Annotated in this window: 66 protein-coding genes (1 of these 66 running past the window's edge); 16 read left to right on the forward strand and 50 right to left on the reverse strand. The window is 60.0% G+C overall.

Translation table 11 applies throughout. The features are described from left to right. Window positions 1-305: 305 nt before the first annotated feature. From KGB28_RS11075 to nrdR, 8 genes are all read right to left on the reverse strand, one after another. Window positions 306-809: a phosphatidylglycerophosphatase A gene (locus tag KGB28_RS11075; protein ID WP_007970166.1), complete on the reverse strand. Its 504-nt coding sequence runs from the start codon at window positions 807-809 to the stop codon at window positions 306-308. Further along, window positions 806-1,771 carry a thiamine-phosphate kinase gene (thiL, locus tag KGB28_RS11080; RefSeq protein ID WP_223444924.1) on the reverse strand — a complete coding sequence of 322 codons (966 nt, stop codon included), beginning with the start codon at window positions 1,769-1,771 and terminating at the stop codon, window positions 806-808. The genes KGB28_RS11075 and thiL overlap by 4 nt, the downstream gene beginning before the upstream one ends. A gap of 28 nt (window positions 1,772-1,799) precedes the next feature. Then, window positions 1,800-2,300, reverse strand: coding sequence for a transcription antitermination factor NusB (gene nusB, locus KGB28_RS11085; protein WP_223444926.1), 501 nt, complete (start codon window positions 2,298-2,300; stop codon window positions 1,800-1,802). Next, window positions 2,297-2,773: a 6,7-dimethyl-8-ribityllumazine synthase gene (gene ribE / locus KGB28_RS11090; RefSeq protein ID WP_003228649.1), complete on the reverse strand. Its 477-nt coding sequence runs from the start codon at window positions 2,771-2,773 to the stop codon at window positions 2,297-2,299. Before ribE ends, nusB begins: the two co-directional genes overlap by 4 nt. A 91-nt stretch (window positions 2,774-2,864) precedes the next feature. After that, on the reverse strand, window positions 2,865-3,956 hold the full coding sequence (gene ribBA / locus KGB28_RS11095; RefSeq protein ID WP_223444950.1) for a bifunctional 3,4-dihydroxy-2-butanone-4-phosphate synthase/GTP cyclohydrolase II: 1,092 nt from the start codon (window positions 3,954-3,956) through the stop codon (window positions 2,865-2,867). A gap of 16 nt (window positions 3,957-3,972) precedes the next feature. Continuing rightward, window positions 3,973-4,638 (reverse strand): riboflavin synthase, encoded by a 666-nt coding sequence (locus KGB28_RS11100; RefSeq protein ID WP_223444952.1) that lies wholly within the window; start codon window positions 4,636-4,638, stop codon window positions 3,973-3,975. Window positions 4,639-4,685: 47 nt separating this feature from the next. After that, window positions 4,686-5,819: a bifunctional diaminohydroxyphosphoribosylaminopyrimidine deaminase/5-amino-6-(5-phosphoribosylamino)uracil reductase RibD gene (ribD, locus tag KGB28_RS11105; protein ID WP_223444954.1), complete on the reverse strand. Its 1,134-nt coding sequence runs from the start codon at window positions 5,817-5,819 to the stop codon at window positions 4,686-4,688. Beyond that, window positions 5,816-6,280, reverse strand: a complete 465-nt coding sequence (nrdR, locus tag KGB28_RS11110; protein ID WP_003228656.1) for a transcriptional regulator NrdR — start codon at window positions 6,278-6,280, stop codon at window positions 5,816-5,818. The genes ribD and nrdR overlap by 4 nt, the downstream gene beginning before the upstream one ends. 127 nt (window positions 6,281-6,407) lie before the next feature. On the opposite strand from nrdR, the gene KGB28_RS11115 reads away from it, so the two are divergent. From KGB28_RS11115 to trxA, 3 genes are all read left to right on the forward strand, one after another. Then, window positions 6,408-6,872 (forward strand): YbaY family lipoprotein, encoded by a 465-nt coding sequence (locus KGB28_RS11115; protein ID WP_223444956.1) that lies wholly within the window; start codon window positions 6,408-6,410, stop codon window positions 6,870-6,872. Continuing rightward, window positions 6,869-7,522: a class I SAM-dependent methyltransferase gene (locus KGB28_RS11120; protein ID WP_223444958.1), complete on the forward strand. Its 654-nt coding sequence runs from the start codon at window positions 6,869-6,871 to the stop codon at window positions 7,520-7,522. Before KGB28_RS11115 ends, KGB28_RS11120 begins: the two co-directional genes overlap by 4 nt. A gap of 183 nt (window positions 7,523-7,705) precedes the next feature. Next, the gene (gene trxA, locus KGB28_RS11125; RefSeq protein ID WP_223444960.1) at window positions 7,706-8,578 is read left to right on the forward strand and encodes a thioredoxin; all 873 of its coding nucleotides are present in this window, start codon (window positions 7,706-7,708) and stop codon (window positions 8,576-8,578) included. On the opposite strand, the gene KGB28_RS11130 is transcribed toward trxA, so the two are convergent. Beyond that, window positions 8,575-8,922, reverse strand: coding sequence for a hypothetical protein (locus tag KGB28_RS11130; RefSeq protein ID WP_223444962.1), 348 nt, complete (start codon window positions 8,920-8,922; stop codon window positions 8,575-8,577). The genes trxA and KGB28_RS11130 overlap by 4 nt on opposite strands. 135 nt (window positions 8,923-9,057) lie before the next feature. On the opposite strand from KGB28_RS11130, the gene KGB28_RS11135 reads away from it, so the two are divergent. From KGB28_RS11135 to KGB28_RS11155, 5 genes are all read left to right on the forward strand, one after another. Then, entirely contained in the window at window positions 9,058-9,648 is a 591-nt protein-coding gene (locus KGB28_RS11135; protein WP_223444964.1) for a DUF2796 domain-containing protein, read from the forward strand. A 134-nt stretch (window positions 9,649-9,782) separates the two neighbouring features. Further along, the gene (locus KGB28_RS11140; RefSeq protein ID WP_223444966.1) at window positions 9,783-10,493 is read left to right on the forward strand and encodes an ABC transporter ATP-binding protein; all 711 of its coding nucleotides are present in this window, start codon (window positions 9,783-9,785) and stop codon (window positions 10,491-10,493) included. Between the two features lies 1 nt (window position 10,494). Then, window positions 10,495-11,760 carry an ABC transporter permease gene (locus KGB28_RS11145; protein ID WP_057713119.1) on the forward strand — a complete coding sequence of 422 codons (1,266 nt, stop codon included), beginning with the start codon at window positions 10,495-10,497 and terminating at the stop codon, window positions 11,758-11,760. 11 nt (window positions 11,761-11,771) lie between these two features. Further along, on the forward strand, window positions 11,772-12,290 hold the full coding sequence (locus KGB28_RS11150; RefSeq protein WP_090451674.1) for a DUF3299 domain-containing protein: 519 nt from the start codon (window positions 11,772-11,774) through the stop codon (window positions 12,288-12,290). 222 nt (window positions 12,291-12,512) lie between these two features. Then, window positions 12,513-13,211, forward strand: a complete 699-nt coding sequence (locus KGB28_RS11155; protein ID WP_223444968.1) for an OmpW/AlkL family protein — start codon at window positions 12,513-12,515, stop codon at window positions 13,209-13,211. A 198-nt stretch (window positions 13,212-13,409) separates the two neighbouring features. Here KGB28_RS11155 and KGB28_RS11160 read toward each other — a convergent pair whose 3' ends face one another. Next, window positions 13,410-14,339 (reverse strand): NAD-dependent epimerase/dehydratase family protein, encoded by a 930-nt coding sequence (locus tag KGB28_RS11160; protein ID WP_223444970.1) that lies wholly within the window; start codon window positions 14,337-14,339, stop codon window positions 13,410-13,412. Then, entirely contained in the window at window positions 14,332-15,216 is an 885-nt protein-coding gene (locus KGB28_RS11165) for a sugar nucleotide-binding protein (RefSeq protein WP_008053852.1), read from the reverse strand. The genes KGB28_RS11160 and KGB28_RS11165 overlap by 8 nt, the downstream gene beginning before the upstream one ends. Window positions 15,217-15,522: 306 nt before the next feature. Between KGB28_RS11165 and KGB28_RS11170 the strand changes: the two genes are divergently transcribed. Beyond that, entirely contained in the window at window positions 15,523-19,830 is a 4,308-nt protein-coding gene (locus tag KGB28_RS11170; RefSeq protein WP_223444972.1) for a DEAD/DEAH box helicase, read from the forward strand. Window positions 19,831-19,998: 168 nt separating this feature from the next. On the opposite strand, the gene KGB28_RS11175 is transcribed toward KGB28_RS11170, so the two are convergent. Further along, window positions 19,999-22,128, reverse strand: a complete 2,130-nt coding sequence (locus tag KGB28_RS11175; RefSeq protein WP_223444974.1) for a mechanosensitive ion channel family protein — start codon at window positions 22,126-22,128, stop codon at window positions 19,999-20,001. 204 nt (window positions 22,129-22,332) lie between these two features. On the opposite strand from KGB28_RS11175, the gene KGB28_RS11180 reads away from it, so the two are divergent. The 4 genes from KGB28_RS11180 (at window position 22,333) to KGB28_RS11195 (ending at window position 26,734) form a co-directional block, all read left to right on the forward strand. Next, a complete protein-coding gene (locus KGB28_RS11180; protein WP_223444976.1) occupies window positions 22,333-23,544 on the forward strand; it encodes an MFS transporter in 1,212 nt (403 codons plus the stop codon). A 163-nt stretch (window positions 23,545-23,707) separates the two neighbouring features. Further along, window positions 23,708-24,472: an endonuclease/exonuclease/phosphatase family protein gene (locus KGB28_RS11185; protein ID WP_223445022.1), complete on the forward strand. Its 765-nt coding sequence runs from the start codon at window positions 23,708-23,710 to the stop codon at window positions 24,470-24,472. After that, a complete protein-coding gene (clsB, locus tag KGB28_RS11190; protein ID WP_223444978.1) occupies window positions 24,469-25,761 on the forward strand; it encodes a cardiolipin synthase ClsB in 1,293 nt (430 codons plus the stop codon). Before KGB28_RS11185 ends, clsB begins: the two co-directional genes overlap by 4 nt. Then, window positions 25,748-26,734 carry a lysylphosphatidylglycerol synthase domain-containing protein gene (locus KGB28_RS11195; RefSeq protein ID WP_223444986.1) on the forward strand — a complete coding sequence of 329 codons (987 nt, stop codon included), beginning with the start codon at window positions 25,748-25,750 and terminating at the stop codon, window positions 26,732-26,734. The genes clsB and KGB28_RS11195 overlap by 14 nt, the downstream gene beginning before the upstream one ends. A gap of 153 nt (window positions 26,735-26,887) precedes the next feature. Here the strand turns inward: KGB28_RS11195 and KGB28_RS11200 are convergent, their stop codons facing one another. From KGB28_RS11200 to KGB28_RS11210, 3 genes are all read right to left on the reverse strand, one after another. Further along, entirely contained in the window at window positions 26,888-27,646 is a 759-nt protein-coding gene (locus tag KGB28_RS11200) for an alpha/beta hydrolase family protein (protein ID WP_223444989.1), read from the reverse strand. Further along, window positions 27,636-28,745: a DUF3182 family protein gene (locus KGB28_RS11205; RefSeq protein ID WP_223444991.1), complete on the reverse strand. Its 1,110-nt coding sequence runs from the start codon at window positions 28,743-28,745 to the stop codon at window positions 27,636-27,638. Before KGB28_RS11205 ends, KGB28_RS11200 begins: the two co-directional genes overlap by 11 nt. A gap of 300 nt (window positions 28,746-29,045) precedes the next feature. Then, window positions 29,046-30,038: a GlxA family transcriptional regulator gene (locus KGB28_RS11210; protein WP_223444993.1), complete on the reverse strand. Its 993-nt coding sequence runs from the start codon at window positions 30,036-30,038 to the stop codon at window positions 29,046-29,048. 101 nt (window positions 30,039-30,139) lie between these two features. Here KGB28_RS11210 and KGB28_RS11215 point away from each other — a divergent pair, with 101 nt between their 5' ends. Further along, window positions 30,140-30,700 (forward strand): cysteine hydrolase family protein, encoded by a 561-nt coding sequence (locus KGB28_RS11215; RefSeq protein ID WP_223444995.1) that lies wholly within the window; start codon window positions 30,140-30,142, stop codon window positions 30,698-30,700. A gap of 7 nt (window positions 30,701-30,707) precedes the next feature. Here the strand turns inward: KGB28_RS11215 and KGB28_RS11220 are convergent, their stop codons facing one another. Continuing rightward, window positions 30,708-30,887, reverse strand: coding sequence for a hypothetical protein (locus KGB28_RS11220; RefSeq protein ID WP_223444996.1), 180 nt, complete (start codon window positions 30,885-30,887; stop codon window positions 30,708-30,710). Window positions 30,888-30,922: 35 nt separating this feature from the next. On the opposite strand from KGB28_RS11220, the gene KGB28_RS11225 reads away from it, so the two are divergent. After that, entirely contained in the window at window positions 30,923-31,423 is a 501-nt protein-coding gene (locus tag KGB28_RS11225; RefSeq protein WP_218431042.1) for a YkgB family protein, read from the forward strand. Window positions 31,424-31,453: 30 nt separating this feature from the next. Here KGB28_RS11225 and KGB28_RS11230 read toward each other — a convergent pair whose 3' ends face one another. The 3 genes from KGB28_RS11230 to KGB28_RS11240 form a co-directional block, all read right to left on the reverse strand. Continuing rightward, window positions 31,454-32,326 (reverse strand): AraC family transcriptional regulator, encoded by an 873-nt coding sequence (locus tag KGB28_RS11230; RefSeq protein ID WP_223444999.1) that lies wholly within the window; start codon window positions 32,324-32,326, stop codon window positions 31,454-31,456. 162 nt (window positions 32,327-32,488) lie between these two features. Then, complete coding sequence (locus tag KGB28_RS11235) at window positions 32,489-33,007, reverse strand: single-stranded DNA-binding protein (RefSeq protein WP_007984430.1); 519 nt, start codon at window positions 33,005-33,007, stop codon at window positions 32,489-32,491. Between the two features lie 9 nt (window positions 33,008-33,016). Beyond that, on the reverse strand, window positions 33,017-34,414 hold the full coding sequence (locus tag KGB28_RS11240) for an MFS transporter (protein ID WP_223445002.1): 1,398 nt from the start codon (window positions 34,412-34,414) through the stop codon (window positions 33,017-33,019). Between the two features lie 191 nt (window positions 34,415-34,605). Here KGB28_RS11240 and uvrA point away from each other — a divergent pair, with 191 nt between their 5' ends. Next, on the forward strand, window positions 34,606-37,440 hold the full coding sequence (uvrA, locus tag KGB28_RS11245; RefSeq protein ID WP_223445010.1) for an excinuclease ABC subunit UvrA: 2,835 nt from the start codon (window positions 34,606-34,608) through the stop codon (window positions 37,438-37,440). Window positions 37,441-37,620: 180 nt separating this feature from the next. On the opposite strand, the gene bfr is transcribed toward uvrA, so the two are convergent. The 31 genes from bfr to tuf form a co-directional block, all read right to left on the reverse strand. Then, window positions 37,621-38,085 (reverse strand): bacterioferritin, encoded by a 465-nt coding sequence (bfr, locus tag KGB28_RS11250; RefSeq protein ID WP_150726869.1) that lies wholly within the window; start codon window positions 38,083-38,085, stop codon window positions 37,621-37,623. Between the two features lie 148 nt (window positions 38,086-38,233). Beyond that, window positions 38,234-39,688, reverse strand: a complete 1,455-nt coding sequence (locus tag KGB28_RS11255; RefSeq protein ID WP_223445012.1) for a catalase — start codon at window positions 39,686-39,688, stop codon at window positions 38,234-38,236. Window positions 39,689-39,925: 237 nt separating this feature from the next. Continuing rightward, on the reverse strand, window positions 39,926-40,312 hold the full coding sequence (rplQ, locus tag KGB28_RS11260) for a 50S ribosomal protein L17 (protein ID WP_046041617.1): 387 nt from the start codon (window positions 40,310-40,312) through the stop codon (window positions 39,926-39,928). A gap of 42 nt (window positions 40,313-40,354) precedes the next feature. Next, window positions 40,355-41,356 (reverse strand): DNA-directed RNA polymerase subunit alpha, encoded by a 1,002-nt coding sequence (locus KGB28_RS11265; protein WP_007970428.1) that lies wholly within the window; start codon window positions 41,354-41,356, stop codon window positions 40,355-40,357. A gap of 22 nt (window positions 41,357-41,378) precedes the next feature. After that, window positions 41,379-41,999: a 30S ribosomal protein S4 gene (rpsD, locus tag KGB28_RS11270; protein WP_003176404.1), complete on the reverse strand. Its 621-nt coding sequence runs from the start codon at window positions 41,997-41,999 to the stop codon at window positions 41,379-41,381. A gap of 18 nt (window positions 42,000-42,017) precedes the next feature. Continuing rightward, a complete protein-coding gene (rpsK, locus tag KGB28_RS11275; RefSeq protein ID WP_002555466.1) occupies window positions 42,018-42,407 on the reverse strand; it encodes a 30S ribosomal protein S11 in 390 nt (129 codons plus the stop codon). A gap of 30 nt (window positions 42,408-42,437) precedes the next feature. After that, window positions 42,438-42,794, reverse strand: coding sequence for a 30S ribosomal protein S13 (gene rpsM, locus KGB28_RS11280; protein ID WP_009045849.1), 357 nt, complete (start codon window positions 42,792-42,794; stop codon window positions 42,438-42,440). A 130-nt stretch (window positions 42,795-42,924) separates the two neighbouring features. Then, window positions 42,925-43,041: a 50S ribosomal protein L36 gene (rpmJ, locus tag KGB28_RS11285; protein ID WP_002555468.1), complete on the reverse strand. Its 117-nt coding sequence runs from the start codon at window positions 43,039-43,041 to the stop codon at window positions 42,925-42,927. Between the two features lie 24 nt (window positions 43,042-43,065). Then, on the reverse strand, window positions 43,066-44,394 hold the full coding sequence (secY, locus tag KGB28_RS11290; protein ID WP_003228718.1) for a preprotein translocase subunit SecY: 1,329 nt from the start codon (window positions 44,392-44,394) through the stop codon (window positions 43,066-43,068). Continuing rightward, on the reverse strand, window positions 44,395-44,832 hold the full coding sequence (gene rplO, locus KGB28_RS11295) for a 50S ribosomal protein L15 (RefSeq protein ID WP_003228720.1): 438 nt from the start codon (window positions 44,830-44,832) through the stop codon (window positions 44,395-44,397). It lies immediately after the preceding gene. A gap of 3 nt (window positions 44,833-44,835) precedes the next feature. After that, window positions 44,836-45,012: a 50S ribosomal protein L30 gene (rpmD, locus tag KGB28_RS11300; RefSeq protein WP_003176408.1), complete on the reverse strand. Its 177-nt coding sequence runs from the start codon at window positions 45,010-45,012 to the stop codon at window positions 44,836-44,838. 2 nt (window positions 45,013-45,014) lie between these two features. After that, a complete protein-coding gene (gene rpsE, locus KGB28_RS11305) occupies window positions 45,015-45,515 on the reverse strand; it encodes a 30S ribosomal protein S5 (protein WP_003186035.1) in 501 nt (166 codons plus the stop codon). A 3-nt stretch (window positions 45,516-45,518) separates the two neighbouring features. Then, on the reverse strand, window positions 45,519-45,869 hold the full coding sequence (gene rplR, locus KGB28_RS11310; protein WP_003186037.1) for a 50S ribosomal protein L18: 351 nt from the start codon (window positions 45,867-45,869) through the stop codon (window positions 45,519-45,521). Between the two features lie 10 nt (window positions 45,870-45,879). After that, on the reverse strand, window positions 45,880-46,413 hold the full coding sequence (rplF, locus tag KGB28_RS11315) for a 50S ribosomal protein L6 (protein WP_003176412.1): 534 nt from the start codon (window positions 46,411-46,413) through the stop codon (window positions 45,880-45,882). A 12-nt stretch (window positions 46,414-46,425) separates the two neighbouring features. Then, window positions 46,426-46,818 (reverse strand): 30S ribosomal protein S8, encoded by a 393-nt coding sequence (gene rpsH / locus KGB28_RS11320; protein WP_003186040.1) that lies wholly within the window; start codon window positions 46,816-46,818, stop codon window positions 46,426-46,428. A 209-nt stretch (window positions 46,819-47,027) separates the two neighbouring features. After that, a complete protein-coding gene (gene rpsN, locus KGB28_RS11325; protein WP_003176414.1) occupies window positions 47,028-47,333 on the reverse strand; it encodes a 30S ribosomal protein S14 in 306 nt (101 codons plus the stop codon). Between the two features lie 13 nt (window positions 47,334-47,346). Beyond that, complete coding sequence (gene rplE / locus KGB28_RS11330; RefSeq protein WP_003210069.1) at window positions 47,347-47,886, reverse strand: 50S ribosomal protein L5; 540 nt, start codon at window positions 47,884-47,886, stop codon at window positions 47,347-47,349. A gap of 22 nt (window positions 47,887-47,908) precedes the next feature. Further along, the gene (gene rplX, locus KGB28_RS11335) at window positions 47,909-48,223 is read right to left on the reverse strand and encodes a 50S ribosomal protein L24 (protein WP_003176416.1); all 315 of its coding nucleotides are present in this window, start codon (window positions 48,221-48,223) and stop codon (window positions 47,909-47,911) included. Window positions 48,224-48,234: 11 nt separating this feature from the next. Further along, window positions 48,235-48,603, reverse strand: a complete 369-nt coding sequence (gene rplN / locus KGB28_RS11340; protein ID WP_002555479.1) for a 50S ribosomal protein L14 — start codon at window positions 48,601-48,603, stop codon at window positions 48,235-48,237. A gap of 23 nt (window positions 48,604-48,626) precedes the next feature. Next, window positions 48,627-48,893 carry a 30S ribosomal protein S17 gene (gene rpsQ, locus KGB28_RS11345; RefSeq protein ID WP_003176419.1) on the reverse strand — a complete coding sequence of 89 codons (267 nt, stop codon included), beginning with the start codon at window positions 48,891-48,893 and terminating at the stop codon, window positions 48,627-48,629. A 2-nt stretch (window positions 48,894-48,895) separates the two neighbouring features. Then, complete coding sequence (gene rpmC / locus KGB28_RS11350; RefSeq protein ID WP_002555481.1) at window positions 48,896-49,087, reverse strand: 50S ribosomal protein L29; 192 nt, start codon at window positions 49,085-49,087, stop codon at window positions 48,896-48,898. Continuing rightward, window positions 49,087-49,500, reverse strand: coding sequence for a 50S ribosomal protein L16 (gene rplP / locus KGB28_RS11355; protein ID WP_003228729.1), 414 nt, complete (start codon window positions 49,498-49,500; stop codon window positions 49,087-49,089). Before rplP ends, rpmC begins: the two co-directional genes overlap by 1 nt. 12 nt (window positions 49,501-49,512) lie before the next feature. Beyond that, window positions 49,513-50,199 carry a 30S ribosomal protein S3 gene (gene rpsC / locus KGB28_RS11360; RefSeq protein ID WP_008065719.1) on the reverse strand — a complete coding sequence of 229 codons (687 nt, stop codon included), beginning with the start codon at window positions 50,197-50,199 and terminating at the stop codon, window positions 49,513-49,515. A 13-nt stretch (window positions 50,200-50,212) separates the two neighbouring features. Further along, the gene (gene rplV, locus KGB28_RS11365) at window positions 50,213-50,545 is read right to left on the reverse strand and encodes a 50S ribosomal protein L22 (protein WP_003103908.1); all 333 of its coding nucleotides are present in this window, start codon (window positions 50,543-50,545) and stop codon (window positions 50,213-50,215) included. Window positions 50,546-50,556: 11 nt separating this feature from the next. Further along, window positions 50,557-50,832 (reverse strand): 30S ribosomal protein S19, encoded by a 276-nt coding sequence (gene rpsS, locus KGB28_RS11370; RefSeq protein ID WP_002555486.1) that lies wholly within the window; start codon window positions 50,830-50,832, stop codon window positions 50,557-50,559. Between the two features lie 16 nt (window positions 50,833-50,848). After that, window positions 50,849-51,673 carry a 50S ribosomal protein L2 gene (rplB, locus tag KGB28_RS11375; protein ID WP_003176423.1) on the reverse strand — a complete coding sequence of 275 codons (825 nt, stop codon included), beginning with the start codon at window positions 51,671-51,673 and terminating at the stop codon, window positions 50,849-50,851. A gap of 14 nt (window positions 51,674-51,687) precedes the next feature. Further along, window positions 51,688-51,987, reverse strand: a complete 300-nt coding sequence (gene rplW / locus KGB28_RS11380; RefSeq protein WP_002555488.1) for a 50S ribosomal protein L23 — start codon at window positions 51,985-51,987, stop codon at window positions 51,688-51,690. Further along, the gene (gene rplD, locus KGB28_RS11385; protein WP_003228735.1) at window positions 51,984-52,586 is read right to left on the reverse strand and encodes a 50S ribosomal protein L4; all 603 of its coding nucleotides are present in this window, start codon (window positions 52,584-52,586) and stop codon (window positions 51,984-51,986) included. The genes rplW and rplD overlap by 4 nt, the downstream gene beginning before the upstream one ends. A gap of 12 nt (window positions 52,587-52,598) precedes the next feature. Further along, window positions 52,599-53,234 carry a 50S ribosomal protein L3 gene (gene rplC, locus KGB28_RS11390; RefSeq protein ID WP_003186059.1) on the reverse strand — a complete coding sequence of 212 codons (636 nt, stop codon included), beginning with the start codon at window positions 53,232-53,234 and terminating at the stop codon, window positions 52,599-52,601. An 80-nt stretch (window positions 53,235-53,314) separates the two neighbouring features. Beyond that, complete coding sequence (rpsJ, locus tag KGB28_RS11395; protein ID WP_003186070.1) at window positions 53,315-53,626, reverse strand: 30S ribosomal protein S10; 312 nt, start codon at window positions 53,624-53,626, stop codon at window positions 53,315-53,317. Window positions 53,627-53,783: 157 nt separating this feature from the next. Beyond that, window positions 53,784-53,888, reverse strand: partial view of an elongation factor Tu gene (gene tuf / locus KGB28_RS11400; RefSeq protein WP_008053875.1) — the 3' end only. The gene runs 1,089 nt beyond the window's last position; only the last 105 of its 1,194 coding nucleotides appear in the window; its start codon lies beyond the right edge, outside the window; the stop codon is at window positions 53,784-53,786.

A 53,888-nucleotide genomic window follows, 5' to 3' on the forward strand; every position in this document is an offset into this window, starting at 1 on the left:
CAGGCACCGGTGTGCTCCTGATCTAAAAGTCTGAAGATTCGCAGAGCCGGCATTGTAACAGCAGGTTCCGGAGGACGCTTAGGCTGAATTATCGGCGATAACTATCAAAATGTTTGATATACGCCGCACCACAATCAATGTGGGAGCGGGCTTGCTCGCGAAGGCGTCGTGTCAATCGACATCAATGTTGCATGACACACCGCTTTCGCGAGCAAGCCCGCTCCCACAATGGATACATCATCAGCCTTAAGAACCGTGTCAGTTCGAATCAACAGCTCTCATGATCAACGCCTGGAAATCCCCGGTCAGGCGAAAAACCACACCAGTCCCTGCATCGCCAACCAGGCGAACACCCCGGCCAGGACATCATCGAGCATGATGCCGACGCCGCCATGTACGTGCCGGTCAATCCAGCGAATCGGCCATGGCTTGAGAATGTCGAAGAAGCGGAACATCAGGAAACCCGCCAGCAACCACTGCCAGCCTTCCGGCACCAGCCACAGGGTGATCCACATCCCGACCATTTCGTCCCAGACGATGCCTTCATGGTCGTGTACCCGCAAATCGTCGGCCACTTTGCCGCACAGCCAGAAGCCGAACAGCATGGTGATGCCCAGCATCAGCCAGTAACCCCAGTCGGGCAGCATCTGCCACAACGGGATAAAGGGCAGCGCAACCAACGACCCCCAAGTGCCGGGCGCTTTTGGCAAGGTGCCCGAGCCAAAGCCGAACGCCAGGAAGTGCCATGGATTACGCCAGACCGACGGCGGTACGAACTCCGCCGGGACCTGTTTGGGATGATCTGTCACGGTGACTCCCGAAAATGTTGATAACCCCGGGATTGCGGGGTGATGTCTTTGCCATCGGCATCCAGCAGTGTCACGCCCTGCCCCGTCACCACCCGCCCAATCACATGGATCGGCCAGCCGTCGGCCAGCAATAGCGGCAACTCGACGGACGGTAAGGTGAAGGCCAGGACGTAATCGTCGCCGCCGCTCAGTGCCGCGACCTGTGCGTCCGATTGACCGAGAAAGTCGACCAGGCTCTGCGACAGCGGCAATCGATCCCGCTCGACTTCGATACCGACCTTCGACGCCAGCGCGATATGCCCGCAATCAGCGAGCAGGCCGTCAGAGATATCCATTGCCGAAGTGGCCTTGCCCCGTAGCGCCTGACCCAAACCGAGTTGCGGTTGCGGCGACCAGTAATGCGCCAGCAACGGCTCGGCAATGCTCGCTTCGGCTGTGCGCTGGCCGAGCACCAGGGGCAAGGCACCGGCGGCATTGCCCAGGTTGCCGCCGACACACAACAGGTCGCCCGAGCGCGCTCCGCTGCGGGTCAGCGCCAAACCGGCCGGTACGCGCCCGAACACGGTCATGGTCAGGCTCAGCGGCCCACGGGTCGTGTCGCCACCCACCAGTGCCACTCCGCAGCTTTGCGCCATCTGGTTCAAACCACGGGCATAGGCTTGCAGCCAATCGGCGGTCACCGTCGGCAAGGTCAGGGCAAGGGTAAAGGCAATGGGGGTGGCGCCCATGGCGGCCAGGTCGCTGACGGCCACGGCCAGCGAGCGCTGACCGAGCAGAAACGGATCGCAGGGATCGGCGAAATGCACGCCGGCCACCAACGTATCGGTAGAAATTGCCAACTGCTCCCCGGGAGGAACAGCCAGCAAGGCGCAGTCATCACCGATCCCGAGGGCAACGCCTTCGCCGCCCTGCGCACAAGGCGCGGCGGCGAAGAAATTGCGGATCAGCTCAAACTCGCCCATGGCTTCGTGTCGACATTCCAAGCGCCGATCAGCGCTTGAAAGCCTTCACTTCAGCTTCACGCAGACGCGGGGCCAGCTTGTCGAGCACGCCGTTGACGAACTTGTGGCCGTCGGTGGAACCGAAGACCTTGGCCAGTTCGATACCCTCGTTGATCACAACGCGGTACGGCACGTCGGCGCGCTTGAGCAGTTCCCAGGTGGACAGGCGCAGAACCGCCAGTTCAACCGGGTCCAGCTCTTCGATGGTCAAGTCCAGGCATGGCGTGAGCGCGGTGTCGATTTCGCTCTTGAACTGCGGAACCCCGTGCAGGATCTCGCGGAAGTAGGCGCCATCGACATCGGTGAAATCGTTATCGACCCGAAACTGCGCTTCGATCTCGTTCAGCGACTGCTTGGCCATATGCCATTGGTACAGCGCCTGGGTCGCGAGCTGACGGGCTTCGCGACGCTTGACGCTTTTCGATGGCTTGCCGGCATCCGCAGGCTTTGGATCGCGCGGGTTGAAACGATCGCTTTCGTCGCTAATCACTTGGCCTCCAACTGCGCCAGCAGGCTGACCATTTCCAGAGCGGACAGGGCAGCTTCAGCACCTTTGTTACCGGCCTTGGTGCCGGAACGTTCAATGGCTTGCTCGATGGAATCAACGGTCAGGACGCCGAAAGCGACCGGAACGCCGAACTCCATGGACACCTGGGCCAGGCCCTTGGTGCACTCGCCCGCCACGTATTCGAAGTGCGGAGTGCCGCCACGAATGACCGCACCGAGGGCGATGATTGCCGCGAATTCGCCTTTCTGGGCGACTTTCTGCGCAACCAGCGGGATTTCGAAGGCGCCAGGTGCGCGGATGATGGTGATGTCGCTTTCGCTCACGCCGTGGCGAACCAGGGCATCAACAGCACCGCTGACCAGGCTTTCAACGACGAAGCTGTTGAAACGGCCCACTACCAGAGCGTAGCGGCCTTTAGGGGCGATGAAGGTACCTTCGATGGTCTTCAGGGTCATTCGATAGATCTCTTAAAGAGCCGGGACGCGTCTCGTACGCGTCCCTCGGTGATATTTGAACCGCGAATTCAAGGCCGGAAACAACCGGTCATTATTCGGAGGGCACGTATTCTACAACTTCCAGATCGAAACCGGATATCGCATTAAATTTCATGGGTGCCGACATCAGGCGCATTTTGCGCACACCGAGGTCACGCAGGATCTGCGAACCGGCACCGACAGTGCTGTAGGTGGTCGGTTTTTTCACCGGGGCGTGATCAGCGGTTTCGCGGATATGCGCGAGCAACACGTCGCCATCGAGCGGGTGACCGAGCAACAGCACCACGCCGCTGCCGGCCTCGGCAACCGTGGCCATGGCGGCGCGCAGGCTCCAGCGGCCCGGTTGCTTGACCATCAGCAGGTCGCGCAGCGGGTCCATGTTGTGCACCCGAACCAGGGTCGGTTCTTCGGCACACACGTTGCCCAGGGTCAGCGCCATGTGCACGTCGCCTTCCACCGAATCACGATAGGTCACCAGGTTGAATTGGCCCAGTTCGCTGTCCAGTGGCTGCTCGGCAATCCGCTGAACGGTACGTTCGTGGATCATCCGGTAGTGAATCAGGTCGGCGATGGTGCCGATCTTGATGTCGTGTTCAGCGGCAAAAGCTTCCAGCTCGGCGCGACGGGACATGGTGCCGTCGTCGTTCATCACTTCGCAGATCACGCCACTCGGCTCGAAACCGGCCATGCGCGCCAGGTCGCAGGCAGCTTCAGTGTGGCCAGCACGGGCCAGGGTGCCGCCGGCCTGGGCCATCAGCGGGAAGATGTGGCCCGGGCTGACGATGTCTTCAGCCTTGGCATCACGAGCGGCGGCAGCCTGCACGGTGCGCGCACGGTCGGCGGCGGAAATGCCGGTGGTCACACCGGTGGCCGCTTCGATCGATACGGTGAACTTGGTGCCGAAACCGGAACCATTGCGCGGCGCCATCAACGGCAGCTTGAGCAGTTCGCAGCGCTCGCGGCTCATCGGCATGCAGATCAGGCCACGGGCGTGCTTGGCCATGAAGTTGATGTGCTCGGGCTTGCAGCACTCGGCGGCCATGATCAGGTCGCCTTCGTTCTCGCGGTCTTCGTCATCCATGAGGATGACCATCTTGCCTTGGCGGATGTCTTCAACCAGTTCTTCGATGCTATTGAGCGCCACAAGGCACCCCCTTGAGTCAGGATTTGAGGTAGCCGTTGGCGGCCAGAAAGCTTTCGGTAATGTTGCTGCCAGCAGTCGGCTCTGCAGCCTTGTCGCCCAGCAGCAGACGCTCCAGGTAACGGGCCAGCAAGTCCACTTCCAGGTTCACCCGGCGACCTGGCTGGTACGACGCCATGATGGTTTCGCTCAGGGTGTGGGGAATGATGGTCAGCAGGAACTCGGCGCCATCGACCGCATTCACGGTGAGGCTGGTGCCGTCGACGGTGATCGAGCCTTTATGGGCGATGTACTTGGCCAGCTCCTTCGGCGCGCGGATGCGGAATTCCACGGCGCGCGCGTTCTCGGTACGGGCAACCACTTCGCCCACACCGTCGACGTGACCGCTGACCAGATGCCCGCCGAGGCGAGTGGTCGGGGTCAGGGCTTTTTCCAGATTGACCGGGCTGCCGCTTTTCAGGTCATTCATGGCGGTGCAGTCGAGGGTTTCGCGACTGACGTCCGCCGCAAAGCCATTGCCCGGCAATTCAACGGCAGTCAGGCACACGCCGTTGACTGCGATGCTGTCACCCAGTTTGACGTCGCTCAGGTCGAGCTTGCCGGTTTCGACGTGAACCCGCACATCACCGCCCTTTGGGGTCAATGCACGAATACTGCCGATGGATTCGATGATGCCGGTAAACATGAGGTTCTCCTCGAGAACAAAGCCAAAGCTTGCGCGATGGCCGGAAATTATACGCTCACTGCTGGCGAAGGAATGGCAGTGACTCGCCAGTCATCGCCAACCGCACGAATTTCGGTGATTTTGAGCTCCGGCGCATCCTTCATTTGCGCGAGCGGCCAATCCAGCAACGGCCGCGCCGAGGAACCCAAAAACTTGCCAGCAATGAAAATCTGGAACTCGTCCACCAGACCGAGTTGGGCAAAGGCACCTGCCAGGCGCGGGCCGGCCTCGACCAGCACTTCGTTGACGCCACGGGCGGCGAGTTCAACCAATAGCTGGCGCAGATCGACCTGACCATCATAGCCGGGCACGATCAGGCATTCCGGGCCGTTGGCGTATTGCTCTTCCACCGCCACGCAGGTAGCGACCAACGCCGGGCCGGCCTTGAAGAACGGTGCATCCAGCGGCACCCGCAGGCGCCCGTCGACCAACACCCGCAGCGGTGGTCGGCTCATGGCCAGTGCCGTTTGTTCGGCATCCAGACCCAGTTCATCGGCGCGCACGGTCAAACGGGCGTTGTCCGCCAGCACCGTGTCGGCACCGGTCAGCACCACACTGGCTTGCGCGCGCAGACGCTGAACGGCCGAGCGCGCCGCCGGGCCGGTGATCCACTGGCTTTCGCCGCTTTCCATCGCCGTGCGACCGTCGAGGCTCATCGCCAATTTGACCCGCACGAACGGCAAGCCGTGTTCCATGCGTTTCAGGAAGCCTTGGTTGAGCTTGCGCGCCTCGCCCTCCAGCACGCCGCTTTCGGTGGCGATGCCGGCCTGGGCCAGGCGTTGCAGACCGCGACCGGCGACTTCCGGGTTCGGGTCCTGCATCGCCGCGACCACCCGCGCCACACCGGCATTCACCAGTGCATCGGCGCAAGGCGGTGTGCGGCCGTGGTGGCTGCAAGGTTCAAGCGTCACGTAAGCGGTGGCGCCACGAGCCTGCTCACCGGCCGTGCGCAAGGCGTGGACTTCAGCGTGGGGCTCGCCGGCCCGCTCGTGCCAGCCTTCGCCGACAATCTGCCCGCCCTGCACGATCACGCAACCGACCCGCGGATTGGGGTGCGTCGTGTAATGCCCCTTGCGCGCCAGTTCCAGGGCACGGGCCATGAAATGGGCGTCGAGGATGGCAAGTTCTGCGGGCGTGGTCATTCTTTCACCGGTTCACGGGCCAGGCGATCGATCTCTTCGCGGAACTCGTTGAGGTCCTGGAAGCGGCGATATACCGAAGCGAAGCGGATGTAGGCGACTTCGTCGAGCTTCTGCAGCTCGGCCATCACCAGTTCGCCGACCACGAGGGATTTGACCTCGCGTTCGCCGGTGGCGCGCAGTTTGTGTTTGATGTGCACCAGCGACGATTCGAGGCGCTCGACACTCACCGGGCGCTTCTCCAGCGCGCGCTGCATGCCGGCGCGGAGTTTTTCTTCGTCGAACGGCTGGCGACTGCCGTCGGTTTTGATCAGGCGCGGCAACACCAGTTCAGCCGTCTCGAACGTCGTGAAACGCTCGCCGCAGGCCAGGCATTCACGCCGGCGGCGCACCTGTTCGCCCTCGGCGACCAGACGCGAGTCGATGACCTTGGTGTCGTTGGCACCGCAGAAGGGACAGTGCATGGTGGCAGGCAACAAAAAAAGGGAGGGCCATGGTAGCGCATCCCGGTGGCAAGACAAGCCATAGGGTTTGCGGTATACAGACGGGATGATCACTTGATCCATGGAATTCAGCTTTATGGAGCCACCAATGTCGTTACGTCCGCTCATTTTGCTCAGTGTTTTCAGCCTGCTGGTGGCTTGCGGCAGCGATGCACCCAAGCCCCAGCCGCCAACGCCTGGCCCGGCGCCACAGCAAGCGCAGAAGAAAGCCCGGGAAGCCGCCGAGCTCGGCCCGCTGCCCGCCTATCAGCGTGAACTGAGCGGCACCTTGCAAGGCGTACCGGCCGGCGCTGAAGTCGAACTGGCATTGCTGGTGATCGACGATAAGGACCGCCCGCAACAATTGCTCGCCAGTTCCAGCCTGATCGGCAACAACCAGGTGCTGCCATTTCACCTGCGCTTCAATCCGGAATCCTTCCCGGCCGGGGCCCGTGTTGAACTGCGAGGCCGCGCCAGTCAGTCCGGGCAGCTGATCCTGCACTTGCCGTCGCAGCTGATTACCCAGCCGACCACCCAGGCCCTGGGCCAACTGCAATTCGTCAAAGCCCCATGAGTGCACCGCTCGACCTGCAAAAGGCGTTGGGTGAACTGCTCGGTGATGCGCAATTGGTCGCCTGTGAGTTACCAGGGACCGACCTGAAGTTGTGGCTGATCGACGGCGACAACATGGACCGCGCCTTCAGCCCGGAAGAGACCCGGCGCATTCTGCATGAGCCGCCATACTGGAGTTTCTGCTGGGCCAGCGGCTTGGCCGTGGCCCGTTATCTGGCTGCAAACCCGCATTGGGTCGAAGGCAAGCGCGTGCTGGATTTCGGTGCCGGTTCCGGGGTGGCGGGGATTGCCGCCGCCAAGGCCGGCGCACTCGAAGTGCTGGCCTGCGACCTCGACCCGTTGGCGATTGCCGCGTGTCGGGCCAACGCCGAGCTCAATGATGTACAGCTCAATTACTCGACGGACTTTTTCGCCGAGGCCGATCGCTTCGATCTGATCCTGGTGGCGGATGTGCTGTACGACCGGGCCAACCTGCCGCTGCTCGACCAGTTCCTCAGCCGTGGTCGAGAGGCGCTGGTGGCGGATTCCCGAGTGCGGGACTTTCGCCATCCGTTGTACCGCCGCATAGAGATGCTCGAAGCCATGACCCTGCCGGATCTGGCCGAGCCCCACGAGTTTCGGCATGTGAGCCTGTATCACGCGCAACGCTAGCTAGAAGCTTCGCGAGCAGGCTCGCTCCCACAGGGGATTAATGAACGACATAGATCCAGTGTGGGAGCGGGCTTGCTCTCGAAGGCGCCCGGTCAGGCAATGCACCTCTCACAGCCACCCCGCTTCCGGCCGCCCCCCACCAAGCCGTATAGTTGCCCCATTCACGCTTTTACGAGATTGCCCATGAGTCAGGAAACGCCGTACATCTTCGACGCCACGACTGCCGATTTCGACCAGTCGGTGATCGAGAACTCTTTCCACAAGCCGGTGCTGGTGGATTTCTGGGCCGAATGGTGCGCACCCTGCAAAGTGTTGATGCCGATGTTGCAGAGCATTGCCGAGAGCTATCAGGGTGAGTTGCTGCTGGCCAAGGTCAACTGCGACCTCGAACAAGACATCGTCGCCCGCTTCGGCATCCGCAGCCTGCCGACCGTGGTGCTGTTCAAGGACGGCCAGCCTGTCGACGGCTTTGCCGGTGCCCAGCCCGAATCCGCCGTGCGCGCCCTGCTCGAACCCCATGTACAGATGCCGCCACCGGCCGCTGCCGATCCGTTCGAACAGGCCCAGGCGCTGTTCGATGACAGCCGTTTTGCCGATGCCGAAGCGCTGCTCAAGGTGATCCTGGGTGAAGACAACACCAACGCCAAGGCGCTGATCCTGTACGCCCGCTGCCTGACCGAGCGCGGTGAACTGGGCGAAGCGCAAGCCGTGCTGGATGCGGTCAAGAGCGACGAGCACAAGGCCGCGCTGGCCGGCGCCAAGGCGCAGATCAAGTTTCTCGGTTTGGCCAAGAACCTGCCGGATGCCGCCGACCTGAAGGCCCGTCTGGCCAAAGACCCGCTGGACGATGAGGCGGTCTATCAACTGGCGATCCAGCAACTGGCCCGTCAGCAGTACGATGCCGCGCTGGATGCCTTGCTGAAGTTGTTCATCCGCAACCGCAGCTACAGCGAAGGCTTGCCGCACAAGACCTTGCTGCAAGTGTTCGAGTTGCTTGGCAACGATCATCCGTTGGTGAGCACCTACCGCCGCAAGTTGTTTGCCGCGCTGTACTAATCCGTCTCGATCCAGCTGTAGAGCGGCGTATCCCCGCCGCTCACTACCTTCACATCCGAACTATGGCGCAATCGCACCAGCAGGCGCTTGCCTGCCGCCGCGCTCCCGGTCAGGCCTTCGAGTTGATCGAGCAAGTCCGGCCCGCTGAGCTGTCCTGCCTTGCGCAGCAAATCCCTGGCGATCTGCCACAGCGCATCATCCTGATTCAGCGGTTTTGCCGCTGGCACGCTGACTGCGGATTTTTCCACCTGCAACTGCGCCCCTAGCCGCGCCCAGTCCGCGTCGTCCATCTCCAGGGTCAAATCCACCGGCCAGTCGCCGATGCTTCCGCGAATTCGCAACATAGGTCTGCTCCCGCACATTTCTTCCCGGCATGCTCCCATGGGACTTGTGCAACGCCAAGCAGGCAGTCAAACTCTCCGCACTTACGTTATAAGATTACATAACAATTTCTTCATTTTACTTTTCGGAGACTCGTCATGCGTCGTCTGCTTCTCGCTCTGCCGTTTGCCATGTTGCCGCTGGCTGTCGCCCATGCCGCCGACGAACACGATCATGAGCATGGCAGCCTGGGCGCCCACGAACATGGCGTGGGACGCCTGAACGCGGCGCTGGACGGCAAGATCCTGGAGCTGGAGCTGGAAAGCCCGGCCATGAACCTGGTGGGTTTCGAGCATGTCGCCACCAGCGATGCAGACAAAGCCAAGGTCGCCGCCGCCCGCGCGCAACTCGAGCAGCCACTGGCCTTGTTCAACCTGCCAAAAGCCGCCGGTTGCGTGGTGGAGAACCAGGAACTGGAAAGCCCGTTGTTCGGCGACAAGCCCGATGCCGACGATGATCACGATGAAGACGCCAAGGACGAAGACGGCCACGAGCATCACCATGATCACAGCGAAATCCACGCTCGCTATCAGTTCACCTGCGCCACGCCGGCGGCACTGAAGTCGCTGGACCTGGCGACTCTCTTCAATAGCTTCCCGGCGACCCGGACAATTCAGGTACAACTGATCGGCCCGAGCGGGCAGCAAGGGGTTGAAGTGACGGCCAAGGCTGCTGCGCTGAAATTCTGATCCACCGCAAATCGAATGTGGGAGCGGGCTTGCTCGCGAAAGCGGCAGTCCATGCAACATCAATGTGACTGTAAAACCGCCTTCGCGAGCAAGCCCGCTCCCACAGGGTTCACCACCAACCACACCGGTTTCACATGACCCAAGCACTCATCGAACTGTCCGACCTGGGCTTCAGCTGGCCCGGTCACCCGCCGCTGCTGGACATCCCGGCGTTTCGCCTGGAACGCGGCGAAACCCTGTTTCTCAAAGGCCCCAGCGGCAGCGGCAAGACCACCCTGCTCGGCCTGCTCGGCGGCGTGCAAAAGCCTGATCGCGGCAGCATCCGCCTGCTCGGCCAGGAGCTGACGCAACTTTCGGCCGGCGCCCGAGACCACTTTCGCGTCGACCACACCGGCTACATTTTCCAGCAGTTCAACCTGCTGCCATTTCTGTCGGTGCGCGAAAACGTCGAACTGCCCTGCCACTTCTCCAGACTGCGCGCCGAACGGGCGAAACAACGTCACGGCAGCGTCGACAAAGCCGCCGCCACACTGCTTGCCCACCTGGGTTTGAAGGATGAAAACATCCTCGGCCGCCGTGCCGACTCACTGTCCATCGGCCAGCAGCAACGGGTCGCCGCCGCCCGAGCGCTGATCGGTCAACCGGAACTGGTGATCGCCGACGAGCCGACCTCGGCCCTCGATTACGACGCCCGCGAGAACTTCATTCGCCTGCTGTTCGCCGAGTGCCGCGACGCGGGGTCGAGCCTGTTGTTCGTCAGCCACGACCAGAGCCTGGCGCCGCTGTTCGACCACAACCTGTCGCTGGCCGAACTCAATCGCGCCGCCACCCCGTCCGAGGTCTGAGATGTATCTGTTTCGTCTAGCCATGGCCAGCCTGGCTAACCGCCGCTTCACCGCAATCCTCACGGCGTTCGCCATTGCCTTGTCGGTGTGCCTGCTGCTGGCAGTGGAGCGCGTGCGCACCGAAGCCAAGGCCAGTTTCGCCAGCACCATCAGCGGTACCGACCTGATCGTCGGCGCCCGCTCCGGCTCGGTGAACCTGTTGTTGTACTCGGTGTTCCGCATCGGCAACGCCACCAACAACATCCGCTGGGACAGCTTCGAACACTTCGCCAGCAACCCGAAAGTAAAGTGGGCGATCCCGATGTCCCTCGGCGATTCCCACCGCGGCTACCGGGTGATGGGCACCACCGAAGCCTACTTCGAGCATTACCAGTACGGTCGCCAGCAACACCTGCAACTGAGCGATGGCCGCGCCTTCGCTACCGACCCGTTCGAAGTGGTGCTCGGTGCCGAAGTGGCCGATGCACTGCACTACAAACTCGGCGACAAACTGGTGCTGGCCCACGGCGTGGCAGCGATCAGCCTGGTCAAGCACGACGACAAGCCGTTCACCGTGGTCGGCATTCTCAAGCGCACCGGCACGCCGGTGGACCGCACGCTGCACATCAGCCTCGGTGGCATGGAAGCGATTCACATCGACTGGCACAACGGCGTGCCGGCCCGGGGCGAGGGGCGCATCACGGCCGATCAGGCGCGCAACATGGACCTCACGCCGCAGGCGATCACCGCGTTCATGCTCGGTCTCAACAACAAGATTTCGACCTTTGCCCTACAACGGGAAATCAACGAATTCCGCGGTGAGCCGATGCTGGCGATCTTGCCGGGCGTGGCGTTGCAAGAGCTGTGGAGCCTGATGGGCACCGCGGAAAAAGCCTTGTTCGTGGTCTCGCTGTTTGTGGTGCTGACCGGGTTGATCGGCATGCTCACGGCCATTCTCACCAGCCTCAATGAACGCCGCCGGGAAATGGCGATCCTGCGCTCGGTGGGCGCACGTCCCTGGCACATCGCAACGCTGTTGGTGCTCGAGGCCTTTGCCCTGGCGCTATCGGGTGTGATCGCCGGCGTGGCGTTGCTGTATGTGTGCATCGCGGCGGCCCAGGGTTATGTGCAAGCCAACTACGGTCTGTTCCTGCCGCTGTCCTGGCCGAGCGAGTATGAATGGACACTGCTCGGTGGCATCCTGATCGCCGCGCTGCTGATGGGCAGTGTGCCGGCCTGGCGCGCCTATCGCCAATCCCTGGCCGATGGCCTGTCGATCCGTTTATGAGGACGTTGAAAATGCCCCGCGCTGTACTTGCGCTGTTGATGCTGGTCGCCCTGCCCCTGTGGGCGGCCCAGCCAAAGGACCTGACCTGGTCGGAGATGATCCCGCCCGACGCGCCGAAAGAAGTGCCGAACATGACGCCGCTGCACGATCTGTCGCAGATGAGCAGCACGCTCTCGGCAGAGTCGGCGCCCGCAGCCAAGCAGGACATGCCCAACGCACCGGTGGTCAAGACCCTCGACGGCCAGAACATTCGCCTGCCGGGCTACATCGTGCCGCTGGAAGTGAGCGAGGAAGGACGCACCACCGAGTTTCTGCTGGTGCCGTATTTCGGCGCCTGCATCCATGTACCGCCACCGCCGTCGAACCAGATCGTGCACGTCAAGAGCGAAGTCGGCGTGAAGCTCGACGAGTTGTATCAACCTTACTGGATCGAGGGCGCGTTGCAGGTCAAGGCGTCCACCAGCGAATTGGCGGATGCCGGGTATCAGATGGAGGCGGACAAGATTTACCTGTATGAATTGCCGGAGTGAGTCCGGTGGTTTTGTGTCGACTGTCTGTCCGCCATCGCGAGCAAGCTCGCTCCCACATTGGAACGCGCTTCCCCTGTGGGAGCGAGCTTGCTCGCGATGAGGCCATCAAAAACACCACAAAAACAACTCCCTTCCCACTTTCATTGAGCTGCATCAAAAGACCGAATAGTTAGCCGGCTTACCATTGGACATCGAACATTTTTAACGTCCTTTGGAGCCCCCATGAACAAGTCCATGCTCAGCGCTTCGCTGGTTGCCCTCGTGCTCGCAGCCCCGCTCGCCCACGCCCACGAGGCCGGCGACATCCTCATTCGCGCTGGTGCAATCACCGTCAACCCGAAAGCCGACAGCTCCAGCGTCAAGGTTGATCAAGGCCCGCTCGCTGGTGCCGACCTGGGTGGCAAGGCGACCATGAGCAGCGACACGCAACTGGGCTTGAACTTCGCCTACATGCTCACCAACCACCTGGGTATCGAGCTGCTGGCGGCCACACCGTTCGAGCATGACGTGAAACTCAAGGGCACGGCTCTGAGCGCGGCCAACGGCAAACTCGGCACCCTCAAGCACCTGCCACCGACCTTGAGCCTGGTGTACTACCCGCTGGATCCTAAGTCGGCCTTCCAGCCGTACGTCGGCGGCGGCATCAACTACACCTATATCTACGACGAACACGTAGGCAGCCAAGCGCAGTCCGCCGGTTTCAGCAATTTCAAGGCGGAAAACTCCTGGGGCCTGGCGTGGCAGGTCGGTGCTGACTACATGTTGACCGACAACGTCATGATCAACGCCCAGGTGCGCTACATCGACATCGATACCCGCGCCACTGTCGAGAACAACTCGATTGCCCCAGGTACCCGGGCACGTGTGGACGTCGATGTAGACCCGTTCATCTACATGGTGGGTCTGGGTTACAAGTTCTAAAGAACGTTCACGTGGTGGTGAATGAGGCTTGGTGGCGAACAGACTAAATACTGACGGCGACTGCTTCGCAGTCGAACGGGGCGGTGCGGCGATCCGACACCCCCCTCGCCACAGGGAATCTACCTGCATCAGGTAAATTCCGGCCGTGAAAAAGGCGCCTGTAAAAAGGCGCCTTTTTCATGTCCGCCGGGCAGCGATCTATCGCCCCAGCAACCGCGCCAGCCCCTCGCGCATCGGGGTCTGCTCAGTGGTACTGAAGCGTTCCAACAAACGCCGGTTGTTCGCCCGGGAATGACGAATGTCACCGGAGCGCGCCGGGCCGTAGCTCACCGGTGGCAGCTTGCCGACCACGGCTTCGAGCGCTTCGAGCATTTGCTTAAGGGTCGTCGCCTGGTTCCAGCCAACGTTGACCGCACCGTCTTCGACCCTGGGCTTCTCGATGGCCTGCACCAGCAAGTCGACCAGGTCTTCGACGTAGACAAAATCCCGGGTCTGCTCACCATCGCCGAACACCGTGATCGGTAAACCCTTCAGTGCGCGCTCGCTGAATATGCTGATCACCCCGGAGTACGGCGAGGACGGATCCTGGCGCGGGCCGAAGATGTTGAAGAAGCGGAAAATTACCGGCTCCAGTGCATGCTGGCGGCGGTAGAAGTCGAAGTAATGTTCGCTGGCCAGTTTGTCCACCGCGTAAGGCGTCAGGGGCGCCTTGGGCGTGTCTTCGTCGATCGACTCACCTTCGCCATTGTTGCCATACACCGCCGCACTGGAGGCAAACAGCACGCGCTTGACCCCGCTCTGGCGCATGGCTTCGCAGACGTTCAGCGTGCCGATGAAGTTGCTCTGGTGCGTGCGTACCGGATCGTCCACCGAGGCCTGCACCGAAGCCACGGCGGCGAGGTGCGCCACGGCGCTGCATCCGGCCATCGCCTGGGCGACCAAAGCCGCATCGGCCACGTCGCCGACGATCAGTTCGACCCTGGGATTGTCCAGCGGCAGATTGCTGCGCTTGCCGCTGGACAGGTCATCGAGAATCCGCACCGCATGGCCCTTGGCAAGCAGGGCGTCAGTCAGGTGTGAACCAATGAAACCGGCACCACCGGTGATCAAAACGGGGCCGTCAGCCATGGCGATAGAACCTGTCCAGTAGGCCGGGAAGCGCCGCACGCCAGGCGCGCGGCTTGATCCCGAAGGTGTGCAGAATTTTCTTGCAGGCCAGTACCGCGTGTTGCGGTTCTTCGGCGGCATCCGGACGCGCGGCGTGGGCCTGGGCGGTCGGGGCTTCGATGGCCAGCGGATGCAGGCTGCGGGCTTCGGTCAGAATCGCCTGCCCCAGCGCCAGCGGCGTGGTCGCCTCATGCCCGGCGTAGTGGTAGGTGCCCCACAGCGGCGCGGCGCAATCGAGTTGCTTGAGCACTGAAATGATCACCCGGGCGGCGTCGTCGACCGGCGTCGGATTGCCCCGTCGGTCGTCGGCCATCAGCAGTTCTTCGGGTTGTTCCGCACGGGCGAGAAAGCGGCCAAGGGCGCCATCCGGGCTGTCGTCCAGCAGCCAGCCGAAACGCAGCAGCACGTGTTGCGGGCAGGTGGCGCGCACGCTTTGCTCGATCCGCCACAAGGCCTGACCCCGCAGGCCCAGGGGTACCGGTTCGTCTTTTTCGCTGTAGGCCGTGGCGCGGGAGCCGTCGAACACGCGATAACTGGAAGGTTGCAGCAGAACGATGTTGTGGTGCTGGCACAGTTCCGCCAGACGCTCGATCGCGCGCTCCTGGCCGGCCAGGCGCGATTCGCTCACTGCCTCGGCCTGAAACCAGTCGAAGTAGTAGGCAAGGTTGATCAATGCATCGGGACGGGTGTCGTCGAGCAATTGTGTCAGGCTCGCGGCATCCCAGCCGTCTTCGGGCGGGCGGGGGGCGAGGAAACCGATGTCTTCCTCCGCACCGAGGCGAATCAGCGCCTGCCCAAGGGCATTTCCGCCGCCCAGTAACATAAGGCGCATTCGCATAGAGTCAGCAGGCCCAGTCTGATTGAAACAATGGCGTTATCGACACCGCGCCCAGGCGATGTCGTTGGTAATTGCCGGAATCGTTGCATTTTGCGGGTTTAGTGCGCAACCGTCACCCGTAAAGTGTAGATGTCCGACTTTTGCGGTGCCTGGACTGGCCTCATCGCGAGCAAGCTCGCTCCCACAATGCTTTTGTGTACACCGCCCCCCTGTGGGAGCGAGCTTGCTCGCGATAGGGCCCTGAAAGGCGGTGAAGATCTTGAGTGGTACTTGCATCTTGCGCCCCCCACCCGCATAAATTGCTGCATGAACCTGCCCATCCCCGCAGACAGTGCCCTGAGCGGCTTCCACCCTGCCGTCAGCGCCTGGTTCGGCCACACGTTCCCGTCGGTCACCGCCGCCCAGGCCCGGGCGTGGCCGTTGATCCGCCAGCGTCGCTCGACCCTGGTCGCCGCACCCACCGGTTCCGGCAAGACCCTCACCGCCTTTCTCGCCGTCATCGACGACCTGGTGCACCGTGGCCTGGAAAGCCCCGAAGGCTTGCCCGACGCCACGCTGGTGGTCTACGTCTCGCCGCTCAAGGCGCTGTCCAACGACATCCAGATCAACCTGCAAAACCCGCTGGCCGGCATTACCGAGCAATTGCGCGTGATGGGCCTGCCCGAATTGCAGATCAGCACCGCCGTGCGCACCGGCGATACACCGCAAAAAGACCGATCGGCAATGCGCAAAACGGCGCCGCACATTCTGGTGACCACGCCGGAATCCCTGTATGTGCTGCTCGGTTCCGACTCGGGCCGGCAGATGCTCGGTACCGCACAAACGGTGATCGTCGACGAGATCCACGCCATGGCCGCCAGCAAGCGCGGCAGCCACCTGGCACTGAGTCTTGAACGCCTGCAAGCACTCTGCCCGGAGCCGCTGCTGCGCATCGGTCTGTCGGCCACGCAAAAACCCATCGAGGCAGTCTCGCGTTTTCTGGTGGGCCGCGATCGCCCGTGCGAGATCGTCGACATCGGCCACGCCCGCCCCCGCGACCTCGACATCGAAGTGCCGCCCGTGCCGCTATCGGCCGTGATGGCCAACGATGTCTGGGAACTGGTGTACGACCGCCTCGCCGCCCTCGCCCGGGAGCACCGGACCACGCTGATTTTCGTCAACACCCGGCGCTTGGCCGAACGCTTGAGTCGGCACCTGAGCGAGCGCCTGGGCAAGGATGCCGTGGCAGCCCACCACGGCAGTCTGGCCAAGGAGTTTCGCCTGGATGCCGAGCAGCGGCTCAAGCGCGGCGACCTGCAAGTGCTGATCGCCACAGCGTCGCTGGAACTGGGGATCGACATCGGCGACGTCGATCTGGTGTGCCAGATCGCCTCGCCACGCTCGATTGCCGGATTTCTGCAACGGGTCGGCCGCTCCGGGCACCAGGTCGGCGGCACGCCCAAGGGCCGTTTGTTCGCCACCACCCGCGATGACCTGATCGAATGCGCCGCGCTGCTCGACTGTGTGCGCCGGGGCGAACTCGATACCTTGCTGATCCCGCAAGCGCCGCTGGACGTGCTGGCGCAGCAGATCATCGCCGAGGTCAGTTGTCAGGAATGGCCGGAGCAAGCGCTGCTGGAGATGCTGCGCCGCGCCTCGCCCTACGCCGCACTCGACGACAAACACTATCAGGCGCTGCTGCACATGCTCGCCGAGGGTTACAACGGCCGTCAGGGCATCCGTAGCGCCTACCTGCACCGCGATGCCGTGAGCCGCACCCTGCGTAGCCGCCGGGGCGCGAAACTGACGGCGGTGACCAGTGGCGGGACCATTCCGGACAACGCCGACTACAGCGTGCTGCTGGAGCCTCAAGGGCTGAACATCGGCACCATCAACGAAGACTTCGCGGTGGAAAGCATTGCCGGGGATGTCTTCCAGTTGGGCAACACGTCCTATCGGATCCTGCGGGTGGAAACCGGCAAAGTCCGGGTCGAGGACGCCCAGGGCCAGCCACCGACCATTCCGTTCTGGCTCGGTGAAGCGCCTGGGCGCAGCGCCGAATTGTCCTCGGCGGTGGCGCGCTTGCAGGCACAACTCGACGACCTGCTGGGTACTGCGCCAGGCAACTTGCAACCAGCGCTCGACTGGCTGACCGAGACCCTGGGCCTGAACCTCGCCAGTGCAGAACAATTGGTGGACTACCTGGCCCGTGCGCGGCAAACACTGGGTGCCCTGCCGTCCCAAGACACGCTGCTGATGGAACGTTTTTTCGACGAGTCCGGCGGCACCCAACTGGTCATTCACACGCCGTTCGGCAGCCGCATCAACCGCGCCTGGGGCCTGGCCCTGCGCAAGCGTTTCTGTCGCACCTTCAACTTCGAATTGCAGGCCGCCGCCAGCGAAGACGCCATCGTGCTGTCGCTGTCCACCAGCCACAGCTTTGAACTGGACGACGTCTGGCGCTACCTGCACAGCAACAGTGCCGAACACATCCTGATTCAAGCCGTGCTCGACGCACCGCTGTTCGGCGTGCGCTGGCGCTGGAATGCCGGCGTGGCCCTGGCCCTGCCGCGCTACAGCGGCGGGCGCAAAGTCCCGCCGCAGATCCAGCGGATGAAAAGCGAAGACCTGATCGCCAGTGTGTTTCCCGATCAGATCGCCTGCGTGGAAAACCTCGCCGGCGAACGGGAGATACCCGACCATCCGCTGGTAGAACAAACCCTCGACGATTGCCTGCACGACGCCATGGACAGCCAAGGCTGGCTGGCCTTGTTGCGGCGCATGGAACGCGGCGACATTCGCCTGATCAGCCGCGACTTGCCCGCGCCCTCGCCGCTGGCGGCGGAGATTCTCAGCGCCCGGCCCTACACCTTTCTCGACGATGCGCCACTGGAGGAGCGTCGAACCCAAGCCGTGCTCAATCGGCGCTGGAGCGACCCGCAATCCACCGACGATCTCGGTGCGCTGGACGCCGAGGCGATTGCCGCCGTGCGCGACGAAGCCTGGCCAGCGCCCTCCGCTGTCGATGAAATGCACGAGGCCTTGATGAGCCTGGCGTGCATCACCGATGCCGAGGCCGGCGCCAATCTGCAGTGGCTCGACTGGCTCACGACCCTGGCCGACAGTGGACGCGCGAGCCGTTTGCGGATCAACGCCGGGCAATCGCTGTGGCTGGCACTGGAACGCCTGACCTGCCTGCGGGCGATTTATCCACAGGCCGAATTGATACCATCGCTGCAAGCGTTGCCGGACTTCGACGAGGTCTGGGAAGCCGACGACGCCATCCTCGAACTGATCCGCGCGCGGCTCAGCGCCTTCGGGCCGCTGGCGCTCGATCGTATTGCCGAACCGCTCGGATTGCCCGCTGCACAGGTCAACCAGGCCCTGGCGCAACTGGAACGCGAAGGCTACGTGCTGCGCGGCCGCTTCACCCCGGGCACTGCTCAGGAGGAATGGTGCGAGCGGCATTTGCTGGCGCGGATTCACCGCTATACGGTCAAGCGCCTGCGCCGGGAAATCGAACCGGTGGCGTTGCAGGATTTCATGCGATTCCTGTTCGACTGGCAGCATGTGTCGAGCGCAAGCCAGGGTCAGGGTGCGGCGGTTTTGCCGGCCGTTATTGCGCAATTCGAAGGCTACCCCGCCGCCGCTTCAGCCTGGGACAGCGACATTCTGCCAGCGCGGATCAAGGACTACTCGGCGACCTGGCTCGATGAACTGTGCCGCAGCGGCAGACTGGTGTGGACGCGTCTGACTGCGCACAACAAAAGCGCCAGCACCGCGCTGCGCAGCACGCCGATTGTGTTGCTGCCGCGCAACCGGGTCGGCCTCTGGAGTGGCTTGACCGAACAGACGCCGGTCAGCGAACTCTCGCCGAAAACGCAAAAGGTCCACGCCGCCCTCAGCCAGCATGGCGCGCTGTTTTTCGATGAGCTGATCCATGAGGCCCACCTGCTGCGTTCGGAGCTGGAAATCGCCCTGCAGGAACTGGTGGGCGCGGGGTTGGTGAACGCCGACAGCTTCGCCGGATTGCGCGCACTGATCACCCCGGCCAGCAAGCGCCAGCCACGCAACAGTCGGCGTGGACGTGGGGCATTCATCGGTGGCATGGACGACGCCGGGCGCTGGGCCCTGTTGCGACGCGCACCGGCCGCGCCGGTGGTGCAAAACCAGCGGACGTCTGCCGAAACCCTTGAACACATCGCCATGACCTTGCTGCGCCGCTACGGCGTGGTGTTCTGGCGCTTGCTGGAGCGTGAGGCGGACTGGTTGCCGAACTGGCGCGAACTGCTGCGCACTTTCCATCGCCTGGAGGCACGCGGCGAGATTCGCGGCGGGCGGTTTGTCAGTGGCCTGGCGGGCGAGCAATTCGCCCTGCCCGAGGCGATTCCATTGCTGCGGGAGGTGCGACGTCGGCCCCATGACGGCGGCCTGGTCGCGGTGTGCGGGGTTGATCCGCTGAACCTCGCCGGCACGCTATTGCCCGGCACGAAAGTCCCGGCACTGGCGAGCAATCGCTTGGTGTATCGCGATGGATTGTCGGTGGCTGCCGAGATTGCTGGCAAGCAGCAGTTCTGGGGGGAGCTGGATCAGCAACTCCGTGCCGAAGTGCACAACAAACTGATCCGGCACTGAAGGTGTCTTGTCTGGCGCCTTCGCGAGCAAGCCCGCTCCCACATTGGATCTATGTCCGGACACAGATTGGTGTTCCAACACAAAACCCTGTGGGAGCGGCGGTGCGGCGATCCGACTTGCCCGCGAAGAGGCCATCACAGCCAATAAAGAACCTCAGGACAAAACCTTCTACTGAGACCGCGGCCGATCCGGCATCAGCACCGCCGAATGGTCCGGCTCATGCCCTGCGTCGGCTGGCGCGTCGACCGGATGCCTCGGCACCAGCGCCTGCTGTGGATAAGTCTGCGCGAAGTTCACCCACGGGCAGTTATCCACAAGCTTTTTCAAACGCTGGTTGAAGGCCCGGCTCACCGCGTATTGACCACCGGACACCGTGCGAAATTGCGCGGTCAGCACCACACCGTTGAGATCCATCTTGTCGACGCCAAACACATCCAGCGGCCCTTGCAGGTTGTAACGCAGGAACGGGTCGTTGCTGATGGAATGCCCGGCCTCGCGGATCAGTTCGATGGCCTTGTCGACATCGGTGTCGTAGGTGAATTGCACCGAGAAAAACGCATAGGCGAATTGCCGCGATTGGTTGGTCACGGCCTTGATCTGCCCGAACGGCACCGAGTGCACGAAGCCCTTGCCGTCGCGCAGGCGCAAGGTGCGGATGGTCAGGCCTTCGACCGTGCCGGCATGCCCGGAATCGAGCACCACCCAGTCACCGATGGACAGGGTGTCTTCGATGATGATGAACAGCCCGGTGATCACATCCTGCACCAGTTGCTGGGAGCCGAAACCGATCGCCAGGCCGATGACCCCGGCACCGGCCAGGAACGGCGCGACGTTGATCCCCAGGTTGGCCATGGTGGTGATCGCGCAAATCACCACCAGGATGATTTTGATCGCGTTGCGCAGCAGCGGCAGGATGGTTTTCACCCGCGTACTCGGCTGGCGCGCCGAGCGCTTGTTGGTCGGCGGTTTCAGGGCTTCCTGAATCGCCGTGTCGAGCACCACCCAGACCATCCAGGTCACCAGCAGGATCAAACCGATGTGGCCCAGGGAATCACTGATCGCCCGGCCCACGGCATTGGTCACTGCGAATTCGAACAGCGACACGCCCCAGATCCGCCCGAGGATATCGATGAACACGATGGCCATGCCGATACGCAGCAAGGCGTGGGACAAATTGAGAAAGCGTTCCTTGTAGGCGCTGCTGCGGCGCAGGTCCGCTTCGCTGCGGGCCTTGAACAGATGATGCAGCGTGGTGCTGAGAAACACCGTGGCAATCAGCAACACTGTGGTGAACAAGGCGCTGCGCAGCACTCTCTGGTTGTCCGCCCCGGCGCCGATCAGGTTGATGATCGAAACCAGTACCATCAACAGAATCGGCCAATACCAGAGCCCGGAAAATATCCGCAGGGTTTCACGCAGCGCCGGCTGCCTGAGGCGCTGGGCCAGCGGCAAAATACGGATCACATGGGCGACCGGGCGGCGCATGCGGATGACCAGCAAGCCGAAGGACATCGACGCTGCCAACCCGGTGAACACGGCGATGCTGCTGGTGAGATTGTTGCCCAGTTGATGGGCGATCTGCGGGCTGGTCAGGGCGTCGCTCAAGGCCACCAGAAAGCCGATAACGAACAACGGTCGGGGACTCTTCTCGCGGATGATCTGCACCGCCCGCCGCTTGTGCCCGGTATTGAACACCACTACCAGCGACAGCACCAATGACGCGGCAAAGATCCCCGCGCTGGCGGCATAGGCCAGACACAGCGCCAGCGCCCGTCCCGCCGATATCGGCAAAAACTGACTGGCATAAATAGTCAACGGCAGACTGATCACCGCCGCAAGGGTGTAGGGCAGCACGTAACCGAGCAACGCCTGGCCTCGTTCACGACTGAGCAGCAGACGATGCTCGCAGAGGCGCCTGGCGGCCATCCGCCCAAGCAGCCAAAGACAGGCAAACACCACCGCCCACACGCAGGTCAGCAGCAGGAAATCGCTGGCGACGCTCCAAGGCGAACGGGCCGATGGCTGATTGACCAACTGATCCACTTCATCGGCCGCGCGGTCGGCACGCAGGCGCCAGACGTCGACGAGGTTTTCGTTGAGATCGAGTTTGGTCTGGACCTCGTCGATGCTCGAACTGATGGCCCCCAATAATCCGCCTTGCACCAGCGGTTCGGGGTGGGCCAGCGGCGTCGCAGCATTCGCGCTGGCCGGCAGCCCCGGTATCGCGGCGGCTTCCAGTTGCTCGCTGCCCACAAACAGCAACGCTCCCAGCAGTATCGCGGTCTTGAGCCTGATCAAAGCACCCGCTCCTTTGTTTGTGTCTGTATGGAACTGATCGAGAAATGCCGGGCAAGTTCGGATATGGCCCCCTCGCCACAGACTAACACCCGCGCTCGCGATCTTTGCGCCCAAGGCAAATATCAAATGTCCATCCCTGTATTTTTCTGAACGAGCCAAATCCCGACACTGCGCTCCATCGAATCAACCTCCGGAGTTGCAGCCATGCCCATTGCCTTGCTCGCGCTGACCCTCAGCGCTTTTGCCATCGGGACGACCGAGTTCGTCATCGTTGGCCTGTTACCCACCATTGGCGCCGACCTCGGCGTCAGTCTGCCATCCGCCGGGCTGTTGGTCAGCCTGTATGCCCTAGGCGTTGCCGTCGGCGCCCCGGTGCTGACCGCCCTCACCGGCAAGGTTCCACGCAAATTGCTGCTGTTGTCGCTGATGGTGCTGTTCACCCTCGGCAATCTGCTGGCGTGGCAAGCACCGAGCTACGAGTCGTTGATCCTCGCGCGGATCGTCACAGGTCTGGCCCACGGGGTGTTTTTCTCGATCGGCTCGACCATCGCCACCAGTCTAGTGCCGAAGGAAAAAGCCGCCAGCGCGATTGCCATCATGTTCACCGGCCTGACCGTGGCGTTGGTCACCGGCGTGCCGCTGGGGACATTCATCGGCCAGCATTTCGGCTGGCGTGAAACCTTCCTCGCCGTTTCCGCACTGGGCGTGATCGCCTTCATCGGCAGCCTGCTCTACGTGCCGAAAAATATCGCCCACAGCAAACCCGCCTCGTTGTTGCAGCAACTGCAGGTGCTCAAGCAACCGCGCCTGTTGCTGGTGTATGCCATGACGGCCGTCGGCTACGGAGGCTCGTTCATTGCCTTTACCTTCCTCGCACCGATTCTTCAGGACCTCTCCGGCTTCAGCGCCGGCACCGTTAGCCTGGTGTTGCTGGTCTACGGCATCTCCGTGGCCGTCGGCAACATCTGGGGCGGCAAACTGGCGGACAAGCGCGGCCCGATCAGCGCCCTGAAAATCATCTTTGCCCTGCTCGCCGTTGTGTTGTTCGTGCTGACTTTCACCGCCGGTAATCCTTGGCTGGCGCTGGCCACCGTGCTGGTCTGGGGTGCGGTGGCGTTCGGCAATGTGCCGGGGCTGCAGGTGTATGTGGTGCGCCAGGCCGAGCATCACACCCCGCAGGCCGTGGACGTGGCGTCCGGCCTGAACATCGCGGCGTTCAACCTCGGCATTGCCGGTGGCGCGTGGGGCGGTGGCCTGATCGTCGCCCACATGGGCTTGATTCACACCGCGTGGATCGGTGGTCTGGTGGTGTTGGTGGCGCTGGCACTGACCGCCTGGAGTGGGCGTCTTGATCGCCTCGGCCCGGTCTATGCCGAACACGCTGAGGGTTCTGCCCGCATTATCACAGGCCACTGATACCCACTGTGGGAGCGGCGGTGTTCTGTAGAAAGGTACCGTCCGCCGCCCCATCGAAACTTTCGCCGCCGCCCCAGGGTCATCCAAAGACAGGAGCCGTCAGGCGGGAGACGACATGACAGCGAATCACACCGATATTCCCGCACACTCAAACGCAACCGAAATGCGGGTACAGGGTTCGTCCGTCACTTGTCGTTTCACGGTGCTGACGGTCAACACCCATAAAGGTTTCACCGCGCTCAACCGGCGCTTCATCCTGCCGGAACTGCGTGAAGCGGTGCGCAGTGTGTCTGCCGATGTGGTGTTTTTGCAGGAAGTCCACGGTACCCACGAGCAGCATCCCAGGCGCTACACCAACTGGCCGGCGATGCCGCAATACGAATTCCTCGCCGACAGCCTGTGGCCGCAGTTCGCCTATGGCCGCAATGCGGTGTATCCGGCGGGCGATCACGGCAATGCGCTGTTGTCGAAGTTCCAGATCATCCGCCACGACAACCTCGACGTGTCCATCAGCGGCCACGAGAACCGCGGAATTCTGCATTGCGTGTTGCGCATGCCCGGTGATGGCCAGGAAGTGCATGCGATTTGCGTGCACCTGGGGCTGCGCGAAACCCACCGCACAGCGCAACTGAAGTTGCTCGCCCAACGCCTGGACGCCCTGCCGGGCGATGCCCCGGTGATTGTCGCCGGGGACTTCAACGATTGGCGCCAGCGCGCCGATGCATTGCTCAAGCCCTGCGGTTTGCGCGAAGTCTTCGCCGCGCACCATGGCAAACCGGCGCGCAGTTTCCCCGCGCGCTTGCCGGCTTTGCGCCTGGACCGCATCTACGTACGCAACCTCAAGGCCAGCCATCCGCAAGTGCTGACCTCCCGGCCCTGGTCACACCTTTCCGACCACGTCCCGCTGTCGGTGGAGATCGAGCTATGAGCAGCCACTCGATGGAAAAAACCACGCTGGAACACATCCCCGCTCCGCCCTCCCGCGAGCCGACTGCGGTCGATGTCGAATACGGCTGGCAAGGCAGCAATCGGGTCGAGTTGCTGGAAAACGGCGAGGCGTACTTTCCCCGGGTGTTTGAAGCCCTGCGCCGGGCGCAAAGTGAAATCCTGCTGGAAACCTTCATTCTGTTCGAGGACAAGGTCGGCAACGAGTTGCAACAGATCCTGATCGAAGCCGCTCAACGCGGCGTGCGTACTACCGTCAGCCTCGACGGCTTTGGCTGCGGCGAACTGAGTACCGGGTTCCTCACCGCCCTGACCGCCGCCGGCGTGCACCTGCAAATATTCGACCCGGCTCCGAAACGCCTGGGCATCCGCACCAACTGGTTCCGGCGCCTGCACCGCAAGATTGTGGTGGTGGATGGCACCGTGGCGTTCGTCGGCGGGATCAACTTTTCCGCCGATCATCTGGCCGACTTCGGCCCCGAGGCCAAACAGGATTATTCCGTAGAAGTTCAGGGTCCGGCCGTTGCCGATATCCATCACTTTGCCCTGCTGCAATGCGGTCGCCCGGCGCACGCCAAATACTGGTGGCGCCGCCGTCGGCAGCGACGTTCGGAACTGGCCTTCAGCGATCACGATGGCCAGGTGCGGCTGGTGTACCGCGACAACGGGGAACACCAGACCGACATCGAGGAGGTTTACCGCCAGGTATTGCGCCAGGCGCAGCGCCGGGTGGTGATCGCCAACGCCTACTTCTTTCCCGGTTTCCGTTTGCTGCGCGAGATCCGCAACGCGGCCCGCCGAGGCGTGGATGTGCGGCTGATCCTGCAGGGCCAGCCAGACATGCGAGTGGCCAGGCTCGCGGCGCGCATGACCTACGATTACTTGCTCAAGTCCGGGGTGAAGATCTACGAATATTGCGACCGCCCGCTGCACGGCAAGGTCGCGCTGGTGGATGAAGACTGGAGCACCGTTGGCTCGAGCAACCTCGACCCGTTGAGCCTGTCGATGAATCTGGAAGCCAACGTGCTGATCCGTGACCGAGGCTTCAATCGTCATCTGTTCGATCGCCTGGAAGACCTCAGCGACAACCATTGCAAGGTCATGTCTCCCGACATCGCGCCACGCGGACGTGTCTGGCACATGACCATCGGTTTTCTGGTGTTTCACTTCCTGCGGCATTTCCCGGCGTGGGCCGGTTGGTTGCCGGCGCATAAACCTCGCCTGAAACCCTTCCCCCCTCCGACCGGGAGCGCTGACCATGAACCGCGCTGAGCCCGACACGGCAACTCACGCCAAAAGCCCCGGCAAGTCGCACTGGAGCCGCTGGAAACGACCGCTGACGATGCTGTTTTTCCTGATGCTGATCGTGCTGTTCACGATGCTCGCCCAGCGCCTCGAATGGAGCGAAGTGTTCGATAACCTGACCGATTTCAAGGTGCGCACACTGATCATTGCGTCGGGGCTGACCCTGGTGAGTTTTCTGGTGTACGCCTGCTTCGACCTGATCGGCCGCACCTACATCCGCCAGAACCTGACCTGGAAGCAGATCCTGCCTGTAGGGATCATCAGCTACGCCTTCAACCTGAATCTGAGCGCCTGGGTCGGCGGTATCGCCATGCGTTACCGGTTGTATTCGCGGCTCGGGGTCAGCAAGAGCAATATCGCGAAAATCCTCGGCCTGAGCCTGGCGACCAACTGGTTTGGGTACATGGTGATTGCCGGCGCCGTTTTCAGCAGCGGGCTGGTGCGCATGCCGCCGGGCTGGAAACTCAACAGTAGCGCGCTGCAGGGCGTGGGGGTTTTGTTGTTGCTGCTGAGCGCCGGATACCTGGCGGCGTGCCGGTTTGCCAAACGTCGGGAGTGGGTGATTCGCGGCGTCGAGATTGACTTGCCGTCGCTGCGCATGGCGGTGCTGCAACTGGCGCTCGGTGCCCTGAATTGGTCGCTGATGGCGGCGGTGATTTTCACCTTGCTGCCGAGCAAACTGGATTATCCACTGGTATTGGGCGTGCTGTTGATCAGTGCCATCGCCGGGGTCATCACTCACATCCCGGCCGGGCTCGGGGTACTGGAAGCCGTGTTTGTGGCGCTGCTGCAACACGAGGCTTCGCGGGGCAGCCTGGTGGCGGGACTGCTGGCCTATCGGGCGATTTATTTCATCCTGCCGTTGTTGATTGCCCTGGTGATGTATTTGCTGGTGGAGGCCAAGGCCAAGGCGTTGCGGATAGAGAAAAAACCCAAGTGATTTTGTGCTGGCTGTGAAGACGCCTTCGCGAGCAAGCCCGCTCTCACAGGGTCTGTTGGTGGATGCAGACTCTATGTACACCCTCGATCCATGTGGGAGCGGCGGTGCGGCGATCCGACTTACCCGCGAAGGCGTCCGCAAGCACAGCGCAAATCACTGGGATTGAATAATGCTCAACCGTTCCCCCACCACCATCTCGGTAATCCAGCCGACAAGGATCGAGGTGTAGGCCTGCTGCGAAACCGGGTCGCTCAGCGCGTGGTCGGCACCATCGATGATTCGATGGGTCAGCGAGTGAGTCTGCTGGCACGCCGCGCGGTAACTCATGATCGTCGAATGGGGCACGTAGTCGTCGGTCTCCGACTGCACCAACAGGACATCCCCGGTGAATTGCGAGCAGGCATGCAAGGCACGATTGCTGTCGGCACGCACCAGGGTGCTTCGGTAATCACGCAGATCCAGCTTGTCCAGGTCGCGTTTCGGCGCGTGCCATTGCTCGTCGCGATACAGCGCCGGCACCCGCAGCGCCAGCCAGCGCACCGGCCTGAGCGAGGTCAGGATCGAGGCCAGATAGCCCCCGTAGCTAGTGCCAACCACGGCAATCGCCGAGGTATCGAGGGCCGGGTGCGCGAGCAAGCGGTCATAGGCCGCCAGCAAGTCGCGCAAATTGTCTTCCCGGGTTACCCGGGTCAATGGGATGCCAGTGCCACCGGTGTGCCCGCGCAGGTCGAAGGTCAGGCACACACAACCCAACCCGGCGATGCCCTTGGCGCGTTCCAGGTCCCGCTCCTGGCTGCCGCCCCAACCGTGCACAAAGAGCACGCCGGGGACTTTCGATTTGGGGCTCAGGAAGGTCCCGCTCATCTGTTCGTCGTCGATGTCGATCTGAATGGATTCGCTTCTAGCCGTCATAGGATTTAACCGTCACGTACTTGAGGAGAAAGTCACTGGACTGCGCCGGCCCGCGGTACACCTCGATGGCGTCCGCCGGCAGCAGCTGATCGATGTAGGTTTCCACCGAAGACACACGAATTGCGCACATTCCCGGATCGTTGACGAAACTCTGCAACGCCGCCACTTCGGCGCTGCTGGCTCCGCCCATGCGCCAGGACTGTTCGAGCACACCGCTGCGTGGCCGGCCGTCGCTGCCGACACCCTGGGCGATGTCGTAGTTGCGCCGCGAGGCATAGAAACCTGGGTAGGCTTCATCCGCCGCGCTGTCGAACACCTGTGCCTGGTGGATCGCCAGGCGCACGTCCTCCGGCAGATCCAGCTTCAACAATTCGTCATAGCCGCCCGGCACCACCAGCAGGTTGGACCCGCCATACACCTGTTCACCCTGAGCGTCCTCGGTCAAGTATTGATCCCCGCAATAACTGAGTACCTTGCCGCCGATACGACTCTGGCCGACGCTGTGGGTGATCACCTGGTCCAGGTCCTGTTCGAGCACCACGCCTTCGGTGAACATCGCCTCAGCCTCGGGCTGGGCAAGCAGTTCATCGAACTCGTCGAGGCTCTTGATCACTTCCTGACCACGTCCGGCACAGGCATGAATCGGTTTCAGGCGGATCGGCCCGGTGTACAACAGATGTTCCGCCGCCGGGCGCGCATCCTTCAGGGAGAACACGCTGAGACCGTCGAGCACCACGCCGCGCACCCGCTCGGAAAACAACGGCGCCCAGCCTGGCGGCGCATGGGCGTGGCGGTTGAGCAATCCGTGACTGATGGCTTTGGTGCAGATGAAGTCGTGGTCGACATAACCGCCCCACAAATCCTCCGGCCCCTTGACCCCCAGTTGCCGGGCAGCCGCAGCGCCCACCAGGGTCTGGGTCGGCAACAGGTAGAGGTCTCGCCCGCCATGCAACTGCGGGTCGTAGCTGCCGCCGTACTTGAGCCCCAAAATCTGCGCCAGCCAGCGGGCCAGTGCACGGTTGGTTTCAACTTCGTGCACTGGCGCGTCGGCGAGCACCGAATGGGCGACCACCAGTTTCCTGCGGTTTGCTGGGGTCATGCATCCCCCTTCAATCGACGCTTGATGAATGTAGCTGAAGGGGTGCAGAGATCAGGCCAAGGCCCGTTGAGGGAAAAGGGGTTTTAAATCAGCCCGTTGCACAGATGGTGATGGCATGGGGCCTGTTTTATTCTGCACGACGCCCTTCGGGATTCCGGCATTTTGCACGACTCCTGCCCACACAATCGACCCTGTGGGAGCGAGCTTGCTCGCGATAGCGGTGTTCCAGACACATCAATGTTGAATGTCATGCCCTCATCGCGAGCAAGCTCGCTCCCACAGGGAATCGAGGTGATGCGACTACCGTGCAACCGATCCAGGGCTCACCCCGAACCGCGTCCGATAATCACTCGGCGCCAACCCGGTGATTTTCCTGAACGTTGCACGAAACGCCCCGGGATCCTGATACCCCACGGTCCAGGCGATGTGATCGATGGTGCCGTTGGTGAACTCAAGCATTTCCCGGGCCTTGCCGACTCGCAGATGCTGGCAGTATTCCGTGGGTTTGAGCCCGGTGGCCCCGCGGAAGCGGCGCAGGAAGGTGCGTTCTTCCAGCCCTGCCTTTTCGGCCATCGCCGCCAGCGACACATCGGTCGCCCCGGTGCTTTGCAGCCAGTGTTGCACCTTGAGGATCGCCGCATCGCCGTGGCTGAGGATCGGCGCAAAGTTGCTGCCGCACTCACTGGCGCTGTCGCTGTGTTCCACCACCAGAAAACGCGCGGTGTTGGTGGCGATGCTCGGCCCCAGCAGCCGGTTGACCAGGCGCAGACCCAGTTCGGACCAGGCCATCAGCCCGGCGGTGGTGATCAGGTCGCCGTCATCGACAATCGGCGTATCGGCCTTGAGCCGGATCGCCGGATAACACTCAGCGAAGGCTTTGGCCGAGGTCCAATGGGTGGTGGCGCTGCGACCGTCGAGCAGACCACTTTCGGCCAACAGGATAGAACCCACGCAAACCCCGCCCAGTGTCGCACCGTTGGCATGTTGCTCACGCAACCAGCGGATCAATCCCTGTGGCGCCTGGCCCTCGGAAAAGCCGCCGATCGACGGCGGAATCAACACGGCCACCAGGGCGTGCTCCGGGCCGGGATGGCTGTCGAAGACCCGAACCGGCGGCTGATCACCTTCGACCTGCCAATGGCTGACCCGCAACAGCGGCAACTGCGCAGACTGATGTTCGGCGGCAATCCGGTTCGCCACCCCGAACAAATCCGTCAAGCCATGCACCGCCGCCATCTGCGCACCGGGATAGATCAGCACACCCAGTTCGGCGATTGCCCTTTCTGCGTCCATTGTCAGTTTTCCCCCTTCTATTGTCGGTGCGGCCAATCCTCGGATCGCCTGCCAGAGCCAATACTTCATTCCACACCAACACACACTTCGAGGAAACAGTCATGGCCAAGCAAGCGCTCATCGTAGTCGATATCCAGAATGACTACTTCCCCCAAGGCAAGTGGCCGCTGGTCGGTGCCGACGCCGCCGCCGACAACGCCGTCCGCCTGATCAAGGCCTTCCGCGACGCAGGGGATTCGGTGGTGCACATCCGCCACGAATTCACCTCCGAAGATGCACCGTTTTTCACCCCGAACTCCGAAGGCGCCAAGCTGCACTCGAAAGTGCTCAACCGCGCCGACGAACCGGTGGTACTCAAGCACTTCGTCAACTCGTTCCGCGAAACCGAGCTGAAATCGATCCTCGACGAGCAAGGCATCAAGGAACTGGTGGTCGTGGGCAGCATGAGCCACATGTGCGTCGACGGCATCACCCGGGCAGCGGCGGATTTCGGCTATACGGTCACCGTGATCCACGACGCCTGCGCCACCCGCGACCTGGAGTTCAACGGCGTAGCGGTTCCGGCGGCGCAGGTTCATGCGGCGTTCATGGCGGCCCTGGCGTTTGCCTATGCCAGCGCGGTGTCGACCAACGAGTTCCTGACAAGAAACCAGAAGGTGTAAACCTTATTCAGGACGAGACAGCAAAAATGAAAAAGCCCATGGCCTCAAATGCCATGGGCTTTTTTATTACCAGTGAGTCTGGACGATCTGCATCGAACGCAATACCGCCAGAACCCCGGAAAGTCATGCCAAAGCCAACAATCACTCCACTCCCTACGCCTACGCGGGGGATGTTGCTTTCACCCATGCCACTTTCTGGATAACTCACTGGAAGCCTGAACAATGAACAGCATGAACATCAGCACTGACAGCCTGTCGAAAAAAACATCCCTCGGACTCACCACCATGGCGATCGGGACCTACGGCATTTACTTCGCCCTTGCCGTTATCTACTTCTGGTTCGGCGGAATGAAATTTACCCACTATGAAGCAGAGGGGCTGGTGCCACTGGTGAGCAACAGCCCTTTCCTGGGTTGGGTCTATGACCTTTTCAGCGTCGATCTGTTTTCCAGTTTGCTCGGTGTCCTGGAGATTTCCATCGGCGTACTGATTGCAGGTCGCCTGCTGTCGCCAAAGCTTTCCTTGATCGGCGGCGCCTTGTCGGCCGGGTTATTTTTCACCACCTTGAGTTTTATGTTCTCGACACCCGGCGTGATTGAGCCCGGCCTTGGTTTCCCGGCCATTACGGTCGCGCCAGGCCAGTTCCTGCTTAAGGACATCGGCTTGCTTGCCGCCTCCCTGTTCGTGGCGGGCCATTCGCTGACCCGACTGGAAACCCCTTGAGCTGACAACTTCACCCGCCGATGGCCTGAATCAGCTCGATGCATTCAGGTCATCGCCATCACCAGCAAGTACGCGGCCCTCAAGGGCCAGGGATTTCATCCAGTCCCGTGGACTGCAGCCGGTCTTGCGGCGAAACGCACGGGCAAGGGCCGACGGACTTTCATAGCCCACCTCATCGGCGATCAGCGTAATCGGCCGCCCCTCCCGCAAGCGCTTCTGCGCCAGACTGATGCGCCAGCTCAGAAGATAATCCAACGGTGTTTGTCCCAGGACCGCGCGAAAATGCACCGCATAAGCGGCGCGGGACATGTTCGACTCATTCGCCAGCTCGGCCACTGACCAGGCCCGCTGAGGTTGGTTGTGCATCTGAATCAACGAGCGCGACAGCCGCACATCGGCCAACCCGGCCATCATTCCAGTGCTCAACTGCTGGTGGTCGAGCAAATGCCGGAACAGCAGGATGATCAACAGTTCGAACAAACGATCAAGCACCGCCTCCCGGCCACAATGCCCGGCGCCAGCTTCACCGAACAGCCATCTCAGGGTGTCGGCCAGCAACGGCAGCTCATCCAGGGACAAAACCAGAAGATCGGGGAGCGAAGCAGATATCGGATTACTGGCGCCACCATCGAACAGCATCGACGCACATAACAGCTGGGCACCTTCAGGGTCACTGGCGATGAGCTGATGTCGGCTGGGGCGCGGCAGGAAAATCAGGCTGGGGCGAGTGAGCAACAACTCACTCCTTCCGGGGCCTTTCAAGGTGACAGAGCCGGCCTGCAACAGGTGAATATGACCGCGCTGGTCGGCGCCATCGTAGGACGCCACGCCGCAAAGCATGCCGCTGTAAAACAGGTTCGCGCGCACGCCGAACTGTGACAACAACGTAGACAGGCGATCCATAGGGCAACTCTGCACAAGGTCTGGACCAGTAGCAGAGTATCACCGCGCGCTGGCGACTGGACGGTCCTCGATCCCGGCAAGGAAAGCCCTGGTAAAAATGCGAAAAGCCCGGCATCCATAGGGAGGCCGGGCTTTTTCAGGTTCTATTCTTCGGTGAAAGAATCAGAACGGGATATCGTCATCAAAGCTGTCGAAATCCGGAGCCGGCTGAGGAGCTGCCTGCTGTGGAGCCGGGCGCGACTGTTGCGGTGCCGACTGCTGTGGACGCGGAGCCTGCTGGCGCGGCGCGGACTGCTGGTAGTTGTTACCACCACCCTGGCCCTGCTGGTCGCCCTGTGGACGGCCGCCCAGCAGTTGCATGGTGCCTTGCATGTCGACCACGATTTCAGTGGTGTAACGCTTGATACCGTCTTTTTCCCACTCGCGGGTCTGCAGCTTGCCTTCGATGTAGACCTGCGAACCTTTACGCAGGTATTCGCCAGCGATTTCTGCAACCTTGCCGAACATCGACACACGGTGCCATTCGGTCTTTTCGACTTTCTGACCGGTTTGCTTGTCGGTCCACTGTTCGCTGGTCGCCAGACTCAGGTTGGTCACGGCGTTACCGTTAGGCAAGTAGCGAACTTCGGGATCCTGGCCGCAAGTGCCGACCAATATGACTTTGTTAACCCCACGGGCCATAACGTTCTCCTAGGCTACGCACGCTGCCCCGGCCGGGTTGTTCACCAGGCGCTCAAGGGTGGTGCGATCCAATAGTTCGGTGTCCAGTTTGATGTAAATCGCCGCCTCTTCTGCGACGATGACTGCATCTGTTATCCCTACGACCGCCTTCAGGCGCTCGACCAGACCCGCTTCGCGGATCGCCTCGGGCGACAACGGCAAGCGCAGGCTCGTGACGTAGGGAGGTTCGCGCATGGTAACAGCAAAGGCCAGCCAGAGGGCAGCCAGACTGGCGCATCCGAGGAACACAACCGACAGACCGCCATGCTGGAACAGCCAGCCGCCAAGAATGCCGCCCAATGCCGACCCGAGGAACTGGCTGGTGGAATAAACCCCCATTGCCGTGCCCTTGCCGCCGGCCGGTGAAACCTTGCTGATCAGCGATGGCAACGAAGCTTCCAGCAGATTGAACGCGGTGAAGAACACCACCGTACCGATCACCAGAGCCCGCAGGCTGTCGCCGAACTGCCAGAAGAATAGCTCAGTGAGCATCAGCGTCACGACGGCACCGAGTAAAACTCGTTTCATTTTGCGTTTCTTCTCGCCGTAGATAATGAACGGGATCATGGCGAAGAAAGAAATCAGCAGTGCGGTCAGGTATACCCACCAGTGCTGCTCCTTGGGCAGGCCGGCTTTTTCCACCAAGGCCAGCGGCAAGGCAACGAAGCTCGACATCAACATGGCGTGCAAGACAAAAATGCCCAGGTCCAGGCGCAGCAGGTCTGGGTGCTTGAGCGTCGGCATCAGCGCCTGACGCGCCACGCCGGACTCACGATGCTGCAACGGCCCGTTGGACCGCGGCACCATGAACATCACGATCAAGATGCCGAGCAGCGCCATGCCGCCCGTGGCGAAAAACAACCCGGACAGGCCGAAAGCACGGGTCAGCAACGGTCCTACGACCATGGCGACAGCGAACGACAGACCAATCGTCATGCCGATCATGGCCATCGCCTTGGTCCGGTGCTGCTCGCGCGTGAGGTCTGACAGCAACGCCATGACCGCTGCGGAAATCGCCCCGGCGCCTTGCAGGATCCGCCCGGCGATCACGCCCCAGATCGAATCGGCATTGGCCGCCAGCACGCTGCCGAGGGCAAAGACAATCAGCCCCAGGTAAATCACCGGACGGCGACCGATGCGGTCGGAAATGAAACCGAACGGGATCTGGAAAACCGCCTGGGTCAGGCCATAAGCGCCAATCGCCAGCCCGATCAGGGCTGGGGTCGCTCCCGCCAAATCCATCCCATAGGTCGCCAGTACCGGCAACACCATGAACATGCCAAGCATACGGAAGGCGAACACCAGGGCCAGACCGCTTGCCGCGCGGGTCTCGCTGCCACTCATGCGCTCGCTGTGGGGATCGTGCATGGAAAAACCTCATGTGAACCGGCGGCGATTCTACCAGTCCCATCGATTGGCAGGGTATATCGCGACGCTTTGACGCGCATTGCTGACACACTCTTCATGTAAGACAGTAGCCCACTCGCTTGATAGTGTGCATCCATCCAGTATTTGGCCGTATACTCCTACGTTTTCGACGCCCGCCGAGCGAGGCCACCTTGGACAAGATCCTGATTCGTGGGGCTCGAACCCACAACCTGAAGAACATCGACCTGACCCTGCCACGGGACAAGCTGATCGTCATCACCGGCCTGTCCGGCTCCGGCAAGTCGTCTCTGGCTTTCGACACCCTGTACGCCGAAGGTCAGCGCCGCTACGTCGAATCGCTGTCGGCCTACGCCCGGCAGTTCCTGTCGATGATGGAAAAGCCCGACGTCGACACCATCGAAGGCCTGTCGCCGGCGATCTCTATCGAGCAGAAATCGACCTCGCACAACCCGCGCTCGACGGTCGGCACGATCACCGAAATCTACGACTACCTGCGCCTGCTGTATGCGCGCGTGGGTATTCCCCGTTGCCCGGATCACGACATCCCGCTGGAAGCGCAGACCGTCAGCCAGATGGTCGACCTGGTCCTCGCCGAACCGGAGGGCAGTAAGCTGATGCTGTTGGCGCCGGTCATCCGCGAGCGCAAAGGCGAGCACCTGTCGGTTTTCGAAGAGCTGCGCGCACAGGGCTTCGTCCGCGCCCGGATCAACGGCAAGCTCTATGAGCTGGACGAAGCACCCAAGCTCGACAAGCAGAAAAAACACACCATCGATGTCGTGGTCGACCGCTTCAAGGTTCGCGCCGACCTGCAACAACGCCTGGCCGAATCCTTCGAGACCGCGCTGAAACTGGCGGACGGCATCGCCCTGGTGGCGCCGATGGACGACGAGCCGGGTGAAGAGATGATCTTCTCCGCGCGTTTCGCCTGCCCGATCTGCGGCCACGCGATCAGCGAACTGGAACCCAAGCTGTTCTCCTTCAACAACCCGGCCGGCGCTTGCCCGACCTGTGATGGTCTGGGGGTGAAGCAGTTCTTCGACATCAAGCGCCTGGTCAATGGCGAACTGACCCTGGCCGAAGGGGCGATTCGTGGCTGGGACCGGCGCAACGTCTACTACTTCCAGATGCTCGGCTCGCTGGCCTCGCACTACAAGTTCAGCCTCGAAGTACCGTTCAACGAACTGCCGGCCGATCAGCAGAAATTCATCCTGCACGGCAGCGGTTCGCAAAACGTCGACTTCAAATACCTGAACGACCGTGGCGATATCGTCAAACGCTCGCACCCGTTCGAAGGCATCGTGCCGAACCTGGAACGCCGTTACCGCGAAACCGAATCGGCATCGGTGCGCGAAGAACTGGCCAAGTTCCTCAGCACCCAGTCGTGCCCGGACTGCCGCGGCACCCGTCTGCGGCGTGAGGCGCGGCATGTGTGGGTCGGCGAGAAAACCCTGCCGGCGGTGACCAACCTGCCGATCGGCGATGCGTCCGATTATTTTGGCGGGCTCAAGCTCACCGGCCGGCGTGGCGAAATCGCCGACAAGATCCTCAAGGAAATCCGCGAGCGCCTGCAGTTCCTGGTCAACGTCGGCCTCGACTATCTGTCGCTGGATCGCAGCGCGGACACCTTGTCCGGTGGCGAGGCCCAGCGTATTCGCCTGGCCAGCCAGATTGGTGCCGGCCTGGTGGGCGTCCTGTACATCCTCGACGAACCCTCCATCGGCCTGCATCAGCGCGATAACGACCGGCTGCTGGGCACCCTCAAGCATCTGCGCGATATCGGTAACACGGTGATCGTGGTCGAGCACGACGAAGACGCGATCCGTCTGGCCGACTACGTGGTGGACATCGGCCCGGGCGCTGGCGTGCACGGCGGGCATATCGTCGCCGAAGGCACACCGGCCGAGGTCATGGCGCACCCGGACTCGCTGACGGGCAAATACCTGTCGGGCCGGGTGAAGATCGAAGTCCCGGCCAAGCGCACGCCGCGCAACAAGAAGCTGTCGCTATCGCTCAAGGGCGCGCGCGGCAACAACCTGCGCAATGTCGACCTGGAGATTCCGATCGGCCTGCTGACCTGTGTCACCGGCGTGTCTGGCTCCGGCAAGTCGACACTGATCAACAACACCCTGTTCCCATTGAGCGCCACGGCGCTGAATGGCGCCACTACCCTTGAAGCGGCCGTCCACGACAGCATCAAGGGCCTGGAGCACCTGGACAAGGTCGTCGACATCGACCAGAGCCCGATTGGCCGTACACCGCGTTCCAACCCGGCTACCTACACCGGATTGTTCACACCGATCCGCGAGTTGTTCGCCGGCGTACCGGAGTCCCGCTCCCGGGGCTACGGGCCGGGGCGCTTCTCCTTCAACGTCAAGGGCGGCCGCTGCGAGGCCTGCCAGGGCGACGGCCTGATCAAAGTCGAGATGCACTTCCTGCCGGACATCTACGTGCCCTGCGACGTGTGCAAGAGCAAGCGTTACAACCGCGAGACCCTGGAGATCAAGTACAAGGGCAAGAGCATCCACGAGACCCTCGAGATGACCATCGAGGAAGCGCGGGTGTTCTTCGATGCCGTACCGGCCCTGGCGCGCAAGCTGCAAACGTTGATGGACGTCGGCCTGTCGTACATCAAGCTGGGGCAATCGGCGACCACGCTGTCCGGCGGTGAAGCCCAGCGGGTGAAACTGTCCCGCGAGCTGTCCAAGCGCGATACCGGCAAGACCCTGTACATCCTCGACGAACCCACCACCGGGCTGCACTTCGCGGATATCCAGCAACTGCTGGACGTGTTGCATCGCCTGCGCGACCACGGCAACACAGTGGTAGTGATCGAACACAACCTGGACGTGATCAAGACCGCTGACTGGCTGGTGGACCTGGGTCCGGAGGGTGGTTCCAAGGGCGGGCAGATCATTGCCGTCGGCACGCCGGAGGAAGTGTCAGAGATGAAGCAATCCCATACCGGTTACTACCTCAAGCCGCTGCTGGAACGCGATCGGGCTTAACCGCGCCCCATGAAAAAGCCCCTGTCACTTCATCAGTGACAGGGGCTTTTTTGTATCTGTAGGAGCGAGCTTGCTCCGGGCGGCGTTCCGACGAAGGTCGTAAACGATAACGCAGCGTCTTCAGATTTTTCGCGAGCAAGCTCGCTCCTACAAAAGACGTTGGGGCTTCCCCCTATGCAATCAGGTGTGGGATTGCAGGTAGTTCTCAAGCCCGATCAACTTGATCAGACCCAACTGCTTCTCCAGCCAGTAGGTGTGATCTTCTTCGGTGTCATGCAATTGAACCCGCAGCATTTCGCGGCTGACGTAGTCCTTGTGCTGCTCGCAGAGCTTGATGCCCTTGCACAGCGCAGCCCGCACCTTGTACTCCAGGCGCAAATCCGCTTCGAGCATCTCGGTCACCGTGGTGCCGACATCGAGATCGTCCGCACGCATGCGCGGCGTGCCTTCGAGCATCAGAATCCGGCGCATCAAGGCATCAGCGTGCCCTGCTTCTTCTTCCATCTCGTGGTTGATTCGTTCGTAGAGCTTGGTGAAACCCCAGTCCTCATACATCCGCGAGTGGACGAAATATTGATCACGCGCGGCCAGTTCGCCGGTCAGCAACGTGTTGAGGTAATCGATCACATCTGGGTGGCCTTGCATCGCCCTACATCTCCCTGCTTGAAAGTTGTAGTTTGAACCAACATGCCCTTATCGTCACTCGTAACACGCAATAAAAGCGAAGATATTCTGAGAAAACAGGTTGAAATAACGCAAAAACCGCCCAAACAAGGGCGGTTCTGCTTCTCATTTAGACTTCGTTAAGCTGTACGTTGAGCAGCTTTGCGATTGCTTCTCCATACGCCGGGTCAGCCTTGTAGAAATGCTGCAACTGACGGTCAACCACATCACTCGACACACCCGCCATCGCCCCGGCGATGTTGCTGACCAGCAGTGATTTCTGCTCTTCAGTCATCAAGCGGAACAACGCGCCGGCGTGACTGTAGTAATCAGTGTCTTCACGGTGGTCGTAACGATCGGCGGCACCACTAAGGGCCAACGCGGGCTCTGCGTAACGAGGCGCCTGCTTCGGCGACTCAACGTAGCTGTTCGGCTCGTAGTTCGGCGTCGCACCGCCATTGCTGCCAAAAGCCATCGAACCATCGCGCTGGTAAGTATTGACCGGACTCCGCGGAGCGTTGACGGGCAACTGCTGGTGATTGGTGCCGACACGGTAGCGATGAGCGTCCGCGTAGGCGAAGACCCGACCTTGCAGCATACGATCCGGCGACAGACCGACGCCTGGAACCATATTGCTGGGACCGAACGCCGCTTGCTCGACTTCCGCGAAGTAGTTCTGCGGATTGCGATTGAGCTCAAGTTCTCCGATTTCAATCAGTGGAAACTCTTTCTGCGACCAGGTTTTGGTGACATCAAACGGGTTCTCGTAGTGCGCCGCCGCCTGAGCCTCGCTCATGATCTGAATGCACACGCGCCATTTCGGGAAATCACCCTGCTCGATGGCATTGAACAGGTCGCGCTGGGCGTAATCCGCATCAGTACCCGCCAGGCGTGCCGCCTCAGCAGGAGCAAGGTTCTTGATCCCCTGTTTGGTCTTGTAGTGCCACTTCACCCAGTGACGCTCACCTTGAGCGTTGATGAGGCTGTAAGTGTGGCTGCCAAAGCCATGCATGTGGCGGTATCCGTCAGGGATACCCCGGTCGGAGAACAGGATGGTGACCTGGTGCAGCGCCTCGGGCGAATGCGACCAGAAGTCCCACATCGCCTGGGCACTCTTCAGGTTGCTTTGCGGCAAACGCTTCTGGGTGTGGATAAAGTCCGGAAACTTCAGTGGATCACGAATGAAGAACACGGGGGTGTTGTTGCCAACGATGTCCCAGTTGCCTTCCTCGGTGTAAAACTTCAGGGCAAAGCCGCGCGGATCACGCTCGGTATCGGCCGAACCACGCTCACCGCCCACGGTGGAAAACCGCAGGAAAGTCGGGGTTTGCTTGCCGACTGCCTCAAACAGCTTCGCGCCGGTGTATTGAGTGATATCGCGCGTCACGGTGAACGTACCGTAGGCACCCGAGCCTTTGGCGTGTACACGGCGCTCAGGGATGTTTTCACGGTTGAAGTGGGCAAGCTTCTCGATCAGGTGAAAGTCGTCGAGCAGCAGTGGGCCACGAGGGCCGGCGGAACGGGAATTCTGGTTATCGGCAACAGGAGCGCCACTGGCGGTGGTAAGCGTTTTGTTTTGGCTCATGCGATCTTCCTTCCTCTGTCGGTCTTGAACTGCCGGCTATCGGCTGAGAAGGAGTATTGATCATCAATATGACAGCCACAAATTCATTAACTTGCAGACATCGATAGAGAAAAACTAATGATCATCCCCATCACATCATGACGACGTGGACGAAGGAGACGCTTGTACAAACGGCGCGTTTCTTACAGGCACAAAAAACCGGGCACTAGGCCCGGTTCTTTGTTTCAGACTGACGTCTTACTCGGCAGATACAGCTTCGCCGGCAGTAGCACGATCAACCAACTCGACGTACGCCATAGGCGCGTTGTCGCCAGCGCGGAAACCGCACTTGAGGATGCGCAGGTAGCCACCCTCACGGGTAGCGTAACGCTTGCCCAGGTCGTTGAAGAGCTTACCAACGATAGCTTTCGAACGAGTACGGTCGAAAGCCAGACGGCGGTTAGCAACGCTATCTATCTTGGCCAAAGTGATCAGCGGCTCGGCAACGCGGCGCAGTTCTTTAGCTTTTGGCAGAGTAGTTTTGATCAGCTCGTGCTCGAACAGCGACACCGCCATGTTTTGGAACATGGCCTTGCGGTGCGAGCTGGTGCGGCTCAGGTGACGACCACTTTTACGATGACGCATGGTTCATTCCTTACCAAACACTACGTTCGGTGATTACGACGATCAGGCAGTCGCCTTGTCGTCCTTCTTAAGACTTGCAGGCGGCCAGTTGTCGAGGCGCATGCCGAGGGACAGACCGCGGGAGGCCAGAACGTCCTTGATTTCAGTCAAGGATTTCTTGCCCAGGTTCGGAGTCTTCAACAGCTCTACTTCGGTACGCTGAATCAGGTCGCCGATGTAGTAGATGTTTTCCGCCTTAAGGCAGTTAGCCGAACGTACAGTCAGTTCCAGATCGTCAACCGGGCGAAGCAGGATCGGATCGATCTCGTCTTCCTGCTCGACAACCACTGGCTCACTGTCACCCTTGAGGTCGACGAACGCAGCCAACTGCTGTTGCAGGATGGTTGCAGCGCGGCGAATTGCCTCTTCAGGATCCAGAGTACCGTTGGTTTCCAGATCAATAACCAGCTTGTCCAGGTTAGTACGCTGCTCGACACGGGCGTTTTCCACCACGTATGCGATACGGCGAACCGGGCTGAACGAAGAGTCAAGCTGCAAGCGACCGATGCTGCGGCTTTCGTCTTCATCGCTCTGACGCGAATCTGCCGGTTCATAACCACGACCACGAGCTACTACGAGCTTCATGTTCAGGGCGCCGTTAGACGCCAGGTTAGCGATTACGTGATCGGGATTAACGATCTCGACATCATGATCCAGCTGAATATCGGCAGCGGTAACCACCCCCGAACCCTTCTTCGACAAGGTCAGCGTAACTTCGTCACGACCGTGCAGCTTGATAGCCAGACCTTTAAGGTTCAACAGGATTTCAATTACGTCTTCCTGTACACCTTCGATGGCGCTGTACTCGTGGAGCACACCGTCAATCTCGGCCTCGACTACTGCACAGCCGGGCATTGAGGACAACAGGATGCGGCGCAGCGCGTTGCCCAGGGTATGGCCAAAGCCACGCTCGAGAGGCTCGAGAGTGATCTTGGCGCGGGTTGGACTGACAACCTGCACATCAATGTGGCGGGGTGTCAGGAACTCATTTACCGAAATCTGCATGGATGCACCTATTTTCTAGCCCTTACTTGGAGTAGAGCTCGACAATCAGGCTTTCGTTGATGTCGGCGGACAGATCACTGCGAGCTGGAACGTTCTTGAAAACGCCCGACTTCTTCTCAGTGTCTACTTCTACCCATTCTACGCGGCCACGTTGGGCACACAGATCGAGAGCTTGGACAATGCGAAGTTGATTTTTTGCTTTCTCGCGAACAGCGACCACGTCACCAGCACGAACCTGGTAGGACGGAACGTTAACGGTCTGACCGTTTACGCTGATCGACTTGTGCGATACCAGCTGACGGGATTCGGCACGAGTCGAACCAAAGCCCATACGGTATACAACGTTGTCCAGACGGCATTCGAGCAGTTGCAGCAGGTTTTCACCGGTTGCACCTTTCTTGCCAGCAGCTTCTTTGTAGTAGCCGCTGAATTGACGCTCGAGAACGCCGTAGATACGACGGACCTTCTGCTTTTCACGCAGTTGGGTGCCGTAGTCGGACTGGCGACCGCGGCGTTGGCCGTGGATACCAGGTGCTGCTTCAATGTTGCACTTCGATTCGATCGCGCGCACGCCGCTCTTCAGGAAGAGATCGGTGCCTTCGCGACGAGCGAGTTTGCATTTTGGACCAATGTAACGAGCCATTCTTTACAATCTCCTGGATTACACGCGGCGCTTCTTCGGCGGACGGCACCCGTTGTGCGGGATTGGCGTCACGTCGGTGATGCTGGCGATCTTGTAGCCACAGCCGTTCAAAGCGCGGACTGCGGATTCACGACCTGGACCTGGACCTTTGACGTTGACGTCGAGGTTTTTCAGGCCGTATTCCAGCGCAGCTTGACCAGCACGTTCAGCAGCTACTTGAGCAGCGAACGGGGTGGACTTGCGGGAACCGCGGAAACCCGAACCACCGGAGGTAGCCCAGGAAAGAGCGTTACCTTGACGGTCGGTGATGGTCACGATGGTGTTGTTAAAAGATGCATGGATGTGGGCGATGCCATCAACCACTGTCTTTTTAACTTTTTTACGAGGACGAGCAGCAGGTTTTGCCATGATTAAATTCCTGTCGATTCGCTGGGGCGATTACTTGCGGATCGGCTTACGCGGACCTTTACGGGTACGCGCGTTGGTCTTGGTACGCTGACCGCGTACTGGAAGACCGCGACGATGACGCAGACCGCGATAGCAACCGAGGTCCATCAAGCGCTTGATTTTCATGTTGATTTCGCGACGCAGGTCACCTTCAGTGGTGAACTTCGCCACTTCGCCACGCAGCTGTTCAATTTGCTCGTCGCTCAGATCTTTGATCTTTGCTGCTGGGTTTACCCCAGTCTCTGCACAAATTTTCTGTGCAGTAGTGCGACCGACACCATAGATGTAGGTCAGCGAGATAACAGTATGCTTGTTATCTGGAATGTTAACGCCTGCAATACGGGCCATTCAGTGGGACTCCAATTGACAGCTACCTACGCCCCGGAAGCCAAGAAATAGGGCGCGAGATAATATCGCTGTAATAACAAATAATCAACCCGGCAGCGCACTAGCTGCCGGGCTTGAAGCACAATCACACTCAGCCTTGGCGCTGTTTGTGACGCGGTTCCGCGCTGCAAATTACTCGAACAACACCTTCGCGGCGAATAATCTTGCAGTTACGGCACAGCTTTTTCACCGATGCACGAACTTTCATCACCAACTCCTCGAACCTTATGGGTCAGCGCAGCATGCCGCTGCCGTAACCCTTCAGGTTGGCTTTCTTCATCAGGGATTCGTACTGGTGCGAAACGAGGTGCGATTGTACTTGGGACATGAAGTCCATCACAACCACGACGACGATCAGCAACGAGGTCCCGCCAAGGTAGAACGGTACGTTGGCTGCAACCACCAGGAACTGGGGCAACAGGCAGACGGCCGTCATGTAAAGAGCACCGAACATGGTCAAGCGAGTCAGAACGCCATCAATGTAGCGCGCAGACTGCTCACCTGGACGGATGCCCGGAATAAAGGCACCGGACTTCTTCAGGTTTTCCGCTACGTCTTTCGGATTGAACATCAACGCCGTATAGAAGAAGCAGAAGAAAATAATCCCTGCACTAAACAGCAGAATATTCAACGGCTGACCAGGAGCGATCGACTGCGAGATGTCCTGCAACCAGCCCATACCTTCAGACTGACCGAACCAGGCACCCAACGAAGCCGGGAACAGCAAAATGCTGCTCGCGAAAATAGCCGGAATAACACCGGCCATGTTCACCTTCAGCGGCAAGTGGCTGGTCTGCGCAGCGAAGACCTTGCGGCCCTGCTGACGCTTGGCGTAGTGAACAGCAATACGACGCTGACCACGCTCAATGAACACCACGAAACCGATAATCGCTACTGCCAGCAAACCGATGGCAACCAGGGCGAAGATGTTGATATCACCCTGACGTGCAGACTCGAAAGACTGCCCGATCGCTCTCGGAAGACCGGCGACGATACCCGAAAAAATCAACATCGAGATACCGTTGCCAACACCACGCTCAGTAATCTGCTCACCCAGCCACATCATGAACATCGCACCAGCCACAAACGTGGATACCGCGACGAAATGGAAGCCAAAGTCACCAGTGAACGCAACGCCCTGCCCCGCCAGACCAATGGACATGCCAATGGCCTGGACGAGAGCGAGGACGACAGTGCCGTAGCGGGTGTACTGGCTGATCTTGCGACGGCCAGCTTCACCTTCCTTCTTCAACTGCTCCAGCTGCGGGCTGACGGCTGTCATCAGTTGCATGATGATCGATGCCGAGATGTACGGCATGATCCCCAGTGCAAAGATGCTCATCCGCTCCAGCGCGCCGCCGGAAAACATGTTGAACAAGCTAAGAATGGTCCCCTCATTCTGTCGAAACAGGTCCGCGAGTCGGTCCGGGTTGATACCTGGAACCGGGATGTGTGCGCCTATTCGGTAGACGATAATCGCCAGGAACAGAAAACGCAGACGAGCCCAGAGTTCAGACATACCGCCTTTGCCGAGCGCAGAGAGAGCACCTTGCTTAGCCATTTATTCCTCGAACTTGCCGCCAGCTGCTTCGATAGCCGCACGCGCACCTTTGGTGGCGCCGATTCCCTTGCCGATAGTGACAGCGCGAGTCACTTCACCGGACAGCATGATTTTCACACGCTGTACGTTGACGTTGATCACGTTGGCATCTTTCAGGGACTGCACGGTGACGATGTCGCCTTCCACTTTAGCCAGCTCGGACAGACGCACTTCTGCGCGATCCATGGCTTTCAGGGAAACGAAACCGAACTTCGGCAGGCGACGATGCAGCGGCTGTTGACCGCCTTCAAAGCCTGGAGCAATGGTGCCACCGGAGCGGGAGGTCTGACCCTTGTGACCACGGCCACCAGTCTTACCCAAACCGCTACCGATACCACGGCCCGGACGATGCTTTTCGCGACGGGAACCCGGCGCTGGACTCAGATCATTGAGTTTCATCGATTAACCCTCGACACGCAGCATGTAGTAAGCCTTGTTGATCATCCCGCGATTCTCGGGAGTATCCTGGACTTCTACAGTGTGACCGATGCGACGCAGACCCAGACCCTTAACGCACAGTTTGTGGTTAGGGATGCGGCCGGTCATGCTTTTGATCAGCGTTACTTTTACGGTAGCCATGATCAGAAGATCTCCTTGACGCTTTTGCCACGCTTGGCGGCAATGGATTCAGGAGACTGCATTGCTTTCAAACCCTTGAAAGTGGCGTGAACCACGTTTACCGGGTTAGTCGAGCCGTAGCACTTGGCCAGAACGTTCTGAACGCCAGCAACTTCGAGGACAGCACGCATAGCGCCGCCAGCGATGATACCGGTACCTTCAGAAGCAGGCTGCATGTACACCTTCGAAGCGCCGTGAGCGGACTTCATTGCGTACTGCAGAGTAGTGCCGTTCAGGTCAACTTGAATCATGTTGCGGCGAGCAGCTTCCATTGCCTTCTGGATCGCAGCAGGCACTTCACGCGACTTGCCACGGCCGAAGCCAACACGCCCTTTACCATCACCAACCACGGTCAACGCGGTGAAAGTGAAGATACGGCCGCCTTTAACGGTTTTGGCTACGCGGTTAACTTGAACCAGCTTCTCAATGTAGCCTTCGTCGCGCTTTTGGTCGTTATTTGACATAACTTAGAACTCCAGCCCAGCTTCACGAGCAGCATCAGCCAGCGCTTTAACGCGGCCGTGGTACTTGAAGCCAGAGCGGTCGAAAGCCACTTGCGAGACGCCAGCGGCCTTAGCACGCGTAGCGACCAGCTGGCCAACCTTAGTGGCCGCGTCGATGTTGCCGGTGGCACCATCACGCAGTTCTTTATCCAAAGTCGAGGCGCTTGCCAGGACTTTGTTGCCGTCGGCCGAAATGACCTGGGCGTAGATGTGCTGCGAAGAGCGGAACACGCAGAGACGCACGACTTCGAGTTCGTGCATTTTCAGGCGTGCTTTGCGAGCGCGACGCAGTCGAGTAACTTTTTTGTCGGTCATTTGCTATGCCCTACTTCTTCTTGGCTTCTTTACGACGGACGACTTCGTCCGCGTAGCGCACACCTTTGCCTTTGTACGGCTCTGGTGGACGGAAGTCGCGGATCTCGGCGGCCACTTGACCTACCAGCTGCTTGTCGATGCCCTTGATCAGGATATCGGTCTGGCTAGGAGTCTCAGCGGTGATGCCTTCCGGCAGTTCGTAATCCACTGGGTGCGAGAAGCCAAGAGCCAGGTTCAGCACTGTGCCTTTTGCTTGCGCTTTGTAACCAACACCGACCAGCTGGAGCTTGCGCTCGAAGCCTTGGCTTACGCCTTGGACCATGTTGTTTACCAACGCACGAGTGGTACCAGCCATTGCGCGAGTTTGTTGATCGCCATTGCGAGCAGCGAAACGCAGCTCACCAGCTTCTTCAACGATCTCAACGGACGAATGGATGTTCAGTTCGAGAGTGCCCTTGGCACCCTTCACCGAAAGCTGTTGGCCTGCGAATTTTACTTCGACACCGGCTGGCAGCTTAACGGGGTTCTTAGCGACGCGAGACATGCTTATCCCCCCTTAGAACACAGTGCAAAGAACTTCGCCGCCGACACCGGCAGCGCGCGCAGCACGATCAGTCATCACACCCTTGTTGGTGGAGACGATAGACACACCGAGACCGCCACGAACTTTTGGCAGATCATCGACGGACTTGTACTGACGCAGGCCTGGACGGCTAACGCGCTTCACTTCTTCGATAACCGGACGGCCTTCGAAGTACTTCAGCTCGATGGACAGCAGTGGTTTGATTTCGCTGCTGATCTGATAACCCGCAATGTAACCTTCGTCCTTCAGGACTTTGGCAACAGCTACCTTCAACGTGGAAGATGGCATGCTTACGACGGACTTTTCAGCCATCTGGGCATTACGGATACGAGTTAGCATGTCCGCTAACGGGTCCTGCATACTCATGGGCTAGACGCTCCTAATACAAAAAAATTAGCCTTGCGGCTATTACGTGTCGCCGAGAATCTCCGAGCATGAAAAACACGGGCTCAGGCGAGCCGGGTATTCTAGACACACCCCAGAAATGAATCAAGCCCCAAAAGGGGCTTGATTCAGATTCAAGGCCACCGGTGGTCAGGATCTTGCGATCCTGGACACCGAGACTTTGACAGTACTTACCAGCTGGCTTTAACCAGACCCGGTACGTCACCACGCATGGCAGCTTCACGCAGCTTGTTACGGCCGAGGCCGAACTTGCGGTAAACGCCGTGTGGACGACCGGTCAGGCGGCAGCGGTTACGCATGCGCGAAGCGCTTGCGTCACGTGGCTGCTTCTGCAGGGCTACTGTAGCTTCCCAACGCGCTTCTGGACTTGCGTTCAGATCAACGATGATAGCTTTCAGTGCTGCACGCTTCTTGGCGTACTTGGCAACCGTGAGCTGACGCTTCAGCTCGCGGTTTTTCATGCTCATCTTGGCCATGGTCCTACTCCAATCAGTTGCGGAACGGGAATTTGAACGCACGCAGCAGAGCGCGGCCTTCATCATCGTTCTTGGCAGTGGTGGTCAGGGTGATGTCCAGACCGCGGAGAGCATCGATCTTGTCGTAGTCGATTTCCGGGAAGATGATCTGCTCTTTCACGCCCATGCTGTAGTTGCCACGACCATCGAAGGACTTGGCATTCAGGCCGCGGAAGTCGCGAACCCGAGGCAGGGAGATCGACAGCAGACGATCCAGGAACTCGTACATACGCTCACGGCGCAGGGTCACTTTGACGCCGATCGGCCAACCTTCACGGACTTTAAAGCCAGCGATGGATTTGCGAGCGTAGGTCACAACGACTTTCTGGCCGGTGATCTTTTCCAGGTCAGCAACAGCGTGCTCGATGACTTTTTTGTCGCCGATCGCTTCGCCCAGACCCATGTTCAGGGTGATTTTGGTAACGCGCGGAACTTCCATCACGTTCGAAAGCTTAAGTTCTTCCTTAAGTTTCGGAGCAATTTCCTTCCGGTAAATCTCTTTTAGTCGTGCCATGGTCTCATCTACCTAGCAGTGTTCAAGCATCAACCGCTTTTTGGGTCGACTTGAAGACACGAATTTTCTTGCCGTCTTCTACTTTGAAACCAACGCGGTCAGCCTTGTTGGTTTCGCCGTTGAAAATGGCGACGTTAGAAGCATCCAGAGGAGCTTCTTTTTCGACGATACCGCCCTGCACGCCCGACATCGGGTTAGGCTTGGTATGACGCTTGACCAGGTTCAGACCACCAATAACCAAACGGTTGTTAGCGAGAACCTTAAGCACCTTACCGCGCTTACCTTTGTCTTTGCCGGCGATCACGATGATCTCGTCGTCACGACGAATCTTTTGCATGTCGGATCTCCTTACAGCACTTCTGGGGCGAGCGAGACGATCTTCATGAACTTCTCAGTACGAAGTTCACGGGTCACTGGCCCAAAGATACGGGTGCCGATCGGCTCTTGCTTGTTGTTCAACAGAACAGCAGCGTTGCCATCAAAGCGGATAATGGAGCCATCAGCACGACGTACGCCGTGACGAGTGCGGACTACAACAGCAGTCATCACTTGGCCTTTTTTCACTTTACCGCGAGGAATTGCTTCCTTGACGGTAACTTTGATGATGTCACCGATACCAGCGTAACGACGATGGGAGCCACCCAGCACCTTGATGCACATAACGCGGCGAGCGCCGCTGTTATCGGCCACATCGAGCATGGATTGAGTCTGAATCATATAATTTCTCCGACCCCTAGTCCTTAGACTTCCACAGCGCGTTCGAGAACATCAACCAGCGCCCAAGACTTGGTCTTGGCCAAAGGACGAGTTTCACGAATAGTGACTTTGTCGCCGATGTGGCACTGATTGGTTTCGTCGTGCGCGTGCAGCTTAGTCGAACGCTTAACGTATTTACCGTAGATCGGGTGCTTAACGCGACGCTCGATCAGAACGGTGATGGTTTTGTCCATCTTGTCGCTGACAACACGGCCAGTCAGCGTACGGACAGTTTTTTCGGCTTCAGCCATGATTACTTACCTGCCTGCTGGTTGAGCACAGTCTTCACGCGAGCGATGTCACGCTTAACTTGCGAGAGCAGATGAGACTGCCCCAACTGGCCAGTTGCTTTCTGCATACGCAGATTGAACTGGTCGCGCAGCAAGCCGAGCAGTTGCTCGTTCAGCTGCTGTGCGGATTTTTCACGAAGTTCATTCGCTTTCATCACATCACCGTCCGTTTAACAAAGGAGGTGGCGAGCGGCAGCTTTGCAGCAGCCAGGGCGAAAGCCTCACGCGCCAGCTCTTCAGAAACACCCTCGATTTCATACAGGACTTTGCCTGGCTGAATCTGGGCAACCCAGTATTCGACGTTACCCTTACCTTTACCCATCCGAACTTCGAGTGGCTTCTTGGAAATAGGCTTGTCCGGGAATACACGGATCCAGATCTTGCCGCCACGTTTAACGTGACGGGTCAGAGCACGACGCGCTGACTCGATCTGACGAGCGGTGAGACGACCACGAGCAACAGACTTCAGCGCGAACTCGCCGAAGCTGACTTTGCTACCGCGCAATGCCAGGCCACGGTTGTGACCAGTCATTTGCTTGCGGAACTTCGTACGCTTTGGTTGCAACATTTGGCGTACCCCTTACTTAGCAGCTTTTTTACGAGGCGCTGGTGCTTGTGGTTTCAGTTCTTCTTGGCGACCACCAATTACTTCGCCTTTGAAGATCCAAACCTTTACACCGATCACACCGTAAGTGGTGTGAGCTTCGTAGTTGGCATAGTCGATGTCGGCACGCAGGGTGTGCAATGGCACACGACCTTCGCGATACCATTCAGTACGTGCGATTTCAGCACCGCCGAGACGACCGCTCACTTGGATTTTGATGCCTTTGGCACCAATGCGCATGGCGTTCTGTACGGCGCGCTTCATAGCGCGACGGAACATTACACGACGCTCCAGCTGCTGAGCTACGCTCTGCGCAACCAGCATACCGTCGAGCTCCGGCTTGCGGATCTCTTCGATATTGATGTGCACAGGCACACCCATTTGCTTGGTCAGGTCCTGACGCAGTTTCTCAACATCTTCACCTTTCTTCCCGATAACGATACCTGGACGAGCGGTGTGGATGGTGATACGTGCAGTTTGGGCCGGACGATGGATATCGATACGGCTTACGGACGCGCTTTTTAGTTTGTCTTGGAGATACTCACGCACCTTCAGATCTGCGAGCAAATAGTCCGCATAAGTCCGACCGTCTGCGTACCAGACGGAGGTGTGCTCCTTGACGATTCCCAGGCGAATGCCAATGGGATGTACTTTCTGACCCATCTCTTCGACTCCGTTACTTGTCAGCAACCTTGACAGTGATATGGCAAGACCGCTTGACGATGCGATCAGCACGGCCTTTGGCACGTGGCATGATGCGCTTCAGCGAACGCCCTTCGTTGACGAAAACGGTGCTGACCTTCAGGTCATCAACGTCTGCGCCTTCGTTATGCTCGGCGTTGGCTACGGCCGACTCCAGCACTTTCTTCATGATCTCGGCGGCTTTCTTACTGCTGAAAGCCAACAGGTTGAGCGCTTCGCCCACCTTCTTCCCGCGGATCTGGTCGGCGACCAAGCGGGCTTTCTGGGCGGAGATTCGAGCGCCCGACAACTTAGCGGCTACTTCCATTTCCTAACCCCTTAACGCTTGGCTTTCTTGTCTGCCACGTGCCCGCGATAAGTGCGGGTACCGGCGAACTCGCCCAGTTTGTGGCCGACCATGTCTTCGTTCACGAGAACTGGGACGTGCTGACGACCGTTGTGTACTGCGATGGTCAGACCGACCATTTGTGGCAGGATCATCGAACGACGCGACCAGGTTTTCACCGGTTTGCGATCGTTCTTTTCCGCCGCCACTTCGATCTTCTTCAGTAGGTGAAGATCGATAAAAGGACCTTTTTTCAGAGAACGTGGCACTGTCGTATCCCTCTATTTACTTGCGACGACGGACGATCATTTTGTCGGTACGCTTATTACCACGAGTCTTCGCGCCCTTAGTCGGGAAGCCCCATGGCGATACCGGATGACGACCACCAGAGGTACGACCTTCACCACCACCATGTGGGTGGTCAACCGGGTTCATGGCAACACCACGAACGGTTGGGCGAACGCCACGCCAGCGTTTGGCACCAGCTTTACCCAGCGAACGCAGGCTGTGCTCGGAGTTCGAGACTTCGCCCAGGGTCGCACGGCATTCAGCCAGGACTTTACGCATTTCACCGGAACGCAGACGCAGGGTAACGTACACGCCTTCACGAGCGATCAGCTGAGCCGAAGCACCAGCGGAACGAGCGATCTGAGCGCCTTTACCTGGCTTCAATTCGATGCCGTGTACGGTGCTACCAACTGGAATGTTGCGCAGTTGCAGAGCGTTGCCCGGCTTGATCGGTGCCAGGGCACCTGCGATCAGCTGGTCGCCAGCGCTCACGCCTTTAGGGGCGATGATGTAGCGACGCTCGCCATCTGCGTACAGCAGCAGAGCGATGTGAGCAGTACGGTTTGGATCGTATTCGATACGCTCGACAGTGGCAGAGATGCCATCTTTGTCGTTGCGACGGAAGTCGACCAGACGATAATGCTGCTTATGACCACCACCGATGTGACGAGTGGTAATACGGCCATTGTTGTTACGACCACCAGTCTTCGATTTCTTCTCGAGCAGCGGTGCGTGAGGAGCGCCTTTATGCAGCTCCTGGTTGACCACCTTGACCACAAAACGGCGGCCAGGGGAAGTCGGTTTGCATTTAACGATTGCCATGATGCACCCCTTCCTTACTCAGCACTGCTGCTGAAATCGAGATCTTGGCCTGGCTGAAGGGAGATAACTGCCTTCTTCCAGTCATTACGCTTGCCCAGACCGCGAGCAGTGCGCTTGCTCTTACCCAGAACATTCAGGGTAGTAACACGCTCTACTTTCACGCTGAACAGGCTTTCGACGGCCTTCTTGATTTCCAGCTTGGTTGCGTCGGTAGCAACCTTGAAAACGAACTGGCCTTTCTTGTCTGCCAGAACCGTAGCCTTCTCGGAAACGTGCGGGCCAAGCAGAACTTTAAATACGCGTTCCTGGTTCATCCCAGCAGCTCCTCGAATTTCTTCACGGCCGACACGGTGATCAACACCTTGTCGTATGCGATCAGACTAACTGGATCGGAACCTTGCACGTCACGTACATCTACGTGTGGCAGGTTACGAGCAGCCAGGTACAGGTTCTGATCAACAGCGTCGGACACGATCAGAACGTCGGTCAGGCTCATGTTGTTCAGTTTGCCCAGCAGGTCTTTGGTTTTCGGCGTTTCAACGGCGAAATCCTGAACCACGACCAGACGATCAGTACGCACCAGCTCAGCAAGGATGGAACGCATTGCTGCGCGATACATCTTCTTGTTCAGCTTCTGGGAGTGATCCTGAGGACGAGCTGCGAAAGTGGTACCGCCGCCACGCCAGATTGGGCTACGGATAGTACCGGCACGAGCACGGCCAGTACCTTTCTGACGCCATGGGCGCTTACCGCCACCACGAACGTCGGAACGGGTCTTTTGCTGCTTGGAACCCTGACGACCGCCAGCCATGTAGGCTACGACTGCTTGGTGAACCAGCGTCTCGTTGAATTCGCCGCCAAATGTCAGTTCGGAAACTTCGATCGCTTGAGCGTCATTTACATTTAATTGCATGTCAGCTTCCCCTTAACCGCGAGCCTTGGCTGCTGGACGTACAACCAAGTTGCCGCCAGTAGCGCCAGGAACAGCGCCCTTGACCAACAACAGATTGCGTTCAGCGTCCACGCGCACTACTTCGAGGGACTGCACGGTCACGCGCTCAGCGCCCATATGACCGGACATTTTTTTGCCCTTGAATACACGACCAGGAGTCTGGCACTGGCCGATAGAGCCTGGAACGCGGTGGGATACGGAGTTACCGTGGGTGTTATCTTGCCCGCGGAAATTCCAACGCTTGATCGTACCCTGGAAGCCTTTACCCTTGGACTGACCGGTTACATCAACCAGTTGACCAGCGGCGAAGATTTCAGCGTTGATCAGATCGCCGGCCTGGTACTCGCCTTCTTCAAGGCGGAATTCCATTACGGTACGACCAGCGGCAACGTTCGCTTTAGCGAAGTGGCCAGCCTGAGCTGCTGTTACACGCGAAGCACGACGCTCGCCGACAGTGACTTGCACTGCACGATAGCCATCGGTCTCTTCAGTTTTGAACTGGGTGACGCGATTCGGTTCGATCTCAATGACCGTGACCGGAATGGAGACACCTTCTTCGGTGAAAATACGGGTCATACCGCATTTACGACCGACTACACCAATAGTCATGTTGTAAACCTCATGAGTGTACGGGGCTTTCACCCGCTATGGCCGCCCATTTCAGAGCGTTACACGACTAAGACCGAGTCTTAGCCGAGGCTGATCTGCACTTCCACACCGGCCGCAAGATCAAGCTTCATAAGAGCATCAACGGTTTTATCCGTTGGCTGGACGATGTCCAGAACGCGCTTATGAGTACGGATCTCGTACTGGTCACGCGCGTCTTTGTTGACGTGCGGGGAGACCAGAACGGTGAACCGCTCTTTACGGGTAGGCAGTGGAATTGGACCACGCACTTGAGCACCAGTACGTTTCGCGGTTTCCACGATTTCCTGGGTTGATTGGTCGATCAGGCGATGGTCGAAAGCCTTCAACCTGATACGGATTTGCTGATTTTGCATTGGATTTCAGACTCCGGCTGCTATTCCCACCGAGCGCAATACGCCCGTTAAAAGGAGGCGCAATTCTATAGACGCCCCAGATGGGTGTCAACCCAATAAAAAAGCCCCCGCTGAGCGGGGGCCTTTCAAAGCATCGAAGCTATCTCAAAAGAGATGCTTACTCGATGATTTTGGCTACGACGCCAGCGCCGACGGTACGACCGCCTTCACGGATAGCGAAACGCAGGCCGTCTTCCATTGCGATGGTCTTGATCAGGGTAAC

It is taken from the genome of Pseudomonas sp. BF-R-19 (genome assembly GCF_019956445.1).
Taxonomy (GTDB): domain Bacteria; phylum Pseudomonadota; class Gammaproteobacteria; order Pseudomonadales; family Pseudomonadaceae; genus Aquipseudomonas; species Aquipseudomonas fluorescens_BH.

Coding starts and splice junctions, on each gene's coding strand:
- KGB28_RS11255 (WP_223445012.1), bottom strand. CDS start 39,688: ATGAGCCAAAACAAAACGCTTACCACCGCCAGTGGCGCTCCTGTTGCC.
- KGB28_RS11120 (WP_223444958.1), top strand. CDS start 6,869: ATGAGTGCACCGCTCGACCTGCAAAAGGCGTTGGGTGAACTGCTCGGT.
- KGB28_RS11240 (WP_223445002.1), bottom strand. CDS start 34,414: ATGCACGATCCCCACAGCGAGCGCATGAGTGGCAGCGAGACCCGCGCG.
- KGB28_RS11160 (WP_223444970.1), bottom strand. CDS start 14,339: ATGGCTGACGGCCCCGTTTTGATCACCGGTGGTGCCGGTTTCATTGGT.
- rpmC (WP_002555481.1), bottom strand. CDS start 49,087: ATGAAAGCGAATGAACTTCGTGAAAAATCCGCACAGCAGCTGAACGAG.
- KGB28_RS11130 (WP_223444962.1), bottom strand. CDS start 8,922: ATGTTGCGAATTCGCGGAAGCATCGGCGACTGGCCGGTGGATTTGACC.
- rpsD (WP_003176404.1), bottom strand. CDS start 41,999: ATGGCTCGTTACATTGGTCCAAAATGCAAACTCGCTCGTCGCGAAGGC.
- KGB28_RS11230 (WP_223444999.1), bottom strand. CDS start 32,326: ATGGATCGCCTGTCTACGTTGTTGTCACAGTTCGGCGTGCGCGCGAAC.
- KGB28_RS11225 (WP_218431042.1), top strand. CDS start 30,923: ATGAACAGCATGAACATCAGCACTGACAGCCTGTCGAAAAAAACATCC.
- KGB28_RS11205 (WP_223444991.1), bottom strand. CDS start 28,745: ATGACCCCAGCAAACCGCAGGAAACTGGTGGTCGCCCATTCGGTGCTC.
- KGB28_RS11210 (WP_223444993.1), bottom strand. CDS start 30,038: ATGGACGCAGAAAGGGCAATCGCCGAACTGGGTGTGCTGATCTATCCC.
- rplF (WP_003176412.1), bottom strand. CDS start 46,413: ATGTCTCGCGTCGCTAAGAACCCCGTTAAGCTGCCAGCCGGTGTCGAA.
- KGB28_RS11170 (WP_223444972.1), top strand. CDS start 15,523: ATGAACCTGCCCATCCCCGCAGACAGTGCCCTGAGCGGCTTCCACCCT.
- KGB28_RS11140 (WP_223444966.1), top strand. CDS start 9,783: ATGACCCAAGCACTCATCGAACTGTCCGACCTGGGCTTCAGCTGGCCC.
- bfr (WP_150726869.1), bottom strand. CDS start 38,085: ATGCAAGGCCACCCAGATGTGATCGATTACCTCAACACGTTGCTGACC.
- rpsC (WP_008065719.1), bottom strand. CDS start 50,199: ATGGGTCAGAAAGTACATCCCATTGGCATTCGCCTGGGAATCGTCAAG.
- rplE (WP_003210069.1), bottom strand. CDS start 47,886: ATGGCACGACTAAAAGAGATTTACCGGAAGGAAATTGCTCCGAAACTT.
- KGB28_RS11150 (WP_090451674.1), top strand. CDS start 11,772: ATGCCCCGCGCTGTACTTGCGCTGTTGATGCTGGTCGCCCTGCCCCTG.
- secY (WP_003228718.1), bottom strand. CDS start 44,394: ATGGCTAAGCAAGGTGCTCTCTCTGCGCTCGGCAAAGGCGGTATGTCT.
- KGB28_RS11185 (WP_223445022.1), top strand. CDS start 23,708: ATGCGGGTACAGGGTTCGTCCGTCACTTGTCGTTTCACGGTGCTGACG.
- rpsJ (WP_003186070.1), bottom strand. CDS start 53,626: ATGCAAAATCAGCAAATCCGTATCAGGTTGAAGGCTTTCGACCATCGC.
- KGB28_RS11235 (WP_007984430.1), bottom strand. CDS start 33,007: ATGGCCCGTGGGGTTAACAAAGTCATATTGGTCGGCACTTGCGGCCAG.
- rplX (WP_003176416.1), bottom strand. CDS start 48,223: ATGCAAAAGATTCGTCGTGACGACGAGATCATCGTGATCGCCGGCAAA.
- ribE (WP_003228649.1), bottom strand. CDS start 2,773: ATGACCCTGAAGACCATCGAAGGTACCTTCATCGCCCCTAAAGGCCGC.
- rpsQ (WP_003176419.1), bottom strand. CDS start 48,893: ATGGCTGAAGCCGAAAAAACTGTCCGTACGCTGACTGGCCGTGTTGTC.
- rplP (WP_003228729.1), bottom strand. CDS start 49,500: ATGTTGCAACCAAAGCGTACGAAGTTCCGCAAGCAAATGACTGGTCAC.
- rpsN (WP_003176414.1), bottom strand. CDS start 47,333: ATGGCCAAGATGAGCATGAAAAACCGCGAGCTGAAGCGTCAGCTCACG.
- nrdR (WP_003228656.1), bottom strand. CDS start 6,280: ATGCACTGTCCCTTCTGCGGTGCCAACGACACCAAGGTCATCGACTCG.
- KGB28_RS11265 (WP_007970428.1), bottom strand. CDS start 41,356: ATGCAGATTTCGGTAAATGAGTTCCTGACACCCCGCCACATTGATGTG.
- clsB (WP_223444978.1), top strand. CDS start 24,469: ATGAGCAGCCACTCGATGGAAAAAACCACGCTGGAACACATCCCCGCT.
- rplW (WP_002555488.1), bottom strand. CDS start 51,987: ATGAACCAGGAACGCGTATTTAAAGTTCTGCTTGGCCCGCACGTTTCC.
- rplO (WP_003228720.1), bottom strand. CDS start 44,832: ATGAAACTCAATGATCTGAGTCCAGCGCCGGGTTCCCGTCGCGAAAAG.
- KGB28_RS11155 (WP_223444968.1), top strand. CDS start 12,513: ATGAACAAGTCCATGCTCAGCGCTTCGCTGGTTGCCCTCGTGCTCGCA.
- rplV (WP_003103908.1), bottom strand. CDS start 50,545: ATGGAAGTAGCCGCTAAGTTGTCGGGCGCTCGAATCTCCGCCCAGAAA.
- rpmD (WP_003176408.1), bottom strand. CDS start 45,012: ATGGCTACCGTAAAAGTAACGCTGATCAAAAGCATGACCGGCCGCATC.
- rplN (WP_002555479.1), bottom strand. CDS start 48,603: ATGATTCAGACTCAATCCATGCTCGATGTGGCCGATAACAGCGGCGCT.
- KGB28_RS11115 (WP_223444956.1), top strand. CDS start 6,408: ATGTCGTTACGTCCGCTCATTTTGCTCAGTGTTTTCAGCCTGCTGGTG.
- KGB28_RS11215 (WP_223444995.1), top strand. CDS start 30,140: ATGGCCAAGCAAGCGCTCATCGTAGTCGATATCCAGAATGACTACTTC.
- KGB28_RS11100 (WP_223444952.1), bottom strand. CDS start 4,638: ATGTTTACCGGCATCATCGAATCCATCGGCAGTATTCGTGCATTGACC.
- rpsH (WP_003186040.1), bottom strand. CDS start 46,818: ATGAGTATGCAGGACCCGTTAGCGGACATGCTAACTCGTATCCGTAAT.
- KGB28_RS11200 (WP_223444989.1), bottom strand. CDS start 27,646: ATGACGGCTAGAAGCGAATCCATTCAGATCGACATCGACGACGAACAG.
- ribD (WP_223444954.1), bottom strand. CDS start 5,819: ATGACCACGCCCGCAGAACTTGCCATCCTCGACGCCCATTTCATGGCC.
- KGB28_RS11220 (WP_223444996.1), bottom strand. CDS start 30,887: ATGGGTGAAAGCAACATCCCCCGCGTAGGCGTAGGGAGTGGAGTGATT.
- KGB28_RS11165 (WP_008053852.1), bottom strand. CDS start 15,216: ATGCGAATGCGCCTTATGTTACTGGGCGGCGGAAATGCCCTTGGGCAG.
- KGB28_RS11135 (WP_223444964.1), top strand. CDS start 9,058: ATGCGTCGTCTGCTTCTCGCTCTGCCGTTTGCCATGTTGCCGCTGGCT.
- rpsK (WP_002555466.1), bottom strand. CDS start 42,407: ATGGCAAAACCTGCTGCTCGTCCTCGTAAAAAAGTTAAAAAGACAGTG.
- rplQ (WP_046041617.1), bottom strand. CDS start 40,312: ATGCGTCATCGTAAAAGTGGTCGTCACCTGAGCCGCACCAGCTCGCAC.
- KGB28_RS11180 (WP_223444976.1), top strand. CDS start 22,333: ATGCCCATTGCCTTGCTCGCGCTGACCCTCAGCGCTTTTGCCATCGGG.
- trxA (WP_223444960.1), top strand. CDS start 7,706: ATGAGTCAGGAAACGCCGTACATCTTCGACGCCACGACTGCCGATTTC.
- rplC (WP_003186059.1), bottom strand. CDS start 53,234: ATGACTATTGGTGTAGTCGGTCGTAAATGCGGTATGACCCGTATTTTC.
- thiL (WP_223444924.1), bottom strand. CDS start 1,771: ATGGGCGAGTTTGAGCTGATCCGCAATTTCTTCGCCGCCGCGCCTTGT.
- rplD (WP_003228735.1), bottom strand. CDS start 52,586: ATGCAATTAAATGTAAATGACGCTCAAGCGATCGAAGTTTCCGAACTG.
- rplB (WP_003176423.1), bottom strand. CDS start 51,673: ATGGCAATCGTTAAATGCAAACCGACTTCCCCTGGCCGCCGTTTTGTG.
- rpsE (WP_003186035.1), bottom strand. CDS start 45,515: ATGTCAAATAACGACCAAAAGCGCGACGAAGGCTACATTGAGAAGCTG.
- rpsM (WP_009045849.1), bottom strand. CDS start 42,794: ATGGCCCGTATTGCAGGCGTTAACATTCCAGATAACAAGCATACTGTT.
- rpmJ (WP_002555468.1), bottom strand. CDS start 43,041: ATGAAAGTTCGTGCATCGGTGAAAAAGCTGTGCCGTAACTGCAAGATT.
- rplR (WP_003186037.1), bottom strand. CDS start 45,869: ATGACCGACAAAAAAGTTACTCGACTGCGTCGCGCTCGCAAAGCACGC.
- KGB28_RS11145 (WP_057713119.1), top strand. CDS start 10,495: ATGTATCTGTTTCGTCTAGCCATGGCCAGCCTGGCTAACCGCCGCTTC.
- KGB28_RS11195 (WP_223444986.1), top strand. CDS start 25,748: ATGAACCGCGCTGAGCCCGACACGGCAACTCACGCCAAAAGCCCCGGC.